This is a genomic window from Vibrio sp. AND4, from assembly GCF_000171815.1.
In the GTDB taxonomy this organism is placed as follows: Bacteria; Pseudomonadota; Gammaproteobacteria; order Enterobacterales; family Vibrionaceae; genus Vibrio.
This window is the reverse complement of record NZ_ABGR01000005.1, coordinates 115,343-173,013: the sequence shown is the minus strand read 5'-3', so window position 1 is coordinate 173,013 and position 57,671 is coordinate 115,343. Positions and strand designations below refer to the sequence as shown.

At 45.5% G+C, this 57,671-nt stretch carries 52 protein-coding genes (2 of these 52 running past the window's edge); 24 read left to right on the top strand and 28 right to left on the bottom strand.

Annotated elements, in window-relative coordinates; translation table 11 throughout:
• Positions 1 to 811 carry the 5' portion of a nucleoside hydrolase gene (locus AND4_RS08830; RefSeq protein WP_009842614.1) on the bottom strand. The gene continues 176 nt to the left of window position 1, outside the view, so only the first 811 of its 987 coding nucleotides appear in the window; the start codon lies at positions 809 to 811; the stop codon falls past the left edge of the window.
• Between the two features lie 204 nt (positions 812 to 1,015).
• Here AND4_RS08830 and rlmA point away from each other — a divergent pair, with 204 nt between their 5' ends.
• The 8 genes from rlmA (at position 1,016) to AND4_RS08790 (ending at position 8,476) form a co-directional block, all read left to right on the top strand.
• Positions 1,016 to 1,858 (top strand): 23S rRNA (guanine(745)-N(1))-methyltransferase, encoded by an 843-nt coding sequence (gene rlmA, locus AND4_RS08825; RefSeq protein ID WP_009842613.1) that lies wholly within the window; start codon positions 1,016 to 1,018, stop codon positions 1,856 to 1,858.
• Positions 1,859 to 1,942: 84 nt separating this feature from the next.
• Positions 1,943 to 2,890: a ChaN family lipoprotein gene (locus AND4_RS08820; RefSeq protein WP_009842612.1), complete on the top strand. Its 948-nt coding sequence runs from the start codon at positions 1,943 to 1,945 to the stop codon at positions 2,888 to 2,890.
• 188 nt (positions 2,891 to 3,078) lie between these two features.
• The gene (locus tag AND4_RS08815; protein ID WP_009842611.1) at positions 3,079 to 3,438 is read left to right on the top strand and encodes a hypothetical protein; all 360 of its coding nucleotides are present in this window, start codon (positions 3,079 to 3,081) and stop codon (positions 3,436 to 3,438) included.
• Between the two features lie 142 nt (positions 3,439 to 3,580).
• Positions 3,581 to 5,485, top strand: a complete 1,905-nt coding sequence (locus AND4_RS08810; RefSeq protein WP_009842610.1) for a BCCT family transporter — start codon at positions 3,581 to 3,583, stop codon at positions 5,483 to 5,485.
• A 166-nt stretch (positions 5,486 to 5,651) separates the two neighbouring features.
• Entirely contained in the window at positions 5,652 to 7,229 is a 1,578-nt protein-coding gene (locus AND4_RS08805; protein WP_009842609.1) for an alkaline phosphatase, read from the top strand.
• A 132-nt stretch (positions 7,230 to 7,361) separates the two neighbouring features.
• The gene (locus AND4_RS08800; protein ID WP_009842608.1) at positions 7,362 to 7,658 is read left to right on the top strand and encodes a ribbon-helix-helix domain-containing protein; all 297 of its coding nucleotides are present in this window, start codon (positions 7,362 to 7,364) and stop codon (positions 7,656 to 7,658) included.
• 82 nt (positions 7,659 to 7,740) lie between these two features.
• Positions 7,741 to 8,136: a VOC family protein gene (locus AND4_RS08795; protein ID WP_009842607.1), complete on the top strand. Its 396-nt coding sequence runs from the start codon at positions 7,741 to 7,743 to the stop codon at positions 8,134 to 8,136.
• A 55-nt stretch (positions 8,137 to 8,191) separates the two neighbouring features.
• The gene (locus tag AND4_RS08790; RefSeq protein WP_009842606.1) at positions 8,192 to 8,476 is read left to right on the top strand and encodes a putative quinol monooxygenase; all 285 of its coding nucleotides are present in this window, start codon (positions 8,192 to 8,194) and stop codon (positions 8,474 to 8,476) included.
• A 69-nt stretch (positions 8,477 to 8,545) separates the two neighbouring features.
• Here the strand turns inward: AND4_RS08790 and AND4_RS08785 are convergent, their stop codons facing one another.
• Positions 8,546 to 10,237 (bottom strand): mechanosensitive ion channel family protein, encoded by a 1,692-nt coding sequence (locus tag AND4_RS08785; RefSeq protein ID WP_009842605.1) that lies wholly within the window; start codon positions 10,235 to 10,237, stop codon positions 8,546 to 8,548.
• Positions 10,238 to 10,602: 365 nt separating this feature from the next.
• Between AND4_RS08785 and AND4_RS08780 the strand changes: the two genes are divergently transcribed.
• From AND4_RS08780 to AND4_RS08745, 8 genes are all read left to right on the top strand, one after another.
• Positions 10,603 to 11,997 (top strand): glutamate decarboxylase, encoded by a 1,395-nt coding sequence (locus AND4_RS08780; RefSeq protein WP_009842604.1) that lies wholly within the window; start codon positions 10,603 to 10,605, stop codon positions 11,995 to 11,997.
• Between the two features lie 74 nt (positions 11,998 to 12,071).
• Positions 12,072 to 13,799, top strand: a complete 1,728-nt coding sequence (locus AND4_RS08775; protein ID WP_009842603.1) for a transporter — start codon at positions 12,072 to 12,074, stop codon at positions 13,797 to 13,799.
• Between the two features lie 80 nt (positions 13,800 to 13,879).
• Positions 13,880 to 14,131, top strand: a complete 252-nt coding sequence (locus tag AND4_RS08770; protein ID WP_009842602.1) for a GlsB/YeaQ/YmgE family stress response membrane protein — start codon at positions 13,880 to 13,882, stop codon at positions 14,129 to 14,131.
• Positions 14,132 to 14,325: 194 nt separating this feature from the next.
• Positions 14,326 to 15,231, top strand: coding sequence for a LysR family transcriptional regulator (locus AND4_RS08765; protein ID WP_009842601.1), 906 nt, complete (start codon positions 14,326 to 14,328; stop codon positions 15,229 to 15,231).
• Between the two features lie 225 nt (positions 15,232 to 15,456).
• The gene (locus AND4_RS08760) at positions 15,457 to 15,900 is read left to right on the top strand and encodes a CesT family type III secretion system chaperone (RefSeq protein ID WP_009842600.1); all 444 of its coding nucleotides are present in this window, start codon (positions 15,457 to 15,459) and stop codon (positions 15,898 to 15,900) included.
• A gap of 18 nt (positions 15,901 to 15,918) precedes the next feature.
• Complete coding sequence (locus AND4_RS08755; protein ID WP_009842599.1) at positions 15,919 to 16,719, top strand: RhoGAP domain-containing protein; 801 nt, start codon at positions 15,919 to 15,921, stop codon at positions 16,717 to 16,719.
• A 446-nt stretch (positions 16,720 to 17,165) separates the two neighbouring features.
• Positions 17,166 to 18,059, top strand: a complete 894-nt coding sequence (locus AND4_RS08750) for a nuclear transport factor 2 family protein (RefSeq protein WP_009842598.1) — start codon at positions 17,166 to 17,168, stop codon at positions 18,057 to 18,059.
• A gap of 158 nt (positions 18,060 to 18,217) precedes the next feature.
• Complete coding sequence (locus AND4_RS08745) at positions 18,218 to 18,841, top strand: GNAT family N-acetyltransferase (RefSeq protein ID WP_009842597.1); 624 nt, start codon at positions 18,218 to 18,220, stop codon at positions 18,839 to 18,841.
• A 99-nt stretch (positions 18,842 to 18,940) separates the two neighbouring features.
• On the opposite strand, the gene AND4_RS08740 is transcribed toward AND4_RS08745, so the two are convergent.
• On the bottom strand, positions 18,941 to 19,393 hold the full coding sequence (locus AND4_RS08740; protein WP_009842596.1) for a YcgN family cysteine cluster protein: 453 nt from the start codon (positions 19,391 to 19,393) through the stop codon (positions 18,941 to 18,943).
• Between the two features lie 220 nt (positions 19,394 to 19,613).
• Between AND4_RS08740 and AND4_RS08735 the strand changes: the two genes are divergently transcribed.
• Both AND4_RS08735 and aqpZ read left to right on the top strand, forming a co-directional pair.
• Complete coding sequence (locus AND4_RS08735; protein ID WP_009842595.1) at positions 19,614 to 19,862, top strand: YkgJ family cysteine cluster protein; 249 nt, start codon at positions 19,614 to 19,616, stop codon at positions 19,860 to 19,862.
• A gap of 268 nt (positions 19,863 to 20,130) precedes the next feature.
• Entirely contained in the window at positions 20,131 to 20,829 is a 699-nt protein-coding gene (gene aqpZ, locus AND4_RS08730; protein WP_009842594.1) for an aquaporin Z, read from the top strand.
• Positions 20,830 to 20,892: 63 nt separating this feature from the next.
• On the opposite strand, the gene recR is transcribed toward aqpZ, so the two are convergent.
• From recR to AND4_RS08695, 7 genes are all read right to left on the bottom strand, one after another.
• Positions 20,893 to 21,492 (bottom strand): recombination mediator RecR, encoded by a 600-nt coding sequence (gene recR / locus AND4_RS08725; protein WP_009842593.1) that lies wholly within the window; start codon positions 21,490 to 21,492, stop codon positions 20,893 to 20,895.
• Positions 21,493 to 21,522: 30 nt separating this feature from the next.
• On the bottom strand, positions 21,523 to 21,852 hold the full coding sequence (locus AND4_RS08720) for a YbaB/EbfC family nucleoid-associated protein (RefSeq protein WP_009842592.1): 330 nt from the start codon (positions 21,850 to 21,852) through the stop codon (positions 21,523 to 21,525).
• A gap of 82 nt (positions 21,853 to 21,934) precedes the next feature.
• Positions 21,935 to 24,127 carry a DNA polymerase III subunit gamma/tau gene (gene dnaX, locus AND4_RS08715; protein WP_009842591.1) on the bottom strand — a complete coding sequence of 731 codons (2,193 nt, stop codon included), beginning with the start codon at positions 24,125 to 24,127 and terminating at the stop codon, positions 21,935 to 21,937.
• Between the two features lie 8 nt (positions 24,128 to 24,135).
• Positions 24,136 to 24,681, bottom strand: a complete 546-nt coding sequence (apt, locus tag AND4_RS08710; protein ID WP_009842590.1) for an adenine phosphoribosyltransferase — start codon at positions 24,679 to 24,681, stop codon at positions 24,136 to 24,138.
• A gap of 166 nt (positions 24,682 to 24,847) precedes the next feature.
• Positions 24,848 to 25,252 (bottom strand): YbaN family protein, encoded by a 405-nt coding sequence (locus tag AND4_RS08705; protein ID WP_086026804.1) that lies wholly within the window; start codon positions 25,250 to 25,252, stop codon positions 24,848 to 24,850.
• 15 nt (positions 25,253 to 25,267) lie between these two features.
• Positions 25,268 to 25,399, bottom strand: a complete 132-nt coding sequence (locus tag AND4_RS20530) for a hypothetical protein (RefSeq protein ID WP_009842588.1) — start codon at positions 25,397 to 25,399, stop codon at positions 25,268 to 25,270.
• A gap of 231 nt (positions 25,400 to 25,630) precedes the next feature.
• Positions 25,631 to 26,731, bottom strand: coding sequence for a response regulator (locus tag AND4_RS08695; RefSeq protein WP_009842587.1), 1,101 nt, complete (start codon positions 26,729 to 26,731; stop codon positions 25,631 to 25,633).
• 284 nt (positions 26,732 to 27,015) lie between these two features.
• Here AND4_RS08695 and AND4_RS08690 point away from each other — a divergent pair, with 284 nt between their 5' ends.
• Entirely contained in the window at positions 27,016 to 27,891 is an 876-nt protein-coding gene (locus AND4_RS08690) for a LysR family transcriptional regulator (protein WP_009842586.1), read from the top strand.
• Between the two features lie 75 nt (positions 27,892 to 27,966).
• Here the strand turns inward: AND4_RS08690 and purF are convergent, their stop codons facing one another.
• From purF to fabB, 10 genes are all read right to left on the bottom strand, one after another.
• Positions 27,967 to 29,481 carry an amidophosphoribosyltransferase gene (purF, locus tag AND4_RS08685; RefSeq protein ID WP_009842585.1) on the bottom strand — a complete coding sequence of 505 codons (1,515 nt, stop codon included), beginning with the start codon at positions 29,479 to 29,481 and terminating at the stop codon, positions 27,967 to 27,969.
• A 36-nt stretch (positions 29,482 to 29,517) separates the two neighbouring features.
• Positions 29,518 to 30,009, bottom strand: coding sequence for a CvpA family protein (locus tag AND4_RS08680; protein WP_009842584.1), 492 nt, complete (start codon positions 30,007 to 30,009; stop codon positions 29,518 to 29,520).
• A gap of 61 nt (positions 30,010 to 30,070) precedes the next feature.
• Positions 30,071 to 30,649 (bottom strand): SPOR domain-containing protein, encoded by a 579-nt coding sequence (locus AND4_RS08675; RefSeq protein ID WP_009842583.1) that lies wholly within the window; start codon positions 30,647 to 30,649, stop codon positions 30,071 to 30,073.
• A gap of 14 nt (positions 30,650 to 30,663) precedes the next feature.
• Entirely contained in the window at positions 30,664 to 31,926 is a 1,263-nt protein-coding gene (gene folC / locus AND4_RS08670; RefSeq protein WP_009842582.1) for a bifunctional tetrahydrofolate synthase/dihydrofolate synthase, read from the bottom strand.
• A 46-nt stretch (positions 31,927 to 31,972) separates the two neighbouring features.
• A complete protein-coding gene (gene accD, locus AND4_RS08665) occupies positions 31,973 to 32,899 on the bottom strand; it encodes an acetyl-CoA carboxylase, carboxyltransferase subunit beta (RefSeq protein ID WP_009842581.1) in 927 nt (308 codons plus the stop codon).
• Between the two features lie 195 nt (positions 32,900 to 33,094).
• Positions 33,095 to 33,889 carry a tRNA pseudouridine(38-40) synthase TruA gene (gene truA / locus AND4_RS08660; protein ID WP_009842580.1) on the bottom strand — a complete coding sequence of 265 codons (795 nt, stop codon included), beginning with the start codon at positions 33,887 to 33,889 and terminating at the stop codon, positions 33,095 to 33,097.
• Positions 33,890 to 33,979: 90 nt separating this feature from the next.
• Complete coding sequence (locus AND4_RS08655; protein WP_009842579.1) at positions 33,980 to 38,083, bottom strand: FimV/HubP family polar landmark protein; 4,104 nt, start codon at positions 38,081 to 38,083, stop codon at positions 33,980 to 33,982.
• 199 nt (positions 38,084 to 38,282) lie between these two features.
• Positions 38,283 to 39,296, bottom strand: coding sequence for an aspartate-semialdehyde dehydrogenase (locus AND4_RS08650; protein WP_009842578.1), 1,014 nt, complete (start codon positions 39,294 to 39,296; stop codon positions 38,283 to 38,285).
• Positions 39,293 to 40,426 carry a 4-phosphoerythronate dehydrogenase gene (locus tag AND4_RS08645; protein ID WP_009842577.1) on the bottom strand — a complete coding sequence of 378 codons (1,134 nt, stop codon included), beginning with the start codon at positions 40,424 to 40,426 and terminating at the stop codon, positions 39,293 to 39,295. The genes AND4_RS08650 and AND4_RS08645 overlap by 4 nt, the downstream gene beginning before the upstream one ends.
• Positions 40,427 to 40,743: 317 nt before the next feature.
• Positions 40,744 to 41,955, bottom strand: coding sequence for a beta-ketoacyl-ACP synthase I (fabB, locus tag AND4_RS08640; protein WP_009842576.1), 1,212 nt, complete (start codon positions 41,953 to 41,955; stop codon positions 40,744 to 40,746).
• A 128-nt stretch (positions 41,956 to 42,083) separates the two neighbouring features.
• Here fabB and mnmC point away from each other — a divergent pair, with 128 nt between their 5' ends.
• Positions 42,084 to 44,102, top strand: a complete 2,019-nt coding sequence (gene mnmC / locus AND4_RS08635; RefSeq protein WP_043991572.1) for a bifunctional tRNA (5-methylaminomethyl-2-thiouridine)(34)-methyltransferase MnmD/FAD-dependent 5-carboxymethylaminomethyl-2-thiouridine(34) oxidoreductase MnmC — start codon at positions 42,084 to 42,086, stop codon at positions 44,100 to 44,102.
• Positions 44,103 to 44,249: 147 nt separating this feature from the next.
• On the opposite strand, the gene AND4_RS08630 is transcribed toward mnmC, so the two are convergent.
• The 3 genes from AND4_RS08630 to AND4_RS08620 form a co-directional block, all read right to left on the bottom strand.
• A complete protein-coding gene (locus tag AND4_RS08630; RefSeq protein WP_009842574.1) occupies positions 44,250 to 44,777 on the bottom strand; it encodes an NADPH-dependent FMN reductase in 528 nt (175 codons plus the stop codon).
• A gap of 152 nt (positions 44,778 to 44,929) precedes the next feature.
• Positions 44,930 to 45,193 (bottom strand): YfcL family protein, encoded by a 264-nt coding sequence (locus AND4_RS08625; protein ID WP_009842573.1) that lies wholly within the window; start codon positions 45,191 to 45,193, stop codon positions 44,930 to 44,932.
• A 64-nt stretch (positions 45,194 to 45,257) separates the two neighbouring features.
• Positions 45,258 to 45,791, bottom strand: a complete 534-nt coding sequence (locus tag AND4_RS08620) for an elongation factor P hydroxylase (RefSeq protein WP_009842572.1) — start codon at positions 45,789 to 45,791, stop codon at positions 45,258 to 45,260.
• A 320-nt stretch (positions 45,792 to 46,111) separates the two neighbouring features.
• Between AND4_RS08620 and AND4_RS08615 the strand changes: the two genes are divergently transcribed.
• Positions 46,112 to 46,735 (top strand): trimeric intracellular cation channel family protein, encoded by a 624-nt coding sequence (locus AND4_RS08615; protein WP_009842571.1) that lies wholly within the window; start codon positions 46,112 to 46,114, stop codon positions 46,733 to 46,735.
• 87 nt (positions 46,736 to 46,822) lie between these two features.
• On the opposite strand, the gene aroC is transcribed toward AND4_RS08615, so the two are convergent.
• Positions 46,823 to 47,908, bottom strand: coding sequence for a chorismate synthase (aroC, locus tag AND4_RS08610; RefSeq protein ID WP_009842570.1), 1,086 nt, complete (start codon positions 47,906 to 47,908; stop codon positions 46,823 to 46,825).
• Between the two features lie 218 nt (positions 47,909 to 48,126).
• A complete protein-coding gene (gene prmB, locus AND4_RS08605) occupies positions 48,127 to 49,059 on the bottom strand; it encodes a 50S ribosomal protein L3 N(5)-glutamine methyltransferase (RefSeq protein WP_009842569.1) in 933 nt (310 codons plus the stop codon).
• A gap of 61 nt (positions 49,060 to 49,120) precedes the next feature.
• Here prmB and smrB point away from each other — a divergent pair, with 61 nt between their 5' ends.
• A complete protein-coding gene (gene smrB / locus AND4_RS08600; protein WP_009842568.1) occupies positions 49,121 to 49,651 on the top strand; it encodes an endonuclease SmrB in 531 nt (176 codons plus the stop codon).
• Between the two features lie 97 nt (positions 49,652 to 49,748).
• Here the strand turns inward: smrB and sixA are convergent, their stop codons facing one another.
• Positions 49,749 to 50,213 (bottom strand): phosphohistidine phosphatase SixA, encoded by a 465-nt coding sequence (sixA, locus tag AND4_RS08595; protein ID WP_009842567.1) that lies wholly within the window; start codon positions 50,211 to 50,213, stop codon positions 49,749 to 49,751.
• 371 nt (positions 50,214 to 50,584) lie between these two features.
• Between sixA and AND4_RS08590 the strand changes: the two genes are divergently transcribed.
• Positions 50,585 to 53,362: an insulinase family protein gene (locus AND4_RS08590; RefSeq protein ID WP_009842566.1), complete on the top strand. Its 2,778-nt coding sequence runs from the start codon at positions 50,585 to 50,587 to the stop codon at positions 53,360 to 53,362.
• A gap of 73 nt (positions 53,363 to 53,435) precedes the next feature.
• On the opposite strand, the gene fadJ is transcribed toward AND4_RS08590, so the two are convergent.
• Both fadJ and fadI read right to left on the bottom strand, forming a co-directional pair.
• A complete protein-coding gene (gene fadJ / locus AND4_RS08585) occupies positions 53,436 to 55,547 on the bottom strand; it encodes a fatty acid oxidation complex subunit alpha FadJ (protein ID WP_009842565.1) in 2,112 nt (703 codons plus the stop codon).
• Positions 55,547 to 56,854 (bottom strand): acetyl-CoA C-acyltransferase FadI, encoded by a 1,308-nt coding sequence (gene fadI / locus AND4_RS08580; RefSeq protein WP_009842564.1) that lies wholly within the window; start codon positions 56,852 to 56,854, stop codon positions 55,547 to 55,549. Before fadI ends, fadJ begins: the two co-directional genes overlap by 1 nt.
• Positions 56,855 to 57,531: 677 nt before the next feature.
• Between fadI and AND4_RS08575 the strand changes: the two genes are divergently transcribed.
• Positions 57,532 to 57,671 carry the 5' portion of a sigma-70 family RNA polymerase sigma factor gene (locus tag AND4_RS08575; RefSeq protein ID WP_086026805.1) on the top strand. Its footprint extends 409 nt past the window's final position, so only the first 140 of its 549 coding nucleotides appear in the window; the start codon lies at positions 57,532 to 57,534; the stop codon falls past the right edge of the window.

Here is a 57,671-nt window from a genome sequence, read left to right as displayed (position 1 = left end):
CATCAGTCACCACCCTAACGGCGCCAAGACGCAATGAAAACAACTGAGGATTAATCACATAAGCAATTGCAGATGGGTCGTGGACATGGCAACCACCCACCCCAAGCTTCTCTGCGTAAAACGCTAAATAGTAACGGCTAACATCCCAAATAAATTGCCCCACTTCGCCTGCCTCTTGTCGAAGTTGGTCAAGGTATTGCTCCGTGAAGAAACTCTCTTCCGTGACATCTAAACCTATGATGACCACCGGCCACGAGGCGGTGAAAACCTTATCGGCAGCATGAGGGTCATCATGGATATTTGCTTCTGCAATTGGCGTGACATTACCTCGATGACCGTTCTCGCCAAACGCGCCGCCCATCACAACCACTTCTTTGACTAAGTGAACAATTTCTGGGTCTGCCTCCAGTGCCAGTGCGAGGTTGGTGAGCGGACCAATAGCCACTAAGGTGATTTCCCCCGGCTCTGCTCTCACCCTATCAATAATGTACCGATAGGCAGGCGTATCCGTGGCTTTCACATTGAGTGAACTTGGCGCTTTCACATCACCAAAGCCAGCTTCACCATGCACAGCTACTGTCGCCCCGACAGGCGCTCTCACCAAAGGTTTATTCGCTCCTTGAGCAACCTTTGCTTTCATACCAAATTTCTGTTTTAAGTAGAGGGCGTTTCGTGTAGCGTTCTCTAAGCTTGCATTGCCATAAACTGTTGTGATGCCGATTAACTCTATGTCTGGATGCGCTTCTGCAAAAAGAATCGCCATCGCATCATCAATACCTGGATCTGTGTCTAAGATAATTTTCTTGGTCATATTGGCCACTAATAAACACTAGGAAAGCTTAACCTTACCGAGAAAAAACAACAGTAAACGTGACCAAGACCTAAGGTATTGCTTTACGGCAACACTCTCTTGATTCAGCTTCTAAGCAGCGGCGCAATAACGCGCCTTTTTGTTTCGCTTGCCGCATTCCTTTTTGATAGAATCTGCCGCCCAACTTCAAGTCCAGAGATCGTCATGAACTATCAATGCCCTCTATGTCATCAACCCCTTGAGCTCGTTGCAAAGACGTTTAAGTGTGAAGACAACCATCAATTCGACTTAGCGAAGGAAGGCTATGTCAACCTGATGCCTGCGCACCACAAACGCTCAAAAGATCCCGGTGACAACAAAGAGATGATGCAAGCGCGTCGTCGTTTTCTAGAAGGCAGCCATTACGATCCAATGCGCCAAGAAGTCGCCCGCATCTGTGCAAAGTACACTCAAAACTCGAGCCACCAGCTGTTAGATATTGGCTGCGGTGAGGGCTATTACACCGATCAAGTTCAGCAGTCTCTGCATGCTCAAAATCAAGCAGCAAATATTTATGGATTGGATATATCTAAAGTCGCGATTCGTTACGCTTCTAAGCGTTACCCTAATTGCGATTTCAGCGTAGCATCAAGTCACCACCTGCCGTTTGCTGAACAATCTCTGGACGCGATTTTACGTATCTACGCGCCATGTAAAACGGAAGAACTGCAACGCGTTATCAAAGATGACGGTGTGGTGATCACGGTAACGCCAGCAGGTCGTCACCTCTATCAGCTCCGCGAACGTATCTACCAAGAAGTTCGTTTGCACAGCGAAGAACCCGAACACATTGATGGGTTTGAGCTAGAACATCAGCAAAAGATTCATTACATCATGAACTTAAAAGACGGTATCGCGTTTGATTTGCTGCAAATGACCCCATTTGCGTGGAAGGCCAGTGATGAATTTCGTGAGGAGCTAAAGTCATCTACACTTTTTCAATGCGAGGCCGATTTTATGTTGCGTGTTTACCGCAAAAAATCCATTCAATCTGAGAATGAAGCATAGAACGTAACGCTAATTATTCTCATTAACGTTGATTCATTTGTTAGCCTCCATTAATATCATTCGGACATTTTTGGAGGCTTTTTAATGCGCTTTTCTACCCTAGGCCTGATTATTTCTGGCTTACTGACAGGTTGTGCGTCTAACGTAACAACCGCACCCAATACTCTTGCTGATAACGTAACCAGTTTCTATGACTACCAGCTTCACGCTCCCTCTGGCGAAGCTGTCTCTGTAAATCATATGCCACATGAGTTACTACAAGCTGACGTGATTCTGATTGGCGAATGGCACACACATGCTGGTATCCATCGTTTTCAAACCGATTTACTCAAACAGCTGTCTTTTGCCAACCGCCCTCTTGCACTCTCTATGGAACAAATAACCCGTGACAAGCAAGCTATCTTGGACTCATATCTTAACGGTGAAATTGGCGAACAATACTTCATGAAACAAAGTAACGCATGGCCAAATTACGAAAGTGATTACCGCCCGTTGATTGAGTTTGCCAAGCAAGCAAGAATTCCAGTCATCGCCGCAAACGCGCCAAAAAACATTGTGCGTTGTATTGGACGCCAAGGTATCGATTACGTAAATAAACTCGATAGCAGTGAACGCCGCTTTGTTGCGGATGAAATCAACACGGCAAACAGCCCATACAAAGAAAAGTTCATGGCATCCATGCACCATGGAAAGTCAGAACAGACCGAAAAGCAATATGCAGCTCAGATCACCTGGGATGAAACCATGGCAGAATCCATCGTCAAGCATTTGAAAAAACATCCCGACACTCAAGTGGTTCACGTTGCAGGTAAATTCCATACAGAAGGTGGCTTAGGCACGGCAACTTCTATTTTGAGGCGCAATTCAAACTTAAATGTGGTGGTTATCACTCCAACCACAGACATCATCTCGGATGCCCCCGACTACCAACTTGAAGTGCTCGCGCCCCCCTTACGTTACGTGCAGGATGCGAACCGCATGGCTGCGTACAAAAACTTCGCGATACATAGCAGCGACATACAATGTCGATAGTTAAAATCGTCTGACAAGCCATCAAGCGAAATAGGTCTGTTTTTTGCTAGCACATTTGTTTCATGCAGGAAGCGGCAAAATCAGACCTTTTTTTATTTTATTGATTCAAGAAATATCACTCACCGTCGATATAAAAGTAACTGCTTTTTACCTGCTCTTCGAGAGTATCGTTGTTAGGGAGGAAACAAATGAATCCAGTAGGAAGCAACTCAGTTAATACATACGCGACGCAACAAAACAACGTTGGCCACGCTAAAACGGCAGAACAAGCTGTCGACACAGCCCCACTCAAAGTGGAGCAGAACAAAGTCACACTTTCATCAGAAGGAAAAGCCTTGCTTGCAGCGCTGAAACAAATTGATAGCGAAAGCAAAAAAGTCGAAGCAGAGAACAAAACCGTCAGTGACCAAGTAGAATCTTTTGCCCATGGTGCGTTGGGGATGGACCACCCTGACACCATCGAAGAAGAGCAAGATGGCTCATACTCTGCTGGACAATTCGTTTCAGCCGCTCTCACTATAAGTGGGATCGTTCTCGCTCTTATTTAGCCTTCATACCGCTAGTTCCTCAAACTCAGGCGAGAGGCAACAGATCAAACAAAGTTTCTTTCGTTACGACAACAAACCTCATTTGAACGCATTTTTTATCTAAGTCCATAATGGACCACTTCTCATTAACGGATGATGAACTGTGAAAAATGCATTTTCGCTTATAGATAAACCCACTTTTTTTGGTGCAATTGCACTTCTCCTTTCGATTGTTTTCCCTCTTATTTTGTTTCCAGCAGAGGGTGCGGAATGGATTGCTCTTGCTAAAACCTTTATGACCGACAAGCTCGGTTTTCTATACTTGGCACTTGGCCTTGCCGCTTTTGTCTTCATGATTTATGTTGTGTTCAGCGACATGGGCCAGATCAAGCTTGGCGATCCAGACGAAAAGCCAGAATTTACCACCGCATCATGGGCTGCCATGCTCTTCTGTGGTGGTATCGGCGCCAGCATTCTTTATTGGGGCTGTATTGAATGGGCTTACTACTATCAATCACCTCCTTTCCAACTAGAGGCAGGCAGTGAAGAAGCGGTCCGTTGGGCAGCCACCTACGGCCTGTTCCACTGGGGACCAATCGCTTGGTCTATCTATCTGATCCCGGCTCTGCCAATCGCCTACTTCTTTTACGTACGTAAACAACCTGTACTGAAGGTCTCCAGTGCATTGATGCCTGTACTTGGTGAAGAGCGTAGTAAAGGCTCTGCCGGAAAAATTGTTGATGTGCTGTTTATCTTTGGCCTACTTGGTGGTGCAGCGACCAGCTTAGGTTTAGCGGCACCTTTAATTGGCGAAGGTCTCCACTACCTGTTTGGCATGCCTAAGAATACATACAGCCAAGTGCTAGTACTGCTTATCTGTACGGTTATTTTCGCATACTCTTCTTACGCAGGTATGGAAAAAGGCATCAAAGTTCTCAGTAATATCAATTTCTGGGGAGCGATGGGACTGCTCGCTTTTGTTCTGGCTGTGGGCCCTACGATCTTCATGCTAGAAACTGGCTTAGACTCGATTGGCCGCATGTTATCGAACTTCTTTGTCATGGCAACATGGGCAGAACCATTTGGTGGCTACGGTTCGTTTGATAACACTAACTTCCCACAAGATTGGACGATTTTCTACTGGGCATGGTGGTTAGTTTTCGCACCAAGTATGGGACTGTTTGTAGCGCGCATCTCTCGTGGTCGCACGATAAAGCAAATGGTCTCAGGCTCCATCTTCTTCGGTTCTTTAGGCTGTTTTTTATTCTTTATGATTCTGGGCAACTATGGTTTGTCTCTCCAACTCTCAGGGGAATTAGACGTTGTTGGGATCTTGAATACAGAAGGAGCAACGGCAGCGATCTTCTCAATGCTTGATGCACTGCCAATGAGCTACTTGGTTATCGCCGTATTTACACTACTTTGCATTATTTTTACCGCAACCACGTTCGATTCTATCTCTTACATCCTTGCCTCTGTTGTGCAGAATAATGTGACCGAAGAGCCGATGCGCTGGAATCGCATGTTCTGGGCATTCACCCTGTCCTTCCTACCGACAGTACTGATGTTCATGGGAGGACTGAGCACTCTACAAACTGCAGCGATAGTTGGCGGTTTACCTTTGCTTGGCATTTCTATCATGTTAATGGTGTCAGCCGTTCGAGCCACCACGTTGGACATTCGCCATCAAGAGGATTACGTAGAGCCGACCATCAACATTGAAGAGTTGCCAGAATTCGACCCTTGGTCAACCGAAGGGATGGCAATGGCGAAGTTTGAGAGTGCTCGTGATGCCGCTCAAGAAGCCGCAGAAGAAGAACGTCACGCACTGGCTAAGTTGATGCAACTTCGTAAACGTATTCGCGCTTTTGCTCTTGAGCACAACGATGACAACGAATTTGCAGACCACCACTTACCTCAGGAGATGCAAGAAGAGTTGCAAACCCTATTAGATAGCGTGGCAAAAGCAAAAGAGAGAAAACTCGAATTATCAGAAACAGCTCAGCAGTCTAGAGCCGAGTTTAATCAAATCGTTGCTCAAAGCGCCACCTACGCAGCGGCACTTTAATTGATGATTTATCCCCTCTAAGCCCAATTTAAAAGCTCACTTCGGTGAGCTTTTTTTGTAGGCGTAGTTCATAACCTTAGCTTTGGTGTGAACCTTTTATGACTGTAGCATTTTTGTCATAAAACCTTGTTTTAATAAAATTGCTTTTATAAATAAGGAAAATACAGTGAAGCACCTAGTGACCCCAATCGTAACCGCAGTGGCGGCCTCAACGATCTCTTTCAACGCGCTATCAGCAGAAATCAAAAACGTCATTTTAATGATTGGTGATGGCATGGGCCCACAGCAAGTTGGGCTGCTAGAAACGTACGCAAATCATGCGCCGCACTCACTTTACAAGGGTAAAACTACCGCGATATACAAACTGGCTCAAGAAGGCGTTATCGGCTCCTCTTTAACTAATCCTGAAGATGCTATTGTAGTTGATTCAGCCTGTTCTGCGACTATGTTAGCAACTGGTATTCCAACGGCATCTGAAGTGATTGGTATCGACCGTCAAGGCAACCATGTCGAAACTATTTTGGAAAAAGCGCAAGCAAAAGGTAAAGCGACAGGTTTGGTATCAGACACCCGAATGACCCATGCGACACCAGCAGCCTTCGCCTCGCACCAACCACACCGCTCGCTTGAAAACAGCATCGCTGTCGATATGTTAGAAACTGGGGTAGATGTGTTACTTTCTGGTGGCATTCGTCATTGGATTCCAAAATCAACCAATGACAAAGGCGACACATACAAGCAACTGGCGCAACTTACTCAAGGTGACGTCTACCTAAAATCCAAGCGTAAAGATGAGCGCAACCTGCTGACCGAAGCGCAGCAACAGGGTTACCAACTAGCGTTCAACCGTAATATGCTTGAAGATGCGAAAGGCGATAAAGTCCTGGGCCTATTTGCTTACTCTGGTATGAACGATGGCATCGCCTACAGCCAAAGCAAAGACGATCCCAAGCGCACCCAACCTTCTCTCAAAGAGATGACCGAGAAAGCGCTAAATGTGCTTTCAAAAGACAAAGACGGCTTCTTCCTAATGGTCGAGGGAGGGCAAATTGACTGGGCTGGCCACAGTAATGACGCGGGCACTATGCTGCATGAGTTGATCAAGTTCGATGAAGCGGTAAATTCTGTTTACCAATGGGCGAAAGGCCGTGAAGATACTCTTGTCATCGTCACCGCCGACCATGAAACGGGCTCATTTGGTTTCAGTTACTCTTCTTCTGATGTACCAAAACCTGAAAAACGCAGCGGAGAGGCATTTTCCAAACGCGATTTCGCGCCAAATTTCAATTTTGGCCAGTTTGATATTCTTGATGGCCTCTATAATCAAAAACAAAGCTACTACGGCATGATCAGCGAGTTTCAAAAACTTGATAAAACACAGCAAACCCCAGAGAAACTGGCTGATATCGTCAATGCCAACAGCGATTTTTCTATCACACCAGAGCAAGCGGAACGCGTATTGGCGAGTAAGCCAAACCCTTATCGTTTAGCAAGCCACAAATATTTAAGCGAAGAAAATGTCCCTGCGATTAACGACTTTGATGCATTTTTCCCATACAACGACAGAGGTAACTTGCTCGCGCGCGAACAGGCAACCAAACAAAATACGGTTTGGGGTACAGGAACGCATACTCATACTCCTGTAAACGTCTTTGCCTGGGGTCCAGCTAACACCATAATGCCAATTTCAAAAATCATGCATCACTCACAACTTGGTGAATACCTTATCGGGCAAATCAAATAATTCCCGCACCGTAAGAGTGACTCCAGCCCCTGAAACGCCCTCATCCGAGGGCGTTTTTCTAGACAAAACAGTTGACGCTCTGCTTACCAAACGCCAATATCTGAGAGTCATTTATAAAACAAACAACATCACATGTGCGAAATATTTGCAAAACAACCTCAGGAAAACTATCAATTTATCACCCGTTCTATACGCATTGATGGCCATGCCACTAGCGTCAAATTAGAATCGAGCTTTTGGCTAACTCTTGAAGAAATTGCTTCCGCTCAAGCTATGACAGTCCCTAGGTTTATCAGCACGGTTTACCAAGAAGCATTAGAGCACAATGGTGAAGTCAACAACTTCGCCTCACTACTGCGTTGTGCTTGTCTTACCTACGCGCGTCAACCACAGACGACCCTTTCTCAAGCCCTTAATGAGCTCAATTAAGCACTGATTTTATTGTCGTACTTGAGTACTACCTATTGCGCGCTGAAACTCGTTAGTCTGTGCGCATAATCAAGGAGTATTCATGACAAAAATAATTCATACCATGATCCGTGTAAGCGATTTGGCGCATTCTCTTAAGTTTTACCGCGACGCACTTGAGCTAGAAATTAAAGACCAATACGTATTCGAAGGCTTTTCTCTTACTTATCTAGCCAATCCTGAGACGGGGTTCGAACTTGAGCTCACCCATAATCACGATCAAAACGAACCTTATTTGCATGGCACCGGTTACGGCCACCTTGCTGTCAGTGTGGAAGACATTGACCATGCTCATCTGCGCCTGAACTCATTGGGTATTGAAGCCAGTGACATCAAAGCCTTTGATCATCAGGAAAAGCATTTAGCGACATTTTTCTTCATAACGGATCCAGACGGCTACAAGATAGAGTTCTTGCAGCGTCAGGGGCGATACCTTTGATAGCGGTATCGGTCATAAAGATACCTCCCATAACAACAAAGAAGTAAATACAACTATGATTCATTTAACTGCTGCATTTCATGCAAAAACAGACGCCATTACTCAACTTAAGCAAGCGCTAGAGGCAATGCTAGAGCCAACTCGAAACGAGACAGGTTGTGCACGTTACCAATTGTTCCAAGACAAAAACAACCCAAGCCAATTCTTGTTCCAAGAACAGTTCGTAGACCAAGCCGCATTAGAAACACATTGCAATACGAGCCACTTTCAATCGCTTCTCACTGAGATTGATGGCTTGCTTGTCAGTGAACCAAGGATCACTTTCTTCAACGAGATCTGATCTCTACGCACTATGCCCAATAAAAAGGCGCTCATATTGAGCGCCTTTACGGTATCGCTAATGGGCAGCTTATGCCTCTTTCTTTTCTACCATATGCAGATGAACATCTTGCTGTGGGAATGGGATCGAAATGCCTTCACGATCGAATCGCAGCTTCACTTCCTTGGTGACATCCCAGTACACATCCCAGTAGTCTTCGGTCTTCACCCAAGGACGAACAATAAAATCCACTGATGAAGTGTTTAACGTGTGTACCTTAATGTTTGGCTCTGGTGAGCGAAGTACCGACGGGTGTGAGGTAATAATGTCATTCAGCACTTCTTCTGCTTTTAACAAGTCATCTGCGTAACCAATACCAAATACCATATCAACACGGCGAATACGTTCGTGCGTCACGTTCTTAATCACGTCTCCCCAGATCTTACTGTTTGGCACTATGATGATTTGGTTGTCGAACGTTCTAATGGTCGTGTTGACCAGACTCATGTGACTGACTTTGCCATCTACGCCACCCGCATAAACAAAATCACCGACATCGAATGGACGGTAAATAAGCAGCATCATACCCGCCGCAAAGTTCGACAGTGTGTCTTGCAATGCAAAACCGATGATCACACCAGCAATACCGAAACCAGTCAGGACCGGAGCTAGGTTCAGCCCGATTTGTGAAAGGCCAACCATGATACCGATGATCCATACTGCTTTGCCCGACATCGAGATGAAAAAGTCTTGCATTAAATGTGACATTTTCAGGTTCTTCGATACCACGGTCTTACTCACTACTTTACGGGTTAACTTCGCAAGAGCACGAGCAATCAAAAGGATCAGGGCAAACACAAACAGTTGGAAAATATGTTGCGGCGCATTATCTGCAAACCAATTTATCGCAGAGTTCGACCAATGGCTGAGAATAGAAAATATGACTTTGGTATTGAGTAAGTCATGGGTGATACTGCCTGTGACCTCAAACAACTGGCGTTTATATTCGGATGTTTCAATACCGACTTTATCGCCGATCGAAATCAACGTTTGCAAACTATCGGTGGCAATGCTTAAGCGTTGTTTGACAATCAATTGACTCAATTGAAGTGAAGGCTTTTCTGACTCTGGGCTGGAAGAAACTTGTGAGCTAATGATTTCACTTTGCTGTTTTAAGTACTGAATTGATGCCGATAATAGAAGCATACGTTTATCGACACTGTCTTTAAAATCCGTATCCGCAGCTTCATCTTGTACACCCAACACTTTTAGCCAGTTCAGGTTTTGCCAACTGGATTCATAACTTACATCCAAGTATTGCTGCAGTTCACGGTACTCATTCACCAATGACAGTTTATCTCCGTCCTTTGCCGAATTAAGCTCTTCATTCAGCGTTTTGATCTTATCATCGATATAAGCCACTGCGGCTTCTGAATATTTCTCTTGGGTTTGTACAAACCAAATCAATCGCTCGTTTGGAATCGATTTGCTATTGATGGCACTCGCAAGACGATTTCTCAGCTCCTCATTTTTTTGAAACAGTTGAAGTTGAAGCGCATCACGCTCATCACCACTGGCTTGTTTTAACGTTTCAGATAAGCCAATAATGTTTTTATAAATATGTTCAATCGCTCGCTCAGCAGAAGATGCCGCCGGATCGGCTTTGGCGGTTTCCAAGCTTTCTGTCGCACGCACAATGAAAGAGCTCATCGTTAACGCCAACACCGTAAATAAAGCCACTAGTGGCGCAAAACGCACTTTTAGGGGAAATCGTAACGTCATTTTTACCTCGTAAGAGACATTACTCGATCTAGGCGATCAAGAATCGGGATGTAAAGCTTTGAAATTATATGCTCTAAATCGACAACACTGAACATAAATTAAAACTCCTCCTTTGGTACCACGTTCAACCATCATGAAAGTATCGTCATAGCAACCCTTTTTCAATGCAACATGACATACCGTTACAATATCTGTTCTACAGGACACAAAACAACACAAATAACGCCCACAATACGCATCCAAGTACATATTTAGAACTATTTTAAATAAGCCTATACCTGCTATTTAGTTTTACCGTCGCCATTGTTAGTCAAACGACGAGCAGAATGAACAAACCAACTCTCATTAAGATAAAGGATTTCTAGATGCCACTTCATAAAAAATCGGCCTTGAAAGGCTCACTTCTTGACGACGTCTACAGTTCTAAAGATCTCTCTATCGTGATGCCTAAGTACCGCATTCCGGAAAATGAGCATGCTGCCTCTCACGCTTATCAAGTCGTCCATGATGAACTCATGTTAGATGGTAATTCTCGCCAGAATTTAGCAACCTTCTGCCAAACCTGGGTGGAAGACGAAGTGCATAAGCTCATGGACGAGTGCATCGATAAAAACATGATCGATAAAGATGAGTATCCACAAACAGCGGAGATTGAATCTCGGTGTGTGCATATGTTGGCTGACCTTTGGCATGCTCCTCATGCAGAAAACCCAATGGGCTGTTCGACAACAGGCTCAAGCGAGGCGGCAATGCTCGGCGGGATGGCGCTCAAGTGGGCATGGCGCGAAAAAATGAAGAGGCAAGGCAAACCCACCGACCGCCCCAATCTTATCTGCGGCCCAGTACAAGTGTGTTGGCATAAGTTCGCCCGTTACTGGGATATTGAATTGCGTGAGATTCCGATGCAAGGCGATCGCTTGATTATGACACCAGAGGAGGTGATCAAACGCTGTGATGAAAATACAATTGGGGTTGTGCCGACACTTGGGGTGACCTTCACTTGCCAATATGAGCCCGTAAAAGAGGTACATGATGCATTGGATAGGCTGCAACAAGAAACTGGGCTAGATATTCCCATTCATGTGGATGGCGCAAGTGGTGCATTTCTCGCTCCATTCTGCGATCCTGATTTAGTCTGGGATTTTCGATTGCCCAGAGTAAAATCGATCAATGCATCAGGGCACAAGTTTGGGCTATCGCCGCTCGGTGTTGGCTGGGTGGTATGGCGCGATGCAGACGCTCTGCACGATGATCTTATCTTTAACGTCAACTACCTTGGTGGCAACATGCCAACCTTCGCCCTCAACTTCTCTCGCTCAGGTGGGCAAATCGTTGCTCAATACTACAACTTCCTTCGCCTTGGCAGAGAAGGCTATCGCAAGATCCATGAAGCCTGCTACGACACTGCTCGCTATCTTGCCCAAGAGATAGAAAAAATGGGCATGTTCCACATCATCTATGATGGGCACGGCGGTATACCTGCGCTGAGTTGGTCAATAAAAGAGGGAGCAAACCCAGGGTTCAACCTTTACGATCTTTCTGATCGCATTCGCTCTCGTGGTTGGCAAATTGCCGCTTACGCCATGCCAGCAGAACGTGAAGACTTGGTCATCATGCGAATTTTAGTTCGTCATGGTTTCAGCCGTGATTTGGCGGACTTACTACTCTCAGATTTGCAGCACTGCGTGAACTTCTTCAGCAAGCACCCAATCGTCAACGGCAGCGATGCGGACGAGTCTAGTAACTTCAATCACGGCTAACTGTCTCCTTCCACACTGAGCAAGGCGTACTGGTTGCTCCTTGCTTTTCAACGTTTAAGATAACAGGTGACACTATGTCTTTTCTTTTTAGTTACTTGTCCGAGAATCCGTTCGTATTTCTGTTTTTATCACTCGCTGTTGGTTACCCACTGGGCCGGCGAACTTTTAAAGGTGTGAGCTTAGGTACCACTGCAGGCACATTGGTGGTGGGCGTGGCTCTAGCACTGACGTCGTTCTCTGTCTATGGGCTAAAAATCGAAGAACCCGGACTGGTCTCAGATATTTTCTTAATGATGTTCATGTACGCCATCGGGATGAAAGTTGGCCCTCAATTCTTCTCTGGGTTAGCGCGCGGAGGCATCGATTTTATCGTGATAGGTTTGATCGTGGTATTTAGCAATTTCGCGATTGTGGTCATCGGTGCCAAACTCATGGGGCTTGAACCTGGATACGCCGCTGGCATCATCTCCGGTAGCTATACAGTGACCGCAGTAATGGGGGTTGCTCAATCAGCCATCAGCTCCGGGGCATTCACGCCACCAGAAGGCATGAGTATCGATCACGTGAGCGCGAATATCGCTGCCGGTTACGCGATTAGCTACGTCTTATCAACGGTACTTATTATCCTGTTCATCAAATACCTACCAGCCCTTTTTGGTATCGATCCGGTGAAAGCAGGTAAAGATGCCGAAGCCGAATTTTCGACGGGTAACGAGGATGAGAAGCTACCAAGCACTTTTGGTTTCTCTGCCGTTGGTGCTCTTCCCATTGACGTTCGAGCCTACAAAGTGACAAATCAGGCGCTTGTCGGGCGTTCAGTTCAGGATCTATACCAGTCTTTTCCTGACACCGCCGTTCTCAAAGTCGTACGAGGTGATGAAGTGTTCGAAGCGTCGCAGAATCCAACGTTAGCTCTCAATGACGTGATTGGTGTGCGCGGGGAATATAGGGTGTTAATCGCTGAAGGTGAAACGGATATTGGCAACGAGGTTGACGATCCTCGAGCAAGAAATATCGATATTGAGGTTGCCGACATTCACTTGGGTAAGTCTGAACACGCTGGTAAAACCATTGCGCAGCTGCATGCTGAAGTGGGGTTTGGTGTCTACTTTAAAGCCCTATTTAGACAAGGCCATCAACAACCTTTGTTACCTCAAACTAAAGTGGAAGTTGGGGATGTCATCCGTATCGCTGGTTCCAAATGGTGTGTAGAAAACACTGCGTCACAACTTAACAGCATTGCCATTGTTGAGAACACGGTAACTGAGACCTTTTATCTCGCCCTATCATTACTTGTAGGCTATATTTTCGGCCACTTCAGCGTCACGTTAGCAGGAATTCCATTTGCGCTTGGAACCTCAGCCGGATGCATGTTAACTGGCATCGTATTTTCCTTTCTTCGCACACGAAATCCTGCCTTTGGCGGGCCGATGAGTGAAGGCGCAAGAAGTTTCTTACAAGACATTGGCCTCAACCTATTTGTGGCTGTACTTGCCGCGACTGTGGGTCCCAAAATTCTCGCCTCCTTCCAAGGTATCATCGTTATAAAAATCGCGTTGCTCGGTGTAATTGCAGCCCTTGTACCGCCATTGCTGGCTTGGTTGTATGGCTTGTATGTCCGCAAGATGAACCCTGCTATTTTGGCCGGCGCCTGCGCGGGAGGTCGCAACAGCACGCCGGCAATGAAAGGCGCACAAGATGCTTGCCAAAGTGATATGCCAGCCATCGGCTATCCCGTGCCTTACGCGCTGACTTCGGTACTTGTGTTGATTTTAGGCTACATAGCAATGGTCATTAGTTAATTAAGAATCTGCACATTACTCACAATGAACTATGATTTAATCGAGTTGAACACTAATTGATTAAAGAGTAAGGAGAAATCATGGGCTTTCTATCTTGGATTATTCTTGGTTTGATAGCTGGCGCGCTCGCCAAATGGTTGATGCCAGGAAATGATGGTGGCGGTTGGCTTGCCACCATGGTACTAGGGATTGTGGGCGCCTTTGTCGGCGGTTTCTTGGGGAGCTTTATCGGCCTTGGTGGTACCGACGGCGTTAATATAGGTAGTATCATCACCGCAACAGCGGGTGCCTTCGTTGTGTTATTTGTCTACAACCGCTTTATTAGGGGTTGAGTGCACTTCATTCCTTCAAAAACAAGCAAGCCTTTCGGGATGAAAGGCTTGCTTGTTTTTGGCCATAAGTCATTTGAGTGCTTGCGAGATTCCGCACACTTGGAAATCTATCGTTAAAAAGCCTAACGCCCTGTGATTCTTATCGCTTTTTAAATTGAGGTCATCGTGTTAAAAGTGTCTCATCGATATAATCCATGAACTCAACAGCACTTATGAACAATTTTGATTACACCTCTTTGGATGGACGCTTACTGCGTATGTTTATTAGCGTTTATGAAAATCAATCGGTAACGAAAGCAGCCGAAAGTTTGAAAGTGACACAATCAACCGTTAGTCACGGGCTGAATCAGTTACGTAAGATAGTGAAAGACGAGTTATTTGTTGCCTCGGGTAGAAGCATTGCACCAACGCCAAAAGCGACAGAACTTATTCACCATGCCAGAGAAATCGTAATTGCTATGCAAACATTCGCTAGCCAACAACAATACGACCCATCAATAGATACGGCCAGTTTTACCGTTGCTGCAAATGACTATGAGATAGAAACCATCATAAAACCTATGTTTCATCGGTTTCAAGAAGAGGCTCCAAAGAGCTCTTTACATATCGCGCCAGCCAGAACCCAGCTTCAGTGGGCTTCATTGTTACGCTCAGGTAATGTAGACCTCGTTCTCTCACCAGAACTCACCAGTAATGAATCAGATTTAGTTCAAACCAAAGTGTTAAGTGATCAAGATGTGTGTTTTTACAACCCATCAAAGCAAAGCGCCCCAAAAACCTTGGATCAATACTGTCAAATGCCGCATGCAATCATGTCATTTGGACAATCTCATCATACAGAGATTGACACCCTACTACACAAATTAGGCAAAAGAAGAAGAGTGGTGACAACAGCACCAAGCTTTGCATCGATAGCCTCTTTAATCAAAGAAACAAATATTATTGCGACCATGCCTGCTCGCTTGGCACAATCAATATTTAAAGATTTTGAACAAGCGCCGTTGCCTTTTGAACTTCCCCCTTTCAATATTGTAAAAGTCTGGCATAACCGAAATAAACAATCTCAACGCCATGCTTGGTTTAAAGATTTAATGAAATAAGCAGAACCACACCCACATGGTTTCCCCATAATTGTGTTGCCTAGCCCGCACGCAAAGTCTTCTTTGAGCAGCCGATGACTTCTTATTAGCAGCGAAAATAATCAAGAAAAATCGCGCCATGGTAATTGCCGTCTTTTATATAAAAAAATAAAGCTTTCTATTGGTAACTTGGGTACTTCATTGCACCTATAATTCGACCATACATATTGTTCTAGGTTCGAAGAAGTGTCTAATTTACACAACTGTTTTCAGTTACTGCTGAAGAAAATTGGTTTTGATACTAGTGTACAAGATTTAAACAAAGAAATAATTTCTCTGGAAATCGGTGATAACACATACCACTTTAAGGAGTTTCCAGAGGATCACCTGCTCATCTATTCCCTTTTAGACAAAATGCCAGAAACCAGTATGGAAGAACTTTTGAGTCTTCTTAGTGAAAACCACTTCTCTGAGCAACTTATGCCACCAGTGTTTTCATATGATCAACAGACCAAGCTGTTTTTACTCTGGAACAGGCAGTCAATACAAGGTTTAACAGAAGATAGTATTTTGGAGCAACTGGAAGCAGTTATCTCCTCTAATGAGACGATTCAAACCGTGCTTAATAAAGATGAAACCTGCAATCAACTATCGAGCAATTCAGAGATATTCAGCGGCATTCGCTGCTAGTTAGAAAAGGATAAATATATGTTAAGGTACGGAAGTACACCAGTAGTATCACGTGAAGTAAACACTGAATTGAAAGCAAAGCTTGAACAACCAAAGAACAATTCAGTGCGACAAGAAGCCCACCTTAATTTAAGTGGAAAGGTACAAACAGTTAAGCTGTCTGAAACATCATCTCAAGCTGCAGAAGTCGGTAAAGGGAAAATGTCTCGGTTGATTACCTCTATCTCAAACTTCTTTGGTGAGATTTCCAATGCAATAAGTCAAATGTTCAGTCGGCGAACCAACAAAAATGAAGGTGCAAATAAGGCTGCAACTGCCTCTCAAGAAGCAGCAGTCTCACAAGAAAAAACTAAAGTTGCAACTGCTCAAAACAAGGACATTTTTGCTGTTTTCGATGGGAACGAAGGAAAGCTAAAGGAGGACGGGCTTATGCGATTATCAGGCGTGACACACCAAGTCAATGAAGTACTTCAATCGACGAAAAAAGAAGACCTCGAAAATTTCCCCCTCCATGCTCTTACTGGTGCCTTTAAAAAGAATATCCGGGAGCATCTACCTGCTAAAGACGCAGCAGCTATCAGTGATTTGGTTACTGAGTACACCAATAGCAAAAACCTTCCACCATTAACCGAAATGCCGGAAATGGCGCAAGACGCCATTAATCTCGCTAAACAGATTAGCGCTCACAGCGATGAAAACCGCATGACTCCATATAATCTAGGGGTCGTATTAGGACCAAACTTCGATAACAGTCGTGTAATTAATTTAACAAGAAATGCAGAATTTGTTGCATTCTTCACAGAGATGATTAGTTCGTGATCTAGCTTTGATAAGCGGGAAGCCCCTACCTTCCCGCTTATATTTACATAGTCATAAATACACTCCTCCGAAGAAACGAACCTTGCTTACTCTAAATCACTTCTCATCTATTCCATTCCCGATAGGCAAAAAATATCAAAGTGACGTGTCTCTTCGCAGTCTTATTTGATTCCTTGACTTATCAAAGCTTGCTAATAGAAGTTTGTCCCAATGCCGCAGAGGCTGGTGAAGCTAGTTTTCTTTGAATCTATCCGGTTAATCGTTGTAAAACGCAAGAACCATCACACAAGTACCCCACAAACCGCAAAGTCTTTTCAGGCATGACAACTTGCCAAAATAAACCATCGAATTCTTTCATGCCTAACATCGAAACCATTCTATATATTTAATGAGATTAAAGAATTAGCATTTAGAAGGTCAATCAAATACCGAATAAGGAAAATGAAATGTCTTTTAAATCTACCGCAATTGGAGTGGCAGTTTGCCTATTCGCTGTTCCTAGCTTCGCAAACCTAAGCACCATCGATGCTCAAACAAGTAACTCAATAAAAATTGCTGAAGGTTTTTATCAGGATGTACTGGCGTATCGAAACTTGAATAATTTTGGCAAATATATCGGTGAAACATACATTCAACACGCCACAGCCTATGGCGATGGCCCTGTTGAACTGATAAAAGCGGTAGCAGGTGAATTAACCGCCGATCCAAATGTGAAAGTTGACCTTTATCGCACTATTGCTGAGGGACCATACGTAGCAATACATTCTGTTTGGACCTCTTCCGATGGCGCGGAATATGTCTATGTGGATATCTGGAGAGAAGAAGATGGCAAGTTAGTAGAGCACTGGGATCACTACCAACAAGTACCAAAGAAATCTGCCAATAAAAACACTATGTACCAAGGCCCAGACGCCAACATTTATGACTCGACTCAAGATATCGAACGCAATAGAGAAAGAGCTATCGCCGTCTTAAAGAGTTTTGACAAACCATCAGATACAAAGGCTGTAAAGCAATACGTTTCTGATGAGACTTATATTCAGCATAACCCTGAAGTTCCTGACGGTAAAGATGCGTTGCTTGGCTACCTGGATTACCTAAACAGTAACGGTACTAGATTAAAAACCGACATTGCTAAGACCATCGCAATGGGTGATATGGTTCTTGTTCACTCTAAACAGACCAATCTTGATAAAAAAGACGATCTAGGGGTTGGTTATATCGATATTTTCCGCTTTGACAGCGAAGGTTTGATCGTTGAACACTGGGATATCACCGAGCCTCAAACAGGAAAATCAGCAAACAACAATGATGTATTTGGTTACCCGAGTAAGCCTTAGTCTCAATGACAACTAAATTACATTGATAAAAGATGTCAAACGTTAGGGGCCATCTCAGATCGAGGTTGTCCCTAACTCCACACGATGCGAATGCCTCTGTATTGATACGTGCTGTGACTTAGCCATTGATTTCACCACTCATATATTCGATTAAAAACATGAAAACAATCCAATATCGCGATGCAACCGTGGAAGATTTTAAAGCGGTAGTTGATCTGTTTGCTTCCAACCTAGATCTCAAAGTCTTTACATCAGTTAAGAATGAGGAGATCCATTACCAATTAGCCACCATTTTTACTGCCAATGACTTTTTTAATGGCAATTTTATCAAAATAGCCGAATTCAAGGGGCTCGTTTGTGGTGTATTGATTGGCTCAACCAGCAAAACGTTTGATAAAGCGCTGACATTTGAACGAGAAACAATTATCAATAAAGCGACAGCAAGATTGCAAATGAGCGCCCCCGGACGCACCTTGCTTTCCGAGATGAATACCAGAAAGAAACAAGCTAAGGGAGGAAACGACCATAATTGTGACAGTGAGCTTTTGTTGTTCTGCGTAGATAAAAATTATCGCCGCAATCATATTGGTTCGACTTTAATGCAAGCTTTCGAAAATTACTTAACGGAAAAAGGCTCACAAGGTTATTTCTTGTATACCGATACACAGTGCAGTTTCCAGTACTACGAAAACAATGGCTACCAACGCATTCATAGCCGCCCCAACAGATTTAACTCAAAGATCGAACACTATACTTATATCAAAACCCTCGTCACTCAATGAGGACTGCGCTGTTCAAAAATAACAGTTTTGGTCACTGCGCTAAGCCTTTTGGATTACACACAATCCATATTTACAACACGGAAGTGTATACGATGAACGCTACTTTTGAGGTTTTAGTCTATCCGGTAAGTTTTGAATGTGATCGGCCCAGTCTACCACGTCAATCTCATACACCACTTTGTTTCGTACACTCTCACCGGCTGCATGCATCGCAGACTTAGAGCCTGTGATAAGTGGGTGCCACTCTGGTAGTGGCTGCTTTTCAGCCAGCAAGCGGTACGCACACGTAGGTGGCAACCAGGTGAAGTCATCAATGTCTTCACGGGTTAGCTTGGTGCACTCTTCACCTGAAGTGAAACGATTTGGGTAATCTTTGCACGAGCATGTTTTGCTGTTTAACCAACTACACGCTACGTTGGTATAGTATATTTCGTCCGTATCTTCATCCATTAGCTTGTGTAAGCAGCATTTACCACACCCATCACAGAGAGATTCCCACTCTCCTTCTGTCATGTGTTCTAACGATTTACTTTGCCAAAATGGGGTGCTCATACGCTTGTTACTTTTACCGAATGGGATTGAATTGGGAGCGATTTATACCTCTCTGAACGGCAAAATTCAAGTTTTACGGTTTTTCTGGAGAGATCAGAATATTGAGTAAGATTTGTTCGTATTTGCCCAACATGATCTTATGGAAAGAATTTACGCACGCCTCTTCCAATCTAGCGAGAAATGATCATAATGCCCACTTCATTTTTACGAGGTTTTTTAGATGGATTGTCGATTAGGTTGCGGTGCTTGCTGCATTGCACCAAGTATTTCTTCCCCTATTCCTGGTATGCCAAATGGCAAACCAGCAGGTGAACGCTGCATTCAGCTGAATGACGACAATCTATGCAAGCTATTCGAAAAGCCTGAGCGACCAAAAGTTTGCCACGAATTCAAACCGTGCACGTTCGTATGTGGTAAAACCAACCAAGAAGCCCTAATCAATATTACTGAGTTAGAGCTGCTCACCTAACACCCTCTCAAGTGACAGTCAATCGTACAGCATTCGGTTTCTTGCTCGCTCACCACAATCAATACCTTATCTTAGTATTTGAAAATAGCTAAACCGTGTACTTTACAAGTTTCTCTTTTTGGCTCATTGACCTACCCGTTCCGTTTCACATCTGAGACAAATTCACTCTAAATCCGTATTTGAGCTAATTTACGTGCTTCAACTCACACTTTCTTGACAGTTCTCTACTATGTTCAGCGGGTAATCTAAATCCAATATAGGAAATAATATGAATAAATACATGGCAGAGGTTTTTGGTACTTTTTGGTTAGTACTTGGTGGTTGTGGTAGTGCAGTATTGGCTGCTGGCTTCCCAGATGTAGGCATTGGTCTTCTGGGGGTTTCTCTCGCTTTCGGTCTCACCGTTCTTACGATGGCGTTTGCGATTGGCCACATCTCGGGCTGCCACCTAAACCCGGCGGTAACCATCGGTTTGTGGGCGGGTGGTCGCTTTGATACAAAAGATGTTGTCCCTTACATTATCGCGCAAGTTATTGGTGGTGTGATTGCAGGTGGCGTACTCTACGTTATCGCAACGGGCCAAGCGGGCTTTGATGTTGTTGGTTCTGGTTTCGCGTCAAACGGCTATGGCGCTCATTCTCCAGGCCAATATTCAATGGTTGCAGCGTTAGTCACTGAAGTTGTGATGACGATGATGTTCCTTATCGTGATCATGGGCGCAACAGACAAACGCGCACCGCAAGGCTTTGCGCCTATCGCGATCGGCCTGTGTTTAACACTGATTCACCTAATCAGTATCCCTGTAACGAACACATCGGTTAACCCAGCACGTAGTACTGGTGTTGCAGTATTTGTTGGCGACTGGGCGATATCACAGCTATGGCTATTTTGGGTAGCACCAATCGTTGGTGGTATTCTCGGCGCACTCATCTACAAGAATCTTCTTGGCACAGAATCAAACGATTAATCGATTCTCAAACTCTAAGATCAAAAAAGCCGCTGAACTCAGCGGCTTTATTCGGTTCGATGCTTAAATCTTGTGTCGACCAAGTAACGAGTGCGACAAGGTTGTCCCATCCACGAGTTCAAGCTCGCCACCCACTGGCACACCGTGTGCGATGCGACTTGCTTCCACTTGGTGCTCTTTGCAAAGTTCTGCGATGTAATGTGCCGTCGCTTCCCCTTCCACCGTTGGGTTGGTAGCCAGAATCACTTCAGAGATATCACCTCGGCGCAGACGGTAATCCAGTACGTCGAGACCAATATCACTTGGGCCAATTCCATCTAGCGGTGATAAGTGTCCCATCAGTACGAAGTATCGACCCGAATATTGGCCAGTCGCTTCTACTGCTGCGATGTCTGCCGGGCTTTCTACCACACAAATCTGGCCATTGTCTTGGCGTTTTGGGTTAGTACAAATATGGCAAACTTCTTCTTCTGTAAAAGTACGACACTCGGTGCAATGGCCGATTTCTGTCATTGCTTGGCTCAGCGCATCTGCTAGTTGCAGACCGCCTTTTCTATCACGCTGTAACAAATGAAAGGCCATACGCTGCGCCGACTTGGGACCAACCCCAGGTAGACAACGTAAGGCCTCCATCAATTGTTCCAGCATATGGCTGGTACGCATTGAAAATCCGCTTAGTTAGAGTTCTGCAGATTAGAATGGCATTTTCATGCCTGGTGGTAATTGCATACCGCCAGTTACATCTGCCATTTTTTCTTTTTGAGTTTCTTCAACACGACGTGCTGCATCGTTAAATGCAGCAGCGATAAGATCTTCTAGCATCTCTTTGTCGTCTTCCATTAAACTTTCGTCAATGTCAACACGACGCACACTGTGGCTACCAGTGATGGTCACTTTCACTAGACCAGCGCCAGACTCGCCAGTGATTTCCATATTCGCGATTTCTTCTTGAAGCTTTTGCATGCGATCTTGCATTTGCTGGGCTTGCTTCATTAGGTTGCCCATACCGCCTTTACCAAACATGTTTATCTCTCTGGTTTAATGAGGTGTTGTTTCTTTTAATGGGGTTGCAACTTTAGGTTTTCAACCCCATTCCGTTCGATTTTTAGATAGGGCGTACGCTATCTTTGTCAAGCTCTGCGGCGAATCGGCGTTCGATGAACTGAACGTGCGGATCACTTTCTAAACAGTTCAGAGCCTGCTGTAATTTTTCTTGATAAAGTCTATCTCTCAACTCTAGCGGCGTCTCACCGTTTTCGCCCACACCGATGCTTAAGTGACACTCTTGACCCAACACTTCGTTCAATGCGCTCAGAAGCTCGCTTTGCGCCCTGTCGGTACTCAAGTGTGCCTGACTGCCTCTTAATTGTAGCGAAACTGTCGAGCCTTCTTTGTGAAAATGCGAGTTTAATGCCAGTTGTTCGACTAACTTTGGCATGTTCATCTTGCTGATTATATTCGCCCACTCATTTTTCTCTAGAGATTCATCAATCAGTTTTTGCGCCATTTCTGGCGTCTTTTTATGCTCTAGCGCTTGCTTGAGTTGCGTAGGTGTCAACTGCGTATTGGCTTTCTTTTCAACCGGCTTTGTTGGTCGCCAACGATACGCTTGATCCTCCGGTGCTTGCTTTTCAGCTTGAGGAGCAGATTTAGGCGACACCTGCGCGGAATTGCCATGCAATTGCGCTAGACGGTCAATAACCGATTCTTTCTGTGCAGATGTCGCGTTAGACTTTTTTGGACCACCATTTGGCGCTGCCGCTGATTGCTGTTGCCCTTGACGCTGCGAGCGTAATTGATGTCGCAAACCGCTCAAGCTACTACGGGCAGGCGCTGGTGCACCCTCTTGTGACTGAGACGGTTGAGGAGCTTGCTGCGTTGGCGCAGGGTTCTCACTCATTGGCGGCGCCATATCATATTGTGGTGGCGCCATATCGTACCCGTCCTGATGTTCAGGTTGGTACTGTGGCGCTTCATGCATTATTGCAGGGTTATATGTCGCAGACTGTCCCACTGGCTGAGATGCCGCTTGTTGTGATACTGATGGCGTCGGGCGTTGTGGGTCAGGTGCTTGAAACGTCGATTGCTGCCGTGGCGACGATGCCTGCTGTTGTGATGGCTGCTGCTGCGAAACCGCTTTGGACTGACTTGTACTCGTCGTCGATGCCACTTGTGGCTGTGATGACGGAGAAATCACGTTTGCACCCTGACTTTCGGACAGACGGAATGCCATCATGCGCAACACGATCATTTCCATACCTACGCGACCATTTGGTGACAGTGCCAGGTCTTCGCGGCCTTTTAATGCGATTTGATAGTAAAGCTGAACATCTTGCGGTGTTAGTGCTTTACTCAATAATTCAATCTTTTCGGCATCAGGTTTAGCCAGATCCAAAGTCGATGGCAAGGCTTGGTATATCGCGACACGATGAAGCTGCGATGCCAATTGTTGTAACAATCCATCCCACTCCACACCGTTTGATGCAAGTTGTTTAATCTTGTCCATCGCCAGTTGAGGTTGCTTGCTGCTGATCGACTCCAGTAAATGAATCGCTTGGTCGGTATCAATCGTTCCAAGCATATGGCTCACGATATCAGTTTGAATCGTGCCGTTACCTAAAGCAATCGCTTGATCAGTTAAGCTCAGAGCATCACGCATACTGCCGTCCGCGGCGTGCGAGATCATACCAAGTGCTCTTGCTTCCGCAGAGACTTGTTCTTTTGCCAAGATATGGTCAAGTTGCTGATGAATTACATCAACACTGATTGGCTTGAGGTGGAACTGCAAACAGCGTGACAAGATAGTCACAGGCAATTTTTGTGGATCGGTCGTAGCCAACAAGAACTTCACATACTCTGGTGGCTCTTCCAGCGTTTTCAACAACGCATTGAAAGAGTGACGCGACAACATGTGTACTTCATCGATGAGATACACTTTAAAACGTCCGCGAGCGGGTTTGTATTGCACGTTGTCTAACAGTTCACGAGTATCTTCAACTTTAGTACGAGAAGCAGCGTCGATCTCTAGTAGGTCGACAAAGCGACCTTCATCAATCTCACGACAAGTATCACACTTACCGCAAGGGTTAGCTGTAATGCCTGTCTCACAGTTCAGGCCCTTAGCAAACAGTCGGCCAATCGACGTCTTACCAACGCCTCGTGTGCCGCTAAATAGGTACGCATGGTGTAAGCGATTTTGCGCTAACGCGTTCTCCAAAGCAGTTAAGACATGACTCTGCCCGACAACTTGATCAAACTTGCTAGGACGCCATTTTCGCGCTAAAGCTAAGTAACTCATTGAATTTATTAGTTTCCTTCAAAGTCGCAAATACTGTATACGTTCAAACCTAGACTTTCTAGGCGCTTATCACCACCGATTTCTGGCAGGTTGATAACGAACGCAGCGTGCTCTACTTCACCACCTAGTTGACGGATCAGTTTTGTTGTTGCTTCAATTGTACCGCCAGTTGCTAGTAAGTCATCAACAACCAATACTTTATCGCCTGCTACGATGGCATCAGTATGAATTTCTAGTGTATCCACACCATACTCAAGTTCATACGATTGAGCTATTGTTGGGCGAGGCAGTTTGCCAGGCTTACGAACAGGAACAAAGCCCACGCCCAGTTCGAGTGCCAGAGGTGCACCAAACAGGAAACCACGCGCTTCTGTGCCAACCACTTTGGTAAAACCCATGTCTTTATAGCGTTCCACCAATAGGTTAATTGTCGCTTGATACGCATTGGCATCTTCAAGAAGGCTAGTTACGTCGCGAAAAAGAATGCCTGGCTTTGGGTAATCTTGAATGCTTTTGATGCTAGATTTGATCAGTGAAATTGTTTCTGTAGTCATAATGTTGATTTACTTAGATTGGCTTATCCCCCTCTGTTCTTATCGCAATATTTCTGAGGGCAACAAACAATTGGCTTTCACCGCTATGGGCTCAATTGAATCAAAGTCACAAGCGTTGAAAATACAAACGCCCACTCGAAGAGCGGGCACACAATTCCATACAATCTTAGTGATTTTCTTCCCGGTCAGCAACTAACTCAGTCACAGGCAGACGCATAAAACAGCCCAGTAAAACAATTAGCATCACTAAAAGCACAATTTTCACCCAAATGATGGGCGCAATAATGATAGAAGCGGTAAAACTTAGTGCAATGAAAAGCGCACCACGTTGTTTAACTTGACGAGTAACGGCGCGGTTTTTGTGCCAATTATCAAGTATCGGGCCAAATGTTTTATGTTGGTGTAACCAATAATGAAACGCAGGATTGCCACGCATAAAGCATGCACTCGCGAGAAGAATAAAAGGTGTTGTGGGCAGTAAAGGGAGGACGATACCAACAATGCCAAGTATCATACAGAGTCCACCAACAATATTGAAAAAGTAACGCTTAATACGAATGGGGGACTCCAATAGACAATCGGTCGATTAAAAACCTGCGTAACCGTTCATTACGCGAATCCACGTTAAAGTTGCAGGTAAAGTTGGGATCAAGAGGACCGCAATAAAACCCAAAAAATAAAAAATATTATAAGGCTCTTTAAAATCTTTGTCTTCCATGTTGCTTCCTCTCACTAGTTTTACATTACTCGTTCCAGTCACGCAGAGTTAAATTATCGTTGCGCAAATGAGACATTATTGTTTGAAGGCCAAATATACCGTAAACAAAAAAAACAAAACACCAGCAAAAAGTAAGGCTATATTGCAGAAAGCTACCCCTGATGGCTCTCACAGACGATAAAAAAGCAGCTCTCAGGAAGCTGCTTTGCTTAGATTTACTGCTCGCTAGGACTAGCGATTCAATTGGACGATGTTGAGGCTAAAGCTTGAAGAGCCAAGGCAACCAACGGACAACTGTCCATTGCCATTAAGTGGCAAATCTTTTGTGATGAAATTTTTTAAGCTCCCATCCCCGAGTTTGTTCGCGGCTGCAATATGTCTATTTTCTTGGCCATCAAACCATTGACTGTCCAGCCCCGCTGGCAGAATCGAAATCGAAGCCGAGGCTAGATCAGCGATACCAAAAATAGCATCGACTGCCCCCGTACAATCTGAGCACTGAATTCCTTTCTCAATAATTTCAACCATGTCCTTGAGGTCTGCACTAAAGCTCTTCAAGTTACGTAGATAATCATCGAACAGTGCGCGAATCAGCAGTGTCGTCGCCACACCATCTTTATCTAAAGAGGCTGAATCAACCAAATAGAAAGCAAATTGACCATTCATCAACCAACGATAATCAAACACCAAGGGCATAACATCGGTAGACTGTAATAAGCGATACGAGCACGTCCAGTCACCCTGAGACGTGTCTTTCTCTGGTAGCAGTGCATGAAGTAAGTCTCGCGCTGCGTTTGGATTTTGCTGTAAGTACTCTAAATGCCAATGAAGTTCCTGTTCGTCTGGTATCTCTCCACCATCATCGACACGAAACCACTGGCTTGAGAAGTCACGCTGCTCCGCAAAGTGACAATCTGAATTCTCGAGTGTGTTTTCTATTGCTTGGGACAAGTGTTCATAATTTCCGATTGGCTTCGGTAAAAAATCTTTGATACCAAAACGCAGCGCTTTTGCAACGTCGGACATTTCATCGGTCCCTGATACGACGATGAGCGGCATCGACGGATATTCAAGGCTGACTTCCTCAACAAACTCGATCCCGTCTAACACGGGCATAGATAAATCACATAAGACAAGATCTGGGTGGTGTGTTCTTAGTTGTTGAAGCGCCTCAAGGCCGTTCTCAGCTTCTACTACCCTAAAACCCTGACTTTCCAAATAAGCACTGGTCACTTTACGAAAAATCGGATCATCGTCTACCAGCATAATAAGCTTTTGAGTGATCATTTCCTGCGCCGAGACCGTTGCCGTTTGACTGTGAGTTTTAAACATACTTTTACACCTCACATTACTTAGTCAAAAAAGAAATTTCTGCGTTATTATTTTTGTTGTACTTACATCTTACAAAACGTTGTGCAGCAAGACATGAGACCTAGTGGCCTTGCTATAAACCCTAGCCTTAAATTCACATTTATACAACTATTCCCTGGTTTATCAGTGTTTACTAAAAGTGCCTTACTGTGTTCAAATGGCGCAACATGTTGACTTAAAGCCAACTTTGATCCCAAAGTTAATAATCAATTAGCCATAAACGATAGTTGAATGTGTCTGTAAATATGAAATTAGATGATCTGAACCTATTTCGATTGGTTGTCGAAAATGGGAGTTATACCGCAACTTCGCGAAAAACCATGATACCGGTGGCAACCATCACTCGACGCATTCAAGCACTTGAGGATTCTGTCAATCTTCGGTTGCTGAACCGTCATGCGCGTAAGCTCTCCCTGACTGAGGCCGGAGAGCGTTTCTACCATGAATGCTCACCATTATTACAACGCCTAACCTCAACCGCTGAAGAGATAACGGATGATTGCCGTGGTGCATCGGGCAAAATTAAAATCTCTGCGCCATATAACCTAACAAAACGCATGATGATGCCGATGTTTAATGCGTTCATGAAACAGTACCCGGACATCAACATCGAGCTGAAAACGGAAAGCAATGCCGATCAACTTGACCCGACCGAATGGGATGTCATTTTCCGTGTTGGTCCACAACGTGATTCAAGCTTGATTGCGCGTAAAATCGGCGAAGTCAAAGACATCCTCGTGGCAAGCCCAGAGTACCTCATTGCAAACCCTGCCCCAAATCACGCTGAAGAGCTTTCTAACCACTCTTTGCTGAAAGGCTCACCACTTATCAAGTGGACGCTGATCAACAGCAAAGGGGAGTCTGTGGTGAACGTAGAACGCGGTCGTTTCCAAGCTAATGCTCTGAACGTGGTTCGAAGTACTTGCTCTGAAGGGCTAGGAATTACTTTGATGCCCGATGTGATGATCAAAGAGTACATCGAAAATGGTGATCTGGTGCGCATACTGTCTGATTGGAGTGCCAACCCACGTGACATCTACATGCTCTATAACCACAAAGATCACTTACCTGAGAAGGTTCGATTGTTCATTGACTTTGTGATCGCTTACAAAGCTCACTAAGGCAAAAAAAGCGCAGACCATAAAAAACAAAAACCAGAGCCAAGGCTCTGGTTTTTGAGTAGTAAAAGCTGCGATCTAAGCGCCTTCGTTGTGCAGTTCTAAGTTCGCTAATTCTTGCTGAATCTCACGCTGTATTTTCGCATCGTCGTTACGCAGGCCATCTAAGAAATCAAGGTATTGTTGGTCAATATCACCCGTAACATATTCGCCATTAAATACCGATGTATCGAACTGAGTAATGTCTTGGTTACCTAAACCAACCGCTCCTATCAGATCATCCAGGCGTTGGTAAATCAGTGCATCTGCGCCAATTTGCTTACAGATCGTATCGTTGTCGCGGCCATGTGCAATCAGCTCTGTCGCACTTGGCATATCGATGCCGTAGACGTTCGGGAAACGAACCTCTGGCGCAGCAGAAACCATAAACACTTTGTTCGCACCTGAGTCTCGGGCCATCTCGATAATCTGCTCAGATGTCGTGCCACGAACAATAGAATCGTCCACAAGTAAAACATTCTTGCCTTTGAACTCTGAGCGAATCGCGTTCAGCTTGCGACGCACCGACTTTTTACGTTGTTGCTGACCAGGCATAATGAAGGTACGACCCACGTAGCGGTTCTTCACAAAACCTTGACGGTACGGCTTATCGATCGCTTGAGCAATTTGCAATGCAATATCACAAGAGGTTTCTGGAATTGGGATAACCACATCAATATCGAGATCCGCGTAGTCCTCACTGATGCGCTCACCGAGCTTCTTACCCATTTCAACACGTGCACTGTACACGGAAATCTTATCGATAAATGAATCCGGACGAGCAAAGTAAACGAATTCGAAAATACAAGGATTGAGTTTTGGATTGTCCGCACATTGCTTAGTAAATAGCTGGCCATCAAATGTTGCGTAGATAGCTTCACCGGGTGCCACATCACGCATGAAATCAAATCCAACGGCATCAAGCGCAACAGATTCTGAAGCAACCATATATTCTGTCTTGCCATTAATTTCACGCTTACCAAGGCAAAGAGGACGAATACCATGCGGGTCTCTAAATGCAATCATACCATGACCGATGATCATGGCCGTTACCGCGTATGCGCCTCGAATAGCACGATGTACGTTCGTCACCGCACGGAACACGTCTTCTGAAGTGACATTACCTTTGACTGTATCAATTTCATGAGCCAGAACATTAAGCAATACTTCTGAATCTGAAGTGGTGTTGATATGGCGACGATCTTTTTCAAACAACTTCTGACGTACTTCGTGTGCGTTAGTCAGGTTACCGTTGTGGGCAAGTGTAATACCGAAAGGGGAATTTACGTAGAAAGGTTGAGCTTCTGAGGCACTTGAACTGCCTGCGGTGGGATAACGAACATGCCCAATACCCACCTCGCCTTGCAAGCGTTGCATGTGCTTTGCTTCAAACACATCTCTCACTAAACCGTTCGCCTTTCGCAGACGAAAACGATTGCTTTCTATGGTACAAATACCAGCGGCATCTTGGCCACGATGCTGTAACACCGTTAACGCGTCATAAATAGACTGGTTTACAGGCGTTGTGCCCACGATTCCAACAATACCACACATGTCCTAATCCTCGATTTGCGACAGTAGCTGGCACTACTAGATAGTGCCAGACAAAAAACTTGATGTTGCTTGTAAGTGCTCGAAGAATGGGGCGATGATACGGCTGAACTCAGGGACCAACTGTGACTCTTTCCACCAATCCGAGCTTGGGAATGCAGTAAACGCATCCATAAAAAACAGCACCGCAGAGACAATCAGTACTCCGCGTAAACCACCAAACACCACACCGAGGATTCGGTCTGTGCCTGAGAGCCCTGTTTTTTGAACCAGTTGACCAATGACGTAATTCACCACTGCACCAACCACTAAGGTTGCGACGAATAACGCCGCAATTGCGGCTCCGTTTCGAAACATCTCATCTTCAATGTTGGTAAAATACACCGCCAATTTGGCGTAGTAATTACTGGAGATAAAAAATGCTCCGAACCAAATCACCAAAGACAAAGCTTCTTTAGCAAAACCGCGAACTAAACTGATCAGAGCTGAAAACCCGATCACACCTAAAATGACAAAATCTAACCAATTCATACTTTCTTCATCTTAAGTTGGCGCGCATTTTAACAGAAAAAATGCTGACGCAAACGTTTTCTTATGGATTTAATGGCTTAAATTTAAGCAATTGACCTTTTGAGCCTGTAATTTTTTGTAATTCTTTGACCTGTCGTTCAAGTTTACTTTTTGATACATCAGGACCAACAATCACTCGAGTAAAAGCCGACTCTTTTTTTACATGGGCTTGATAACCACGCTTCTGTAAATCTTCCACCAACGCCACTGCGTTGTCATGATTTTTCAAAGCCATCAATTGAATGATCCAAGCTGAATCTTCGTATTGATTTTTTTCTTCAACCGGGCGAACGACAACGTCAACCTGCTGAGACTGTTTAGCTTCTTTTGGTTGAGAAACTGGCTCTGGCTGAGAAACCGCTGCTTGAGCTTCATTTACCGTTGCTGTGACCGGAGATTCAGGCAGTGAAACGTCATCTTCAACTGGCGCTGATATCTGGAAGTTCTCCACATCACTATCAAGTTCAGGTTTGATAGGAATGCTGGCAAACTCTTCTTTATAGTGTAGTTTCTTACCATCTAGTACATCAGGAAGTACGATGACTCCCACTGCCACCAGTACGATAGTGCCGACTAAACGACTTTGGAATTTACTTGCCATCAAATTACCTTTGATTACTCATTATTTGATTGCCAATGCGCCAAGACTTCACCCACAGTATGGAAGGAGCCAACCACTAGGATGACATCATCTTGAGTAGCATGATTTTTCGCACTTTCAAACGCCGCCACTGGAGTTTGGAACTGAACTAGCCCATCAGGTAAGTGTTGACACAAATCATCTGCTGTCGCCGCTCTCGGGCCAGTCAGCGATGCTGGGTACCATTTTGTCGTAATTGGGGCTAACGTCTCGATTGTAGCTTTAATGTCTTTGTCGTGCAGCATCGCCACGACCACGTGGATGTTCTTATCCGCGTACTGACATTTTACTCTCTCTACCAGGTATTCAGCTGAATGAGGGTTGTGCGCGACATCAAGGACGATTTCCGGCCCGGTTTGCAAAATCTGCATTCGACCAGCAAGGCGGGCACGACTTAAGCCATTGACGATATTAATGTCGGTAATTTGCAATTCTGAAACACCAAGCGCCATTAATGCTGTTGCCGCATTAGGTAGCGGTAACGATGGAATCGGTAGATCTTCTAATGCAAAGGCACCGCTGTTCCACTTCCAACCTTTTTCCATCAACTGATAATCAAACTGGATACCAACCTGATAAAACTCAGCGTTGATATCGTCAGCGTGCGCGGCAACGGTCGCTGGCGGTGTTGGTTGACCACAGATAGCAGGCTTGCCGGAACGGTAGATACCTGCTTTCTCAAAACCAATCACGTTGATATCATCCCCCAACCAATCGACATGATCGATAGCCAAGCTCGTAATCACTGACACATCGTGATCCACCACGTTTGTCGCATCTAAGCGCCCACCTAGACCAACCTCTAGCAGTACCACTTCGACTTTTTCAACTTGGAAAATACGAAGAGCCGCTAGCGTACCGAATTCGAACAGACTGAGGCTAATATCACCGCGTTGCTGCTCAATGTAGTCAAATGCTTCACAGTGTAGACGGTCGTCAGCGTCTACTCCATTAATACGAACACGCTCATTATATCGAATTAGGTGGGGGGAACTGTAAACGCCAACTGAATAGCCTGCATCTAATAGAATCGCCTCAATCAACGCACACGTCGACCCCTTGCCATTGGTACCAGCAACAGTAATCACAGTAGGAGCAGGTTTGGTGAGATTGGCTTTTTGGGCTACCGCTTGAACTCGGTCTAAACCAAGGTCGATAGCTGAGACATGGAGATTTGCTAAATAATCAAGCCACATCGATAAGGAAGATGTGGCTTGAGGAATAGAGTTTTGGGTCATCTAACGTTAACCATTAATTTCTTAGGTTTTTATGTTAGCTGCTACTTTACCCTTTTTCGTCCGCTTCTGGTACAGAATATGGTTCTTCTTTTGGAGATTCGTTAACCGAAACCACCATAGGGGATTTGTAGTTAGTTAGCTTAGCCACTAAACCACCTACCCGCTGACGCATTTCACGACGGTCAACGATCATATCAATCGCACCATGATCAAGAAGAAACTCACTGCGTTGGAAACCTTCAGGAAGATCTTCACGTACAGTCTGCTCAATAACACGACGGCCGGCAAAGCCAATCAATGCTTTAGGTTCACCGATATTGATGTCACCCAGCATCGCCAAACTCGCTGATACACCACCCATTGTTGGGTCAGTCAGAACAGAAATGAACGGTAGACCTTTACCAGAAAGACGTTCAAGTGCCGCACTGGTCTTTGCCATTTGCATAAGAGACATCAGTGCCTCTTGCATACGCGCGCCACCACTTGCAGAGAAACAAACCAGCGCACAGTTGTTTTCAATCGCCGCTTCTACTGCTTTAACAAAGCGCGCACCAACAACTGAACCCATTGAACCGCCCATAAAAGAGAATTCAAACGCACACGCGACTAGCGGCATGCCCAGTAGTTCACCTTGCAGCACGATAAGCGCGTCTTTCTCACCACTGTTCTTTTGAGCCGCAGAGATACGTTCTTTGTAGCGCTTGGAATCTTTAAACTTAAGTTTGTCTTGCGGCTCAAGCTCAGTACCAAGTTCCACACGGTTGCCCTCATCTAGAAATGTCTCTAGACGACGACGCGCTTTCATGCGCATGTGATGGTTACATTTAGGGCACACTTCTAAGTTACGCTCAAGCTCGGCATGGTACAGAACCTGCTCACAAGAAGTACATTTCGTCCACACACCTTCAGGAATTGAAGCTTTACGTGAACTAACTAGGTTGCTTTTCTCTAAAATCTTTTCAAGCCAACTCATGGAAGACCTTTTCTATCAACTCTTCCGCTTCATTGCGAAAGATATAAATTCGGGATATTGCGGACGGATTAAAACATATCTTGCCGCGACTGTAGATAAAAAACTGGTTGTACCTATTTTTGATATCATTAATAACGCACATTTTTTGTACGTAACTAACCTAAAGTACCGATAATTTGAAACAAAATCGCAAATTTAGTTCAAATTATCTGGCAAAAACAGCGGACCGATCGGCATACGTGGTAACCCGAACTCTTGTGGGTAGTCAACATCCACCAAATATAAACCTTCGGCTTTAGCTGTTGCACCTGCCAGTTTGCGATCTTTCGCATCGAGCAGTGATTTGATCCACGCAGGCTTCTCTTCGCCTCGCCCAACTTTAATTAGGCTACCAGTAATATTGCGCACCATATGGTGCACAAAAGCATTTGCTTTGATATCAATCACAACATAATCACCGTGACGAGTCACGTTCAAGTGCATCATATTTCTGCATGGACTTAAAGACTGACAGTGTGCCGCACGGAAGGAACTAAAGTCATTCTCACCCAGTAGGTACTGCCCTGCTTCATGCATTTTCTTCTCGTCAAGTTCGCCGTGGTAATGGCTCACACCAGAATTCAAAATACCTGGACGAAGTGCGTGATTAAAGATGATGTAGCGATAACGGCGTGCGGTTGCAGAGAATCGAGCATGGAAATCATCGCTCACTTCCACTGCCCAACGGACAGCGATATCACTTGGCATGTTTGCGTTTGCCCCCATGGTCCAAGCCACCATTTTACGACTCACGTTAGTATCGAAGTGAACAACTTGCCCCGTGCCATGTACGCCCGCATCGGTACGACCTGCACATTGTACTTCGACAGGATGATTCGCCACCACAGACAATGCTTTTTCTAGCTCTTGTTGGACACTCTTCACTTCTCTTTGGCGTTGCCAACCAAAGTAGTTTGTACCGTTATATTCGATACCTAATGCGATTCTCATTTTAACCTTCGAACTCTAAAATGGGGCAGGAAGTATATACGTAAGTCCCTCCAGATACAAAAATGGGCAGCCCCTGCTACCCATCTTTACTTATCGACCGTTAATCGCGTCGATGAGCCCTTTCGCTTCGCGACGAATATCATCTTCACCGTAAACAATGGCTTCTTCTAGCAGTTTAATCGCCCCTTGAGGATCATTCATTTCAAGATAGATTTTTGCTAGGTCGAGTTTGCCTGCAGCTTCTGCATTGGTATCGACATCGACTTCGCCAATATCGCCAATTACATCCGGGAACTCATTCAAGCCCACATCGAGCTTAAGCTCTTGCTCTTCAAACTCACTCCCGTTTTTGTCCACCTGAGCCATCAATTCATCAATCGTCATGAACTGACTTTTCTTCGGATCAAAGTCGCTTAGGTCACCTTGCTCAGCCCAGTTTTCTGGTGCGATTTCTGGCTGTGTTAATGCCTCTGAAGAGCCCCAAACTTCACGCTGGTCTTCTGGGACTTCTGTTGTTGATGACGTATTTTCTGGCGGCAACTTAAAGCCATCCCAGTCATCACCAACATCAAGCATGGTTTCAAAGTCCATACCAGCGCTTGCAATGGTATCGCTGTCTAGATTTCCATCAAACACTTCAGATTCAGTGTTTTCAGACAACAAACTCGCCATTGCAGACTCTTCAAAGTCATTAAGATCAGACTCTAAGTCCGCTTGTGCGACTGGCTCAGGTTCGACACTGAAAGCCTCCGGCTGCGCAAATACATCAAACAAAGCATCGTGGTCATTATCTGATTGGATAACAGATTGATATGCCTCAGAGCGCTCTGAAGAGGCTTCTGGTTGTGCATCGCCCATTGAAGCTAACGCATCTTCCTCATTGAATTCTGGCAATTCCAGATCATCAAAGTTGAGGTCTTCACCTTCAACGGTCGGTGCTGGCTCAGAGATCTCTTCTTCAGATAGCGCAGGCTCATCAGCCATCGATGCTAGGGCATCTTCTTCGCAGAATTCTGGCAAGTTTAGGTCATCGAAGTTGAACTCTTCACTGTCAGAAGTTGGTTCTGTAGCGCTAGTCTCTGGCTCTGCAGTTTCTGGTTCTACTGATTCTGCTTGTTGAGCTTTGGACGTAAGCGTATCTTCTTCGCTAAGCTCAGGAACTTCTGAGTCTTCTGTGTTGGACGCTTGTACGGCATCTGCAACGGGTGCTTCAAGTTCAGTAGGTTCAGCAGGTTCAGCCTCTGTCAGCGCTGGTTCTTCTACCATTGACGGAAGCACTTCTTCATCGTTGAATTCAGGCAGTTCTGACTCTTCTGGGCTTCGTGCTTGTTCGGATTGCTCAACTGATGCTTCTAGCTCAGCGATTTCAGATTCCGCTAGCGCGGGCTCATCCGCCATCGATGCTAGGGCGTCTTCTTCGCTGAATTCTGGAAGTTCTCGCTCATCGAAGTTGAACTCTTCTTCATCAATCGCTGATTCAGTCGAGCTTGCCGCTACTGGCTCTTGTTCAATTTTGCTTTCAGGCTCAATTTCATCAACAAACCAATCTTCCTCTTGAGGAATACCAAATTCGTTTTCAACCGTATTGGGTGTTGGTGTGAAGTTAGGTTCTGTAATCGGCTCTACAGTTGTTTCTTGTTGTGGCTCTAATGCTTCAGGCAGCTCTGATGAATGCTCTTCAACTGGCGGTTCTAGTTGCTGTTCTTCACTATCCGTTTCAAATACGTCATCACTGATTAAAGCATCAAGTTCTGCTGCAAAGTCTGAACGCTCTTGTTCATTTGGTAGCAGAGCTTCGTTATTACTTTCAAATAGCTCATCCAACTCCGTCATTAAAGGATCATGCTCAGGAGATGCTTCTTCTAACGGTGGTATCTCTGCTTCAGGCTGGTTTTCACTCATTAGAGCATCAATATCAAAACCGGAATCTAAACCGAGCGCGGCTTTTTCATCTTCTCGCTCAACAGCAGCTGCAGCATCCTTGATTGGTTGAGGTTGTTGCTGAAGTTTTGCTTCCTCTACCGCAGGCTCGGGGGCATCAAAGCCTAACGAAGCAAGAAGATCATCATCACTTTGTGTGCTCTCTGTCTGCTCTGCGTTCTCATCTTCAACAATCAGATCATCAAATGGGTCGGTTTGGCTGCTTGTATTACTCTGCTCTTCTTCAATACTTTCATCGCTAAGAAGTTCATCCAGCAGGTCAACACTGTTTTCATCAATGCCTTCTAGTGAATCGTCACCATCGAATCCGGACAATTTCTCCAGCTCATCAAGCGGGTCAAAGTCATTGTCAGATGAACCTTCATTTGCGAAGTCGACTAACTCATCAAGTAAGTCAGTACTGTCTGCATCGATGCTTGGCTCTTCGCCTAAACCCGCGATGTCTTCCAGCTCTCTAAGAGGATCCAAATCATTAAGCGACTCACCGTCGTCTTCACCGATCAATTCATCCAGCAGCGCAGGGGCACCCTCCGCAATTAAATTGCTATCAGTAATGTCAGACGGGGTGTCTGGGTTGTCGGACAAGTCATCAGCTGTATCGCTTGTTACTGGCTGATCGTATCTTGCGAGCAGGTCGTCGATGTCATCATCCGCCACATCACAAGAAGCGACGACATTTTCAGAGTCAGCTGGATTGTCATCCTCAGCGTCTAAGTTGAGATCATCGCTATCAAGGTCAGCGAACAAATCATCCAGCATAGCTTGGTCAATGGTGTCATTGTTTAGCGCTTCTGCTGGCTCATCCGCTGCAAGCAACTCTGCGAACGCATCTTCAGGTAATGCATCCGCATCCGAACCATCTTCATCAGAAAGATCGAAGCCTGCCTCATCGCCATACTGCACGTCAGGATTCGGCGCCACTTCATCAAGCGCACGCTCCATTTCTTCAAGACCTAGTGCTTTTTCCTCGCCATTGACCTTAATACCATTGCTAGAAGAGTCGAAATCATCAAAGCCGACATCTAGATCACCATCGTCTCCAATGCTAGCAAATGGGTCTTCCCCATCGTCGCCTTCTAAATTGAAGTCAAGATCTTCATCTAAGTCACCGAAAACATCCTCTTCAGACTGCTGCTCTTCGTCTCCGAATAGTTTTTCTTTTTCATCGTCATCGCCAAACAGGTCATCATTGAGGCTAAGCTCTTCATCTACCTCGTCTACAGCAGCCAAACCTAAAGGCGCGGCGAGAGGGTCAAGACTTTGCTGCTCTTGCGCAGCCGCTTCTTCCTCCTTCGCTTTAGAACGACGACCAAGCAAGATTAAGACGAGTAAGGCAATTAACACCCCCGGAATTAACGCCGCAAGACCGACAAGCCAGCCATTCGATAAGATTTTATCCATGGCGCTCGGCTGCATGCGTTGTTGTTCAGCAATACGTTGACGCTCTTCCTCCAGCAACCTTTCGACTTCTGAACGAATACGCTCTTCGTCATTCAAGGACGTTTTTAGTGTTTCAACTTCACTTTGTACTTCAGAAAGCATCAAACGCAGACGGTGATTCTTTTCCTCTAGTGACTCTATGTCACTGTGTGAACCTTGCAGCTTATCTTTAAGCGCACTGACCTGCTTTTCACCTTGCGGTGATGTGGCTACTGATGGTACTGGTGTTGTCGGCTCAACCACTTTAATTGGTTGTGGTTTTGGTAATTCCGGCTTAAGCGTTTCTGGTTTTGGTTTTGGTTCAGGTTTAGCGACTTCAGTAACTGGCTTTGGTTGCTCAACTTTTGGTTTTACTGGTTGCGCTGGTTTTGGTTGAGTTAAGCGAGCTTGGTGCGCTTTCATGACCGCGACTGCTTGCTCTGTCGTCGCACTTTGAACCTGATCAACAGAAGGCACACGAAGACGACTGCCAGGAATCAGCTCGTGGATATTTTGGTTCTCAAACGCTTGAGGGTTGATACGGTAAATGGCAAGCAGCGTTTGTTGTACAGAAACATTTCGAGATGGTCGCAATTTAGAAGCAATCGACCAAAGCGTTTCATTTTGACCAGTTGGACCGAAGAAACGCGACGGTTGGTCATCTTTGGGTGGAGCGGGCAACGCTCGCTCAATCTCCTCAGCATAGCTTGGAGATGCTTGCACTTCGCCAGAAGGTCCAACAAGACGAATTCCTTCGGCTCGAACCACAGACGATGTCTGAGTCGCGCTCATCAGCACAAGGGCTGCTAACAAACGCTTATAATTTTGAAGCATAGAGGGCTCAGTTAGGTGCTAGTAACAAATTTGGAATCATGATCAGTTTAATATATCGGATAAAGCACGCAAAACGATAGTGTTGAGGGCAAAAAATGTCTAGCGCTCACCATATTCGTACTAATCTCACAAAATTTCACCTCGTTCGCACAAAAAAGCCTCGCATTATACGAGGCTTAAGGGTTGTAGTCTGGTTGACTTAGTAGTAATCGCGGATCAGTATTTCTGCAATTTGAACCGCGTTAGTCGCCGCGCCTTTGCGAACGTTATCAGCCACAACCCATAGGTTTACACCACTGTGGTGACTGATGTCATTACGAATACGGCCAACCATGACGTGATCTTTACCACCTGAATCGCGAACTTGTGTCGGGAAGTTGTCACCATGGAAGACTTCGATACCGTCTGTCTGTTCAAGTAGATTCACCACTTCTTGTGCATCAATTGGTGAGCTAGTCTCGACGTGAACAGCCTCTGCGTGACCATAAAATACGGGTACGCGCACACAAGTTGGGTTGACTGTGATTGATGGGTCGTTAAAGATCTTTTGCGTCTCCCAGACCATCTTCATTTCTTCTTTTGTGTAACCGTTTTCCATCATCTGATCGATTTGAGGAATACAGTTAAACGCAATCTGTTGGGAGAATTGTTTCTTGTCCGCAGGCACACCGTTTAACAGTTTCGCCGTTTGACCCGCAAGCTCGTCGATACCCGCTTTACCCGCACCTGATACAGATTGATACGTTGATACGTTGATGCGCTCGATGCCTACTGCATCGTGAATTGGTTTCAGCGCCACCAGCATTTGAATAGTAGAACAATTTGGGTTGGCAATGATGTTGCGGTTACGGAATTCTGCAATCGCTTCAGGGTTAACCTCTGGCACAACAAGAGGAATGTCGTACTCGTAACGGAAGTGTGACGTATTGTCGATAACGATAACGCCTTCGTCTGCTGCGATTGGTGCCCATTTTGCTGACAGCTCACCACCAGCAGAGAACAAAGCGATGTGCACTTGAGACCAGTCGAACTCTTCTACGTTTTGTACGCGAATTGTTTTACCATTGAAGCGGCAAGTCTTGCCTTCACTACGCTCACTGGCTAATAGAAAGATATCGCCTACTGGAAATTTTCGCTCTTGAAGTACTTCCAAAATTGTTTCACCGACCGCACCGGTCGCACCTAATACGGCAACATTATATTGCTGGCTCATTGACTTACCTCAACCTGAAAACCTAGTTCTGCTAATGGTGCAAGATTGCATTTTTGGTTACCCATTAGCTTGACAGCGCTGTATTCGCGGCGATCCCAGTAATTTTTACGCATCAGGTCAAAGGAGCCTGGCTTACTGATTTCGCGGCGGAAAAGGGCGTCATCTTTGCGCACATCATAGATTAACTGCGTGATGTTGTGCAGCGTTGCTTCATCCCATGCTCTGTCCAATACCATAGTAGGTACAGGTGCAGTGGGCAGTAAATCACTGGCATGCGCGCGTAATTCGTTATTTAAGAACTCGCAGTAGCTATTGAAAATCATTGTCGTGCCGCGAGCTTTCCCTTCCAGACCATAGCCTGCAACATGAGGGGTGGCGAATGCTAGCAGAGGGAGAAGCTCCATATCAACCTCTGGTTCAAATTCAAATACATCAAGTGCTGCGGTAAATCCGTCGTTTTTCAATAAACGCTGCTTTAGAGCTTGGTTATCGACAACCGGACCGCGCGCAGCATTGATCAGAATCTGATCGCTTCGAAGTCCATCTAGCACCGTTTTACTCATCAGATGATGCGTTGGGTATAGACCGTCTTTGGTGATTGGCGTGTGTAACGTAATGATGTCGGAATTTTCTAACAATTCAGCCAGCGGAGTAAAGTTTCGAGAATCCCCCTCTTGTTGTTTGAACGGATCATTAATAAGTACATTAATCCCCATACCTTTCAAACATTTTTCAAGATAGCTACCCACTTGGCCTGCGCCAATGATACCGACAGTTTTATCGAAAACCGAGAAACCTTGTTGCTGCGCCAACACCATCATGACGCTGAATGCGTATTCGGCAACACCCACTTTGTTGCAACCTGGCGCAGCGGTGAAAAAAATACCTTTCTCTTGCATTAATGCTTGATCGACATGGTCCATGCCCGCCGTTGCCGTTCCAACAAACTTGAGCTTGTTTGCTTTGCTGATCAGCTCAGCGTTTACTTTGGTGACCGAGCGAATCATAAGCGCATCGACATCCACGAGATCATCAGCGGTCAGTGTGCGACCGGATTTTAGAATCACTTCACCGAGTTGGCTAAAAAGCTCTTCAGCGTACGGCATATTTTCATCAACAATAATTTTCATAGCGCCAGCGTTTAACATCCATTTGTATAAGTTTGTTTGATCGCAAGATGCGAAGCTCGATCGATTGTGCCCGTTTCTCGAAAAATCTCAACAATTAGCGTGGACAAAACCCAGATTCCGAAAAGAAAAAACCCGGCTAAATTAGCCGGGCAAAGTTCCAGAACAAAAGGATCTAACCCCGCTCTCCTTGGGATAGAATCTACGTCTGTTCGATCAGCTTGACTGATCAAGGTCTGGAAACTGGTCCGCTGGTTTGTTCATACCTATGTGAGAACACCATAATATTTCACCCAGCAAATTCAGTTCGCTTGAGTCGCTTACGCTTGGTACTTTTTAATAACCAATGTCGCGTTTGTGCCACCAAAACCAAAACTGTTCGACATAACAGTCGTGAGTTCTGCATCACGCTTTTCAGTCACGATGTCTAAACCTGTAGCCGCTTCGTCTAAATTCGCTACGTTAATGCTCGGCGCGATAAAGCTATTATCGAGCATCAGGGTCGAGTAAATTGCTTCATGAACACCAGCTGCGCCAAGTGCGTGACCAGTCATCGCTTTCGTTGCAGAGATTGCCGGGCTGTTGTCGCCAAACAATTCTTGGATAGCGCCGAGCTCTTTCACATCACCGACCGGAGTCGATGTGCCGTGCGTGTTCACGTAGTCGATGCTATCCACATCTTGCATTGCCATCTTCATACAACGCACCGCGCCTTCACCTGAAGGAGCAACCATGTCGTAGCCATCAGAAGTCGCGCCGTAACCTACGATCTCACCATAGATTTTCGCGCCACGAGCCAGAGCATGCTCCAGTTCTTCGATAACTAGCATACCGCCACCGCCTGAGATGACGAAACCATCACGGTCTGCATCGTAAGTGCGTGATGCTTTTTCTGGAGTCTCGTTGTACTTAGTTGAAAGTGCGCCCATGGCATCAAACATCATAGTTTGAGACCAATCTAGCTCTTCACCACCGCCGGCAAATACGATGTCTTGCTTACCAAGTTGGATAAGCTCCATTGCGTGACCAATACAGTGTGCAGACGTTGCACAAGCTGAACTCATAGAGTAGTTCACGCCACGAATCTTAAATGGCGTTGCAAGACAAGCTGATACGGTTGAAGACATGGTACGAGGGACCATGTAAGGACCCACACGCTTTACGCCTTTTGCACGCATAGTATCGGTCGCTACGGTTTGGTTTAATGCAGAAGCTCCACCAGAACCTGCAACGATACCAGTACGATCGTTCGACACTTGCTCATCGGTTAGGTTGGCGTCTTCAATGGCTTGCTGCATTGATAGGTATGCATACGCAGCCGCATCACCCATAAAGCGCATCTGTTTACGGTCTATGTGCTCCGCCGGGTTAATCTTTAGATCACCCCAAACCTGTGAACGAAGACCGTGTTCTTTAAACTGCTCTGATGCAGTAATACCAGACTTACCTTCTTTTAGAGACGCTAAAACTTCTTCGACGTTGTTACCGATACTCGAAACAATACCCATACCGGTGATTACGACTCGTTTCATTATGACATTCCTATAATTCAAAAATCCGCTAGATGATAACTAAGATAGTCAACAAAAGTGGTCAGCTTTCCCAGAAATCCGTACAATTGCCGAATTCTAACCGCGCCAAATCACATATTTGCACCATTATGACTTCGATAAAAAACGCAGAACTTGGTTGGAACGAAGCTGGTACACCGGTTTCTGACCAATTTGATGATGTTTATTTCTCTAACGTAAACGGTCTTGAAGAGACGCGCTACGTATTCCTCAAACAAAATCATCTGCCACAAAGATGGCCGGAGTTTGACCAAAGACGTTTTGTTATTGGTGAAACCGGATTTGGCACTGGATTAAACTTCTTAGCCGTGTGGCAATGGTTTACCGAATTTCGTCGCGAATATCCAGAGGCAAAGTTAAAAGAATTGCATTTCGTCAGCTTTGAAAAATACCCACTTAGCAAAACGGACTTAGAAAAAGCGCACCAATCTTGGCCAGAGTTGGCCGAATTCGCCGAAAAACTGCAACAACACTACCCTGCCGCCGTTCCTGAGTGTCATCGCCTTGTTTTAGAAGATGGGGCAATCACGCTCGACCTTTGGTTTGGTGATATTAAAGACTGCATGCCGCTCGTGCCTTACGGTGAGAAAGGCTTAATTGACGCTTGGTTCCTAGACGGTTTTGCACCGAGTAAAAATCCGGAGATGTGGAACCAAGACCTGTTTAATAACATGGCAAAATTAGCGAAGCAAGATTGCACGGTCGCAACTTTTACCGCTGCTGGCTTTGTGCGCCGCGGCCTGAATGAAGCGGGCTTTGCGATGAAAAAAGTCAAAGGTTTTGGCACCAAGCGGGACATGATTGCCGGCTCGATGCCTCATCGAAAAGCACACTCAAACCACTTACCTTGGTTCAACCGCACAGCGTCGACCAACCATGATTCCATTGCGATTATTGGTGGCGGCATCGCGAGCGCGGCTCTGGCTAAAACGCTGGTCCTTCGCGGTCAGAATGTCACGCTTTACTGTAAAGATGCTCAGCCCGCTCAAGGGGCATCAGGTAACCGTCAAGGTGCGGTATACCCATTATTAAATGGTCCACACGAAGGGGTTTCTCGTGTATTTGCTCCAGGCTTTTTGTTTGCCCGTCAGTTTGTTGACCAAGCAGCTCAAGACATCCAATTTGATCACGATTGGTGTGGCGTCACGCAACTAATGTGGAATGATAAATCTACAGACAAGCTGGAAAAGATGCTGACAGGCAACTTCACTCCAGAGTTAATTCATAAGTTATCTGCTGAAGAAACAGCGAAGAAGATTGGCTTGCCGATTGACATGGCATCGGTTCATTACCCTCTGGGTGGATGGTTATCTCCTGCTGAGCTTACTTGTGGTTTGCTTACTCAACTAGAAAAAACCGGGCTTTTTAATGCGAAATTCGAGCATCTCGTCGAGTCGCTAACTTGGGATGAAGCGCGTCAGCTCTGGACATTGAAAACGCACGAACAACGCTTTGAGCATTCAACCGTTGTCATCGCCAACGGCAGCGAGTTCCGGACACTAGACCAAACCGCCAATCTACACATGGGGCTGGTAAAAGGCCAAATTAGCCACGTACCAGCGACACAAACACTGTCTAAGCTGAAAACGGTACTGTGCTACGATGGTTACATGACACCTGTAAATCCGAAGAATCAACACTTATGTATCGGTGCAAGCTACGACCGTAGCCATCTGGATTACGAATTTGACCTTGGTGCGCAAAAAGACAATGCTGAAAAGTTAGTGAAATGCCTGCCGAATCAAGCTTGGACAAAAGATGTTGATACTTCAGGTAACTTGTCTCGCCAGGGTATTCGCTGTGTTAGCCGTGACCACCTGCCGTTTGTGGGTAATATTGGCGACTTTGAAACCATTAAAACACAATATGCGGATCTTCAGAGTCGACAAGAGCAAGACGTCGAAGCAATTCATCAATTCCCTAACCTGTTCTGTTTCCTAGGTTTAGGCTCTCGTGGTTTGAGCTCTGCGCCACTCATGGCTGAAGTGTTGGCATCACAAATCTGTGGCGACCCTTTACCACTGCCTGTCGACGTGTTGGCTGAACTTCACCCAAGCAGAATGTGGGTGAGAAAGCTGCGCAGAGGCAGACCGATCACTGAATTTTAACTCGTTTCAATTATGCCTCCTTTCTATTAAAAGTGAGACAAATCTCGAGATAACTATCTTCTCAAAGCGGTCTTAAAAGCCAGAGGAACAATCTTTAAATTCAGCTCTCCCCCTTTCTGAGGGGGAGTGGATGACGGTAACAAAAAACTACTGACTCAAGGCAGCCATTGCCGCTTCGATTTGCCCTGCGATTTCCGCATTACGGACCTCGCCCGTTTCAACATTAAAGTTATCGTAGAAACTTGGAACTGATAGCGATGCTTTAACATCAGCGCCGAAGTGAGGCGCTGAGCCCATTGCTACCCCCAACACAGTTTGTGCACCACTTGGGCCTGGTGCAGTCGCTAGGTATACCGCTGGTTTATTTTGGAATACTTGACGCTCGATACGTGACGCCCAATCAAAGAGATTCTTGTACGCCGCTGGGTACAACCCGTTGTGCTCGGCATAAGAAATGACTAATGCGTCGGCCTTGGCAATATCAGCAAGGAATGCTTTCGCGCCTTCTGCCTGACCAATTTCTTTTTCTATATCTTCACTGAACAAAGGGACATCGTAGTGGTTGATATCTAACACCTCCACGTCCGCACCTTCAACAAGGTTGGCTGCGTAGGTCGCTAAGATTTTATTGATGGAAGTGGAGCTCGTAGAAGCCCCAAATGCGATAATTTTCATGGTTGTAGTCCCTATTCACAGTTTATATTCGCTAGAGTAAAAGGTGAACCAGTGTGCCACAACCACAAAAATTTTAAGGAGAGGTTCGAAAATTTCGAAGGAGTTTATTTCACTTCTTTTTTGACTAGAAGCCTGTAGCAACTCATCAAGAATCAAGCTTGCGCTTGAAGCTCTTGCCATAAATCGCTAACGATCACGCGGTCTGCTGGTGTTAACTCTGAGCGGGCATCTTGAAGGCTGTTTTCGATGCGAGATTTTAGCTCGGTCACATCATTAATACCCTCTTCTTCGCAAGAAGCAGCAGACAGAGAAATGTGACCACGTAAATAACCACCAGCAAACAGTTCATCGTCCGATGCCGTTGCAATACGAGCATCAATCAGTTCTAGTAGTTTTTCTTCAAATTCAATAATCATGGCGTTTCTCTGAGGTTATTTAACGGGTTCGAATCAATCACATTACATGAACCCTAACTTGAAATTACTTGGGTATAAAATCAGACATTTCCAGCGGCTTGGTTCGATAAAAAGCGCGTAACGCATCCGATAACATTTGAACGCGTGGTGGAAGCCCCTTGGTTAAAATACCCATGACTTCTTCGTGCACTTTGTGCATGAAGCCGAGACGATCGGGTTCAAAATCGCCGTGTAGATTGTCACAACTGACGTTAAAAGGGAAGCCAGCACTTTTCGCTAATATCCACTCATAAGCTTGAGGGCGAATTTCAACTTTTTCGAACTCAGCTTGAACTTCTGCTGTTCGGCCATCGGGTTCGTACCAGTAACCAAAATCCTCTAGCAAACGACGCTCTGGTCCCGCCACACACCAATGGGCTATCTCATGCAGCGCTGACGCGTAAAAACCACGAGCAAAAATAATCCGATGATGCGGATGCTCTTGGTCTGCTGGTAAATAAATTGGCTCATCACCACCAAGCTCCAACTTGGTATTAAAAGTTTCAAGAAAGGTGTCGTTAAAGATAACGATAAGGTCTTGATATTCGTGCTTTGTCATCAATTCTGTACTTCAAGTGGGTATACGCAGCGCATTGTCGCTGTTTTTCTTCAACAGGTAAAGCCAAGCAACACGTTCGGTTATTAGCTGAATTTATCTGAAAATCGCTTTCTCCCTACTATTTCTCATTCGTCACAGATCACATTTCCCACTACACTCACGCCTTATTTTTAAGCTTAAAGATGGCGTATTCAACGCCACTCAAAGTGAGTTTTTTTGGGTTAAGCCCTTCCCAAGGCTTAAATCTTGTTGGTAAATTTTGCGGCTGTTTCCTTGAGATCAAGGACGGTGAAAGAGCCCTTTTATTTGAGTACTCCCTTATGCTGCTGAGTGTGTTGTATATCATTGGTATCACGGCTGAGGCCATGACTGGTGCATTGAGTGCTGGTCGAAGAAAAATGGATTGGTTTGGTGTTATGTTAGTCGCCAGTGCTACAGCAATTGGCGGCGGCACGGTGCGTGACATTCTCCTGGGCCACTACCCGTTGGGTTGGGTACAAAACCCTGAATTTTTGGCAATCACATGTGTTGCTGGCGTCCTAACGACAGGTTTGGCGAAATGGGTGATTAAGCTGAAAGGCCTATTCATTCGTTTAGATGCACTGGGCTTGATCGTATTTAGTATCATCGGTACCAAAGTCGCAATTGGCATGGGCTTGCATCCTGGTATCTGTATGGTGTCCGCATTAGTAACTGGCGTATTTGGTGGCCTATTACGCGACTTGATCTGTCGTCAAACACCACTTGTGTTACATGAAGAGCTATACGCGTCGGTGGCACTTATCGCATCGGGTTTGTACCTTGCGCTACTTGAGTTCAATGTACCAGATGTAACCGCGACGCTTGTGACTCTGATTACTGGTTACCTGCTGCGCATGGCGGCAGTACGTTTCAAATGGCGCTTACCTTCATTCCACTTGGACACGGAAGGCTCGATTCACTGATTTGAATTATAAAACCTATTGAAAAGACGTGAAAAAAGGCTGCTCAGTGAGCAGCCTTTTGTTTTTCTATCGAGATACACTTGCCACTTAAATCTTTGGTGTCTCGGTTTGTACACCATGGTTTTGACCACGATGACGCAGTAAATGATCCATAACGACAATAGCCAGCATCGCTTCAGCGATAGGCACGGCGCGGATGCCCACACATGGGTCGTGACGACCTTTTGTGATCAACTGAGTGGGCTCGCCTTCTTTAGTGATGGTTTCACCTGGGACCGTAATGCTTGACGTTGGTTTGAGTGCGATATTCGCAACAATCTCTTGGCCGGTAGAGATACCGCCAAGAATGCCACCCGCATGATTACTACCGAAGCCATCTGGAGAAAGCGTATCACGATGCTCACTGCCTTTTTGGTTTACCACATCAAAACCGTCGCCAATTTCAACGCCTTTTACCGCGTTGATGCTCATGAGCGCGTGCGCGATGTCTGCATCCAAACGGTCAAAGACAGGTTCACCGAGGCCAACAGGTACATTCGTTGCCACTACTTGAATTTTAGCGCCAATGGAGTCGCCTTCTTTCTTCAGATCGCGTATTAGCTGATCAAACGCCTCCACTTTATCGGCGTCTGGACAGAAGAAGGCGTTGTTTTCGATTTCATTCCAATCCACTTTATCGATTGAAACGTCGCCCATTTGCGATAAATAAGCGCGAATTTCAACCCCAAACTCATCTTTCAAGTATTTCTTCGCGATCGCACCGGCCGCCACACGCATTGCGGTTTCACGAGCAGACGAACGGCCGCCACCTCGATAATCCCGCACACCATATTTCTGGTGGTAAGTGTAATCAGCGTGTCCTGGGCGGAACTTATCTTTTATGTCTGAGTAGTCTTTAGAACGCTGATCTGTGTTCTCAATCATCAGACCAATTGAAGTACCTGTGGTTTGACCTTCAAATACGCCAGAAAGAATTTTTACTTCGTCCGGTTCACGACGCTGGGTAGTGTAACGTGATGTGCCTGGACGGCGACGGTCGAGATCCGTTTGCAGATCTGCCTCAGTGATTTCCAAACCTGGTGGGCATCCATCTACGATACATCCGAGTGCGATACCGTGACTTTCTCCGAATGTCGTCACCCGAAAATGTTGTCCGATACTGTTTCCTGCCATTACTTCCTCAAATTATTGTCGCAACGCTCTCCATGAGCGTAACTGCTTTTCAATTCTTCGTGAAATCATAGTGGCGATATTACGTTTTGATGTAAAGGCCAATTTGGCGGAAAAAACGAAACAAGCTTAATTTTCAGAGTTCAGTGCGAAACGGATAAAAAAACACCGAGCACTGGGCTCGGTGTTGTCATTATGTTTAACCGCTGTTTTCGACAGGCTTAGTCTTTGTACAGTTTAAACTCTTCTGCGCATTCAACCAGTTGATCGCGCGTAAGCATGAATACGCCGTGGCCACCGTGCTCGAATTCAATCCAGGTGAATGGAATTTGTGGGTATTGTTCCATCATATGGACCATGGAGTTGCCGACTTCACACACAAGAATGCCATTGTCTGTTAGGTAGTCAGGTGCGTTAGCAAGAATACGGCGAACCAGTTTCAGACCGTCAGTACCAGCTGCTAGTCCAAGCTCAGGCTCGTGCGTGAACTCGTCTGGAAGACTATTCATGTCCTCTTCGTCCACGTAAGGTGGGTTAGACACGATCAGGTTGTACTGCTCTTTTGCAAGGTCACGGAACAAGTCAGAGCGAATTGGGAATACTTGCTGCTCCATGCCGTGATCTTGTACGTTTTGCTCAGCCACTTGTAGAGCGTCTGTAGAAATGTCGATCGCATCAACTTCTGCGTCAGGGAATGCGTGCGCACAAGCAATCGCAATACAGCCGGAACCGGTACACAGGTCCATAATGCGAGTTGGCTCTTCGACAAGCCAAGGTTGGAATTCCGCTTGAATCAATTCACCGATTGGAGAACGTGGCACAAGTACACGCTCATCAACGAAGAACTCTAGGCCACAGAACCAAGCTTTATTGGTTAGGTATGCCGTTGGTGTACGCTCATTAATGCGTTTTACAACCCGCTCAACGATACGCAGGCGCTCACTGGTCGTTAGGCGAGAATTCAATACGTGCGGAGGCAAGTCAATCGGCAAATATAATGTTGGCAGGATCAACTGTACCGCTTCATCCCAGGCATTATCAGTGCCATGACCGTAAAACAGGTTGGCTGCGTTAAAGCGGCTTACCGTCCAACGAATCATATCTTGAAGGGTATGGAGCTCCGATACCGCCTCTTCTACAAAAATCTTATCCAAAATTGCCTCCGAAAAGCGCTACAATACTGCCATAAACTTACAAACTTAAAATATTTACCCAATGAGCAAAAAAGACACCGAACATGATGACGATTTCGCCTTGTTTAAAGATGAAGTAAAGGGCGTAAAAAAGTTGCGACAGGATACCATAATCCAGCGACCAAAAAATAATTCTCAACAAAAAGAAATCAAACGCTCAGGCCGTGAAGCGAGTGACTCTGAGTTTTACTTTTCCGATGAGTTCGTTCCAATGTTAAATGCAGAAGGCCCCACTCGCTATGCACGCGACGATGTGTCTACCTATGAGGTGAAACGCCTTCGTCGTGGGGTGTACGTACCAGACGTGTTCCTTGATATGCATGGAATGACACAACAAGAAGCCAAGCGTGAACTCGGTGCGATGATTGCGTACTGCGTTAAAAATGAAATCCACTGTGCGTGTGTTCAACACGGCATCGGTAAGCACATATTAAAACAGAAAGCACCACTTTGGTTGGCTCAGCATCCGGATGTGATGGCGTTTCACCAAGCACCTTTGGAATTTGGTGGAGATGGCGCTCTACTGGTGTTGCTGTCTATACCGGAGAAATAACCTCGCCCCCGATTTCAAAAAGTATTTGACGAATGTGCAAAAATAAAAAAGGCAGGGTGATCCTGCCTTTCGTTTAATCGCCATGGAATTTCGCTTACTACGGCTTGCTATGCCACAGTACTTCACCGCGTTGTGTTTGCGGATCAAACTCAATGCACACCAGGCCAGATGTTGGGAACATAGGCGGTGTCATGTCTTTGACAAATTCCGAAGTAAGATAGCCCACAAGCGGCAAGTGCGACACAAATAGCAAAGTCTCTATCTTCTCCACATCAATCATCGCATTAGCGAAATCAAACACTTGGTCGGATTGACCGTAAGGCGTGATGTCTTCACACGTTTGGATGCTTTTGGCCGAAAAATGCGCGCTGGTTTCTTGCCAAGTCTGTTGCGCTCGAATGTACGGACTCACCAATACTTTGTCGAAATGAGCAAAACCACGCGCTTTACACGCTTGGGCAACGGCTTCCGATTCAGTTCTGCCTCTTGGAGTCAGTTGTCTTTCTGCGTCGGTGTTCGCAAAATTCTCCGCCTCACCGTGACGCAAGATAAATATTTTCATGTTATTTCCTAGGGATAGCTAACGCTACCAAAAGGTTGGCTGCTATCTTTATACACATAGCTAGCTTGCTTTAATAAAGTCGAAACAGAAATACTGATATAATTAACGATTTATTATACCAATTCGCTTGCTAAAGACAGCGACTTTCTTAACAATCTATTAAAATGAATAACTGTTCATCACATTCTACGATGAAGTCATGGACTCAGAGCATTCCTTCAAATAGCTCGAACCCTTTAGCATTAGCTAGCGGGCTTATGCAGTACTCTTACGAATAACAAAAACGCGGCAAGCAGTATTTATCAAAGCGCAGACCTGCGCCCCTCACACGAGGATAGTAACTACCGTAATGCGAAATCTGGAGACGCATCGTGCACTTAAGTCCAAACGATTCAAATCAATACCGCTACATTACATTGAGCAATGGTCTGCGTGTGTTGCTAATTCATTCCGATACAGCTCAACAATCGGCAGCAGCTCTAGCGGTAAACGTTGGACACTTCGATGATCCGATCGATCGTCAAGGTCTGGCGCATTATCTAGAACATATGCTTTTTTTGGGTACGGAAAAATACCCTAAAGTGGGCGAGTTTCAAAGTTATATTAGCCAACATGGTGGCGCCAATAATGCTTGGACAGGAACCGAACATACGTGTTTTTTCTTCGATGTGACGCCCAACGCTTTTGAAGGTGCACTTGATCGCTTTAGTCAATTTTTTGCTGCCCCCTTGTTTAATGAAGAGGCGTTAGACAAAGAACGCCAAGCCGTCGATTCCGAATACCGCCTCAAACTTAATGACGACTCTCGACGCCTCTATCAGGTAAATAAAGAAGTCATCAATCCAAAGCACCCTTTTTCAAAATTCTCTGTCGGCAACTTAGAGACGCTTTGTGATCGGGGCGAAAAATCAATTCGCGACGAGATTGTTGAGTTTCATCAATCGCAGTATTCTGCAGATTTGATGACGCTGACTTCGTTTGGTCCGCAATCTCTTGATGAGCAGCAAGCGTGGGTAGAAATCATGTTTTCGGGCATTCCAAACCACCAGCTTCGCGGCAAGTCGATTGATGTCCCTATTAACACCGAAGAAAGCACGGGCATCTTGGTTCAAGTCGAGCCAATCAAAGAGCTCCGAAAGCTGATCCTCACCTTTCCAATGCCGGGAATGGATGCACACTATAGCGTGAAGCCCCTCTCCTATTTTGCTCATTTACTGGGTTATGAGGGTCGTGGCAGTCTGATGCTGCAATTGAAAGAAAAAGGCTGGATTACCTCTCTTTCGGCAGGGGGCGGGGCAAGTGGCAGCAATTACCGTGATTTCACCGTAAGCTGCACATTAACACCAAGAGGCTTAGATTGTATCGACGACATCGTTCAAGCGGTGTTCCAATACCTCACCATGATCAAACAAGATGGTATGGATGAATGGCGTTACAAGGAGAAGCAAGCCGTACTGGAATCCGCTTTCCGCTTCCAAGAGCCATCTCGCCCGATGGATTTGGTCAGCCATCTGGTGATCAACATGCAGCACTATCAACCGGAAGACACGGTTTATGGTGACTATAAGATGACGGGTTATGATGAAAAACTTCAACGTTCATTATTACAGTACCTCTCGGTTGAAAATGTTCGCATCACCTTAATTGCAAAAGGGCTAGAGTACCGCCAAAACGCAGAATGGTATTTCACACCTTACTCGGTGACACCGTTTAGTGCAGAGCAATGCCGTTTCTATCAACAAATCGATCCGAGCTGGCAGTTTGTTCTTCCCGAGAAAAACCCATACATTTGTTATGACCTCGACCCAAAACCATTTGAAAACGGCGGTTCATTGCCAGAATTGGTTGAAGATCTCGAAGGTTTCCGACTATGGCATCTACAAGACGGAGAGTTCCGAGTACCAAAAGGTGTCGTTTACGTCGCAATCGACAGTACCCACGCTGTAGCATCACCGAAAAATATCGTGAAAACTCGCCTGTGTGTCGAAATGTTCCTCGACTCGTTGGCGGAAGAAACTTATCAAGCCGAAATCGCAGGCATGGGTTACAACATGTATGCGCATCAGGGTGGCGTTACGCTTACATTGTCGGGATTTAGCCAGAAGTTACCTCAACTTTTACAAGTGATCCTGCATCGCTTTGCTGCGCGTGAGTTCAGCCCAGAGCGATTTGAAACCATTAAACAGCAACTACTGCGAAATTGGCGAAATTCATCACAAGATCGCCCTATTTCACAGCTTTTCAATGCGCTAACTGGGTTACTTCAACCTAACAACCCACCTTTTGCAGTACTGAGTGAAGCATTGGAAGAGATTGAAGTGGATGAACTGTCAGTGTTTGTCGAATCGATTCTTGCTGAGCTTCATGTCGAGATGTTTGTTTACGGAGACTGGCAGCGTCAACAAGCCCATGACATGGCTAGCACACTTAAAGATGCACTGCGCGTGAAAGAACAACATTACGAAGAAGCGCTGCGTCCCCTCGTCATGCTGGGTAAAAACGGCAGTTTTCAACGTGAAGTAAACTGTAACCAGCAAGACTCAGCGGTGGTGATTTATCATCAATGTGAAGACATTTCACCGCATAATATCGCACTTTATTCCTTGGCGAATCACTTAATGTCGGCAACCTTCTTCCACGAGATCCGAACCAAACAACAGTTAGGCTACATGGTTGGTACGGGAAACATGCCCCTAAACCGTCATCCGGGTATTGTACTTTACGTGCAGTCACCGAGTGCTGCGCCAGCCGAACTGGTGACCTCAATCGATGAGTTTTTAAATGCATTTTACATGGTGCTATTGGAGCTTAATGAATACCAATGGCATAGCAGTAAGCGTGGGCTATGGAACCAAATTGCAACGCCTGATACGACATTACGTGGTCGAGCACAGCGTCTATGGGTAGCGGTTGGCAACAAAGATACCGACTTTAACCAACGTGAAAAAGTGTTGGATGAGCTTAAAGAGTTGACTCGCACGGACATGATCCGTTTTGTGGTCAACGAACTAAAACCCCGAACCGCCAATCGCTTGGTGATGCATTCACAAGGCACCGCTCATCAAGATGCCCCTCGCATCACTCTTGGACAAGAAATTGGTTCAATTGACGAATTTCAACTGCGCCCGAAAGACTTTGGGCTCGGATAAATTTTGTTTTTAGCACTCAAATAAAAAGGCTTGCATCACGCAAGCCTTATTACTGAATCGTAGAGAGCGATGATCAGTAGAAATTACGACCTTCACCCGCTCGAGTTAATAGACCATCACAAGGCGCGTAACGATCGCCGTATTTCGATGCAAATTCATTCATTTTCTCAACCAGTTCTATCAAACCGAATTGATCCATATAACGGAATGGACCACCTAGGAATGGTGGGAAACCAATACCAAAAATCGCACCTATATCGCCATCACGTGGTGAACGAATGATGCCATCATCCAAGCAGCGAACCGCCTCATTCAACATTGGCAGTACACAGCGCAACGCAATGTCGGTGTCTCTCAGCTTCGATTCTGGTGTCAGGTTCAACAACTTGTAAATGGACTTATCAACTTCTTTCTTCTTACCCTTGTAGGTGTAAAACCCTTTGCCACTCTTACGACCTTTACGACCATCGTTCAACAGTGTGTCAAAGACCTCTGGACCTTTGAATCGCTCACCCAACTCATTAACCAAAATCGGAATGATCTTCGCACCAATATCGACACCGACTTCATCAAGCAAGGTAATTGGCCCGACTGGAAAGCCAAAATCGAGTAAGGCATTGTCGAGTTGCTCGATTGGCTCATTTGCCAGCAAGATATGCGCGGCTTCGTTCATGTAAGGTGCAAGGATACGATTTACGTAAAAGCCCGCTTTGTCTTTGACAACGATCGGCGTTTTACCCTGCTTCTTCGCCAGCGCAACAACCGTAGAAATGGTCTCTTCTGACGTAGTTTCATGAGGAATCACTTCCACCAACGGCATTTTCTCTACAGGACTGAAGTAATGCAAACCAACGATGTTTTCAGGGCGGTCTGCTTTTTCCGCAATTCGGTGGATTGGTAGAGAAGACGTATTGGTCGCAAAGATAGTGTTTGGTTTTGCATTCGCTTCAATTTCCGCAACCATTGTCTGTTTCAGGTTGAGATCTTCAAAAACCGCCTCTATGACGACATCAATATGCTTGAAGCTTGTGAAGTCAGTACCACCCGAAAGTTGCAGCATCTTAGATTGGAGGTCGGCTTTGGAGATGATACGTTTCTTGCGCTGCTTTTCGAACAACTTATAGTTGTAGTTCAGCGCGTTTAGCACACCGTCATTACTGACGTCCTTAATGCGAACTGGCACCTTCGCTTTCGCAACAGACACATGGCTGATGCCTGCCCCCATTAAACCACCACCCAACACACCAACTTTGTTGATAGCAACTGGATCGGCTTCCGCGCCGTTTTCTTTCTTCATTTCCGTCGTAGCAAAGAAGATAGAACGTAATGCTTTCGATTCTGAACTCATCACCAATTCGCCAAAGCGTTTAGCTTCAAGCTCTTGACCTTGCGCAAAGCCTTTTTCCAGACCATGCTGAATCACTTCTAGAATCGCAACGGTCGCTGGGTAGTTGCCACGGGTCTTTTTATTGGTTTTTTTCGCAGCTTGCTCAAATACAAATTTACGACCTAAACCACTACCCGAGACCAACTTCTCTTTTGTCGATTGTTTCTTATTGCCCTTGTTCTTCCCTTTCTCGACATGCATCTTCGCGACATCAAGCAACACAGTCTCTGGCACACATGCGTCAACCACGCCCAACTTTTTCGCTTTCTTTGCTCGCAGTTGTTTACCAGTAAGGATTAAATCCAAGGAAGGTAACAGACCAATCAAGCGCGGAAGACGCTGAGTACCACCAGAGCCTGGCAGCAGACCAAGTTGCACTTCTGGAAGACCCAGACGTGTTTTATCCGAATCAGTACACACGCGATAATCACACGCTAGCGCAAGCTCTAAACCGCCGCCAAGGCACGGACCATGGATTGCAGCAACAACTGGATAAGGCAAGTCGGATAGCTGTTGGAATAAATCTTGACCTTGCTTAGCAAGCGCTTGCGCTTCAGTCGCCGTCGTACACGCCTCAAGCATGCGAACGTCGGCACCTGCAACAAAGTTATCCGGTTTTAGAGAATGAATGATCATCCCTTTCACACCACTGGTATCTTGTAGTTGAGCGAAGATCTCCTTCATCTCATCTGCAAATGCGGCTTGCAGCGTATTCATTTTCTCGTTCGGCACATCGATGGCTAGCCAAGCAATGTTCTGCTCATCAATCTTTAGACTAAATGCTTTTTGCTCGCTCATTACTCAACCTCCAAAATCATTGCTGCACCGAGACCACCCGCTGCACATGCTGTATTCAGCGCAAGACCACCACCACGACGTTTAAGCTCACGCAGTGTTTGCGTCATCATACGCGCGCCTGTTGCGGCAAAGGGGTGACCGTAAGCAATCGAGCCGCCTAGAACATTGAACTTATCCATGTCAATTTCACCTATCGCTTTCGAGCGACCTAGATTTTCTTGGGCAAATTTATCACAAGCAAACATCTTCACATTGGCAAGTGCTTGCGCAGCAAACGCTTCGTGCATATCAATAAGCGTCAAGTCTGATAGCTCTAGGCCGGTATTCTCCAGCACTTTTGCTGTTGCGTACGTCGGCCCCATCAGCATATCCATTTCTACACCGATAGCAGAAAACGCATAACCACGGATAAAGCCAAGAATTTCCAAGCCAAGCTCTTTCGCTTTACCTTCACGCATTAGCATCACTGCTGCACCACCATCGGTTAGTGGCGTACTGTTCGCTGCTGTTACGCTGCCGTATTGACGATCAAAAGCTGGACGCAGTTTTGCGTATCCTTCTAATGTCGAGTCATGGCGAATGTTGTTATCTTCAGAGATCCACTTCTTGTAAGGTTCCGGGAAGGCGGTCATCACTTCGTCTTGAATCTTGCCGTCTTTCCAAGCTTGCGAAGCTAGAGAGTGAGAACGGTGCGCTAACGCGTCTTGCTCTGCACGAGTAATACCGTGTGACTTCGCCATTTGCTCGGCAGTCTGGCCCATTGATAGCCCAGTGGAATACTCCGCCACTGCTGGGGGAACAGGCATCAAGTCTTTAACGCTGAGTTTCTTGAGAACGTTAAGTTTTTGACCCAGCGTTTTGGTTTTGCTTAGCGCGAGTAAGTTAGCAGCAAGTTTCTTCGAAACACCGATTGGCAGGACAGATGAAGAATCCGCACCACCTGCGATACCAATGTCGATGCTGCCCGCCATGATACTCTCTGCAACGTTCACTGCCGCTTGGAAGCTGGTCGCACACGCACGAGTCACGCTGTACGCGTCGGTATGAATGTGCATTCCCGTGCCAAGTACGATTTCACGCGCAATGTTCGGTGCTTCTGGCATTTGAACGACCTGTCCAAACACCACTTGTTCGATGAGTTTCGGGTCAATGTTTGTACGAGCAAGCATTTCGCTCACTACCATTTTGCCTAAATCCACCGCTGGCACTTGGCTGAACTCAGTGCTTTGACGAGCGAAGGGGGTTCGTAGCCCTGCGACAATAGCAACACGTTCACCGTGGCGAGTTTTCACTTCCTGCTTGCCCATTGTTTCTCCTTAAATACAAGAGGTCTGACCTGATGTCATTGTAATCAGTTTGTTAAATTTATCAAACGTGCGTTTAAATAAACGTGAAGCGTGTAGATCTATTGATCTAGTTCATTGATTATTCAGCAATTAAGAACGATTAACTATAGTACGTAAAGGTAAGAATAAGTGTGCGGGAGGTAAATTTGAAGAAAAAAAAACCACACAAAACTGTGTGGTCGGAATATATATAAAACAATCAACTTACGCCAATTGTAAAGTTAATCAGTTTCCTGATTAGGAGAAAGTAAAGTCAGCCTTCAAAAGGAAGTGTCATCTTGCTCAACATGCTAGTCGTCATGACTAACTAGATGACAAGGCTTACTATAGCCGCCTCACTTCACGAGATATTGAAATAGATCAATTTTATGTCGATTTTACGAATTCCATCCAGAACAAAGTGCTTATAACGGCTGATCGTCTAACCATTCAATTCGTCTGGTAGTTAATCTATATGCGAAGCAACATCCCATTGAAATGATATAGAATCAACCGCTACCACTGCAAATAAGTCTCTGATTGTATGACAGTATATTGTGCTCCTGCTAAACTACTTAGTATATAATCAAAACGGCCACACGCAGCTGGTAGAAATAACCTCACAGAGCAAGACGGAGACCCCTGTGGCAATATTCAAAATGTTTGGAAAGAAAAGTTCCAGCAGTCCGGTCAACTCTGATATGGACAGACAAAGAAAATACGAAGCTCTGGTTCGGGGCTATCATAGAGACTTGTATCGCTACGCCTATTGGCTGTGCAAAGACAAGACCATTGCAGA

What these genes read in the sequence shown, in the direction of transcription:
- rlmA (WP_009842613.1), top strand. Translation starts at nt 1,016, where the DNA reads ATGAACTATCAATGCCCTCTATGTCATCAACCCCTTGAGCTCGTTGCA.
- AND4_RS08820 (WP_009842612.1), top strand. Translation starts at nt 1,943, where the DNA reads ATGCGCTTTTCTACCCTAGGCCTGATTATTTCTGGCTTACTGACAGGT.
- AND4_RS08815 (WP_009842611.1), top strand. Translation starts at nt 3,079, where the DNA reads ATGAATCCAGTAGGAAGCAACTCAGTTAATACATACGCGACGCAACAA.
- AND4_RS08800 (WP_009842608.1), top strand. Translation starts at nt 7,362, where the DNA reads ATGTGCGAAATATTTGCAAAACAACCTCAGGAAAACTATCAATTTATC.
- AND4_RS08795 (WP_009842607.1), top strand. Translation starts at nt 7,741, where the DNA reads ATGACAAAAATAATTCATACCATGATCCGTGTAAGCGATTTGGCGCAT.
- AND4_RS08790 (WP_009842606.1), top strand. Translation starts at nt 8,192, where the DNA reads ATGATTCATTTAACTGCTGCATTTCATGCAAAAACAGACGCCATTACT.
- AND4_RS08785 (WP_009842605.1), bottom strand. Translation starts at nt 10,237, where the DNA reads ATGACGTTACGATTTCCCCTAAAAGTGCGTTTTGCGCCACTAGTGGCT.
- AND4_RS08780 (WP_009842604.1), top strand. Translation starts at nt 10,603, where the DNA reads ATGCCACTTCATAAAAAATCGGCCTTGAAAGGCTCACTTCTTGACGAC.
- AND4_RS08775 (WP_009842603.1), top strand. Translation starts at nt 12,072, where the DNA reads ATGTCTTTTCTTTTTAGTTACTTGTCCGAGAATCCGTTCGTATTTCTG.
- AND4_RS08770 (WP_009842602.1), top strand. Translation starts at nt 13,880, where the DNA reads ATGGGCTTTCTATCTTGGATTATTCTTGGTTTGATAGCTGGCGCGCTC.
- AND4_RS08765 (WP_009842601.1), top strand. Translation starts at nt 14,326, where the DNA reads ATGAACTCAACAGCACTTATGAACAATTTTGATTACACCTCTTTGGAT.
- AND4_RS08755 (WP_009842599.1), top strand. Translation starts at nt 15,919, where the DNA reads ATGTTAAGGTACGGAAGTACACCAGTAGTATCACGTGAAGTAAACACT.
- AND4_RS08750 (WP_009842598.1), top strand. Translation starts at nt 17,166, where the DNA reads ATGTCTTTTAAATCTACCGCAATTGGAGTGGCAGTTTGCCTATTCGCT.
- AND4_RS08745 (WP_009842597.1), top strand. Translation starts at nt 18,218, where the DNA reads ATGAAAACAATCCAATATCGCGATGCAACCGTGGAAGATTTTAAAGCG.
- AND4_RS08740 (WP_009842596.1), bottom strand. Translation starts at nt 19,393, where the DNA reads ATGAGCACCCCATTTTGGCAAAGTAAATCGTTAGAACACATGACAGAA.
- AND4_RS08735 (WP_009842595.1), top strand. Translation starts at nt 19,614, where the DNA reads ATGGATTGTCGATTAGGTTGCGGTGCTTGCTGCATTGCACCAAGTATT.
- aqpZ (WP_009842594.1), top strand. Translation starts at nt 20,131, where the DNA reads ATGAATAAATACATGGCAGAGGTTTTTGGTACTTTTTGGTTAGTACTT.
- recR (WP_009842593.1), bottom strand. Translation starts at nt 21,492, where the DNA reads ATGCGTACCAGCCATATGCTGGAACAATTGATGGAGGCCTTACGTTGT.
- AND4_RS08720 (WP_009842592.1), bottom strand. Translation starts at nt 21,852, where the DNA reads ATGTTTGGTAAAGGCGGTATGGGCAACCTAATGAAGCAAGCCCAGCAA.
- dnaX (WP_009842591.1), bottom strand. Translation starts at nt 24,127, where the DNA reads ATGAGTTACTTAGCTTTAGCGCGAAAATGGCGTCCTAGCAAGTTTGAT.
- apt (WP_009842590.1), bottom strand. Translation starts at nt 24,681, where the DNA reads ATGACTACAGAAACAATTTCACTGATCAAATCTAGCATCAAAAGCATT.
- AND4_RS20530 (WP_009842588.1), bottom strand. Translation starts at nt 25,399, where the DNA reads ATGGAAGACAAAGATTTTAAAGAGCCTTATAATATTTTTTATTTTTTG.
- AND4_RS08695 (WP_009842587.1), bottom strand. Translation starts at nt 26,731, where the DNA reads ATGTTTAAAACTCACAGTCAAACGGCAACGGTCTCGGCGCAGGAAATG.
- AND4_RS08690 (WP_009842586.1), top strand. Translation starts at nt 27,016, where the DNA reads ATGAAATTAGATGATCTGAACCTATTTCGATTGGTTGTCGAAAATGGG.
- purF (WP_009842585.1), bottom strand. Translation starts at nt 29,481, where the DNA reads ATGTGTGGTATTGTTGGAATCGTGGGCACAACGCCTGTAAACCAGTCT.
- AND4_RS08680 (WP_009842584.1), bottom strand. Translation starts at nt 30,009, where the DNA reads ATGAATTGGTTAGATTTTGTCATTTTAGGTGTGATCGGGTTTTCAGCT.
- AND4_RS08675 (WP_009842583.1), bottom strand. Translation starts at nt 30,649, where the DNA reads ATGGCAAGTAAATTCCAAAGTCGTTTAGTCGGCACTATCGTACTGGTG.
- folC (WP_009842582.1), bottom strand. Translation starts at nt 31,926, where the DNA reads ATGACCCAAAACTCTATTCCTCAAGCCACATCTTCCTTATCGATGTGG.
- accD (WP_009842581.1), bottom strand. Translation starts at nt 32,899, where the DNA reads ATGAGTTGGCTTGAAAAGATTTTAGAGAAAAGCAACCTAGTTAGTTCA.
- truA (WP_009842580.1), bottom strand. Translation starts at nt 33,889, where the DNA reads ATGAGAATCGCATTAGGTATCGAATATAACGGTACAAACTACTTTGGT.
- AND4_RS08655 (WP_009842579.1), bottom strand. Translation starts at nt 38,083, where the DNA reads ATGCTTCAAAATTATAAGCGTTTGTTAGCAGCCCTTGTGCTGATGAGC.
- AND4_RS08650 (WP_009842578.1), bottom strand. Translation starts at nt 39,296, where the DNA reads ATGAGCCAGCAATATAATGTTGCCGTATTAGGTGCGACCGGTGCGGTC.
- AND4_RS08645 (WP_009842577.1), bottom strand. Translation starts at nt 40,426, where the DNA reads ATGAAAATTATTGTTGATGAAAATATGCCGTACGCTGAAGAGCTTTTT.
- fabB (WP_009842576.1), bottom strand. Translation starts at nt 41,955, where the DNA reads ATGAAACGAGTCGTAATCACCGGTATGGGTATTGTTTCGAGTATCGGT.
- mnmC (WP_043991572.1), top strand. Translation starts at nt 42,084, where the DNA reads ATGACTTCGATAAAAAACGCAGAACTTGGTTGGAACGAAGCTGGTACA.
- AND4_RS08630 (WP_009842574.1), bottom strand. Translation starts at nt 44,777, where the DNA reads ATGAAAATTATCGCATTTGGGGCTTCTACGAGCTCCACTTCCATCAAT.
- AND4_RS08625 (WP_009842573.1), bottom strand. Translation starts at nt 45,193, where the DNA reads ATGATTATTGAATTTGAAGAAAAACTACTAGAACTGATTGATGCTCGT.
- AND4_RS08620 (WP_009842572.1), bottom strand. Translation starts at nt 45,791, where the DNA reads ATGACAAAGCACGAATATCAAGACCTTATCGTTATCTTTAACGACACC.
- AND4_RS08615 (WP_009842571.1), top strand. Translation starts at nt 46,112, where the DNA reads ATGCTGCTGAGTGTGTTGTATATCATTGGTATCACGGCTGAGGCCATG.
- aroC (WP_009842570.1), bottom strand. Translation starts at nt 47,908, where the DNA reads ATGGCAGGAAACAGTATCGGACAACATTTTCGGGTGACGACATTCGGA.
- smrB (WP_009842568.1), top strand. Translation starts at nt 49,121, where the DNA reads ATGAGCAAAAAAGACACCGAACATGATGACGATTTCGCCTTGTTTAAA.
- sixA (WP_009842567.1), bottom strand. Translation starts at nt 50,213, where the DNA reads ATGAAAATATTTATCTTGCGTCACGGTGAGGCGGAGAATTTTGCGAAC.
- fadJ (WP_009842565.1), bottom strand. Translation starts at nt 55,547, where the DNA reads ATGAGCGAGCAAAAAGCATTTAGTCTAAAGATTGATGAGCAGAACATT.
- fadI (WP_009842564.1), bottom strand. Translation starts at nt 56,854, where the DNA reads ATGGGCAAGCAGGAAGTGAAAACTCGCCACGGTGAACGTGTTGCTATT.